General features: G+C 67.2%; 56 protein-coding genes and 1 rRNA gene (1 of these 57 cut by a window edge). 33 read left to right on the top strand and 24 right to left on the bottom strand.

What is annotated here, in order from left to right; genetic code table 11:
* A protein-coding gene (gene ppc, locus ACFWU5_RS11900) for a phosphoenolpyruvate carboxylase (protein WP_379267130.1) crosses the window boundary here: on the top strand, positions 1 to 2,201 show its 3' portion. The gene continues 571 nt to the left of window position 1, outside the view; the window shows 2,201 of its 2,772 coding nt (coding positions 572-2,772); the start codon falls outside the window, past its left edge; it ends in the stop codon at positions 2,199 to 2,201.
* On the opposite strand, the gene ACFWU5_RS11895 is transcribed toward ppc, so the two are convergent.
* Positions 2,198 to 3,139, bottom strand: coding sequence for a cupin domain-containing protein (locus tag ACFWU5_RS11895; protein ID WP_379267129.1), 942 nt, complete (start codon positions 3,137 to 3,139; stop codon positions 2,198 to 2,200). The genes ppc and ACFWU5_RS11895 overlap by 4 nt on opposite strands.
* Before the next feature lie 71 nt (positions 3,140 to 3,210).
* On the opposite strand from ACFWU5_RS11895, the gene ACFWU5_RS11890 reads away from it, so the two are divergent.
* Genes ACFWU5_RS11890 through ACFWU5_RS11880 form a run of 3 tightly spaced genes read left to right on the top strand, consistent with a single transcriptional unit; the run spans position 3,211 to position 5,737 of the window.
* Positions 3,211 to 4,068 carry an NmrA family NAD(P)-binding protein gene (locus tag ACFWU5_RS11890; RefSeq protein WP_379267128.1) on the top strand — a complete coding sequence of 286 codons (858 nt, stop codon included), beginning with the start codon at positions 3,211 to 3,213 and terminating at the stop codon, positions 4,066 to 4,068.
* A 53-nt stretch (positions 4,069 to 4,121) separates the two neighbouring features.
* The gene (locus tag ACFWU5_RS11885) at positions 4,122 to 4,379 is read left to right on the top strand and encodes a 4-hydroxyphenylacetate 3-hydroxylase C-terminal domain-containing protein (protein ID WP_379267127.1); all 258 of its coding nucleotides are present in this window, start codon (positions 4,122 to 4,124) and stop codon (positions 4,377 to 4,379) included.
* Entirely contained in the window at positions 4,376 to 5,737 is a 1,362-nt protein-coding gene (locus tag ACFWU5_RS11880; RefSeq protein ID WP_379267126.1) for an MFS transporter, read from the top strand. The genes ACFWU5_RS11885 and ACFWU5_RS11880 overlap by 4 nt, the downstream gene beginning before the upstream one ends.
* Positions 5,738 to 5,794: 57 nt before the next feature.
* On the opposite strand, the gene ACFWU5_RS11875 is transcribed toward ACFWU5_RS11880, so the two are convergent.
* From ACFWU5_RS11875 to ACFWU5_RS11860, 4 genes are all read right to left on the bottom strand, one after another.
* Positions 5,795 to 5,962, bottom strand: coding sequence for a hypothetical protein (locus ACFWU5_RS11875; protein ID WP_379267125.1), 168 nt, complete (start codon positions 5,960 to 5,962; stop codon positions 5,795 to 5,797).
* Positions 5,963 to 6,069: 107 nt separating this feature from the next.
* A complete protein-coding gene (locus tag ACFWU5_RS11870; RefSeq protein WP_379244663.1) occupies positions 6,070 to 6,477 on the bottom strand; it encodes a RidA family protein in 408 nt (135 codons plus the stop codon).
* A 6-nt stretch (positions 6,478 to 6,483) separates the two neighbouring features.
* Complete coding sequence (locus ACFWU5_RS11865) at positions 6,484 to 7,254, bottom strand: IclR family transcriptional regulator (protein WP_379267124.1); 771 nt, start codon at positions 7,252 to 7,254, stop codon at positions 6,484 to 6,486.
* Positions 7,251 to 8,243 carry a sugar kinase gene (locus tag ACFWU5_RS11860; RefSeq protein ID WP_379267123.1) on the bottom strand — a complete coding sequence of 331 codons (993 nt, stop codon included), beginning with the start codon at positions 8,241 to 8,243 and terminating at the stop codon, positions 7,251 to 7,253. The genes ACFWU5_RS11865 and ACFWU5_RS11860 overlap by 4 nt, the downstream gene beginning before the upstream one ends.
* Before the next feature lie 144 nt (positions 8,244 to 8,387).
* Between ACFWU5_RS11860 and ACFWU5_RS11855 the strand changes: the two genes are divergently transcribed.
* The 4 genes from ACFWU5_RS11855 to ACFWU5_RS11840 are packed head-to-tail and all read left to right on the top strand — an operon-like array spanning position 8,388 to position 13,417.
* A complete protein-coding gene (locus ACFWU5_RS11855; protein WP_379267122.1) occupies positions 8,388 to 9,716 on the top strand; it encodes an amino acid deaminase in 1,329 nt (442 codons plus the stop codon).
* Positions 9,717 to 9,726: 10 nt separating this feature from the next.
* Positions 9,727 to 11,343: an amidohydrolase family protein gene (locus ACFWU5_RS11850; RefSeq protein ID WP_379244671.1), complete on the top strand. Its 1,617-nt coding sequence runs from the start codon at positions 9,727 to 9,729 to the stop codon at positions 11,341 to 11,343.
* On the top strand, positions 11,340 to 11,981 hold the full coding sequence (locus ACFWU5_RS11845; protein WP_379244673.1) for a bifunctional 4-hydroxy-2-oxoglutarate aldolase/2-dehydro-3-deoxy-phosphogluconate aldolase: 642 nt from the start codon (positions 11,340 to 11,342) through the stop codon (positions 11,979 to 11,981). The genes ACFWU5_RS11850 and ACFWU5_RS11845 overlap by 4 nt, the downstream gene beginning before the upstream one ends.
* Positions 11,982 to 11,992: 11 nt before the next feature.
* Positions 11,993 to 13,417 (top strand): GntP family permease, encoded by a 1,425-nt coding sequence (locus tag ACFWU5_RS11840; protein WP_379267121.1) that lies wholly within the window; start codon positions 11,993 to 11,995, stop codon positions 13,415 to 13,417.
* 8 nt (positions 13,418 to 13,425) lie between these two features.
* On the opposite strand, the gene ACFWU5_RS11835 is transcribed toward ACFWU5_RS11840, so the two are convergent.
* The gene (locus tag ACFWU5_RS11835) at positions 13,426 to 13,551 is read right to left on the bottom strand and encodes a hypothetical protein (RefSeq protein WP_379267120.1); all 126 of its coding nucleotides are present in this window, start codon (positions 13,549 to 13,551) and stop codon (positions 13,426 to 13,428) included.
* Between the two features lie 144 nt (positions 13,552 to 13,695).
* The gene (locus tag ACFWU5_RS11830; RefSeq protein ID WP_379267119.1) at positions 13,696 to 14,244 is read right to left on the bottom strand and encodes a TetR/AcrR family transcriptional regulator; all 549 of its coding nucleotides are present in this window, start codon (positions 14,242 to 14,244) and stop codon (positions 13,696 to 13,698) included.
* A gap of 98 nt (positions 14,245 to 14,342) precedes the next feature.
* Between ACFWU5_RS11830 and ACFWU5_RS11825 the strand changes: the two genes are divergently transcribed.
* Entirely contained in the window at positions 14,343 to 15,440 is a 1,098-nt protein-coding gene (locus tag ACFWU5_RS11825) for an FAD-dependent monooxygenase (protein WP_379267118.1), read from the top strand.
* Positions 15,441 to 15,467: 27 nt separating this feature from the next.
* On the opposite strand, the gene ACFWU5_RS11820 is transcribed toward ACFWU5_RS11825, so the two are convergent.
* The gene (locus ACFWU5_RS11820; protein ID WP_379267117.1) at positions 15,468 to 16,433 is read right to left on the bottom strand and encodes a helix-turn-helix transcriptional regulator; all 966 of its coding nucleotides are present in this window, start codon (positions 16,431 to 16,433) and stop codon (positions 15,468 to 15,470) included.
* 62 nt (positions 16,434 to 16,495) lie between these two features.
* Here ACFWU5_RS11820 and ACFWU5_RS11815 point away from each other — a divergent pair, with 62 nt between their 5' ends.
* The gene (locus ACFWU5_RS11815; RefSeq protein ID WP_379267116.1) at positions 16,496 to 16,987 is read left to right on the top strand and encodes a pyridoxamine 5'-phosphate oxidase family protein; all 492 of its coding nucleotides are present in this window, start codon (positions 16,496 to 16,498) and stop codon (positions 16,985 to 16,987) included.
* Between the two features lie 107 nt (positions 16,988 to 17,094).
* Here ACFWU5_RS11815 and ACFWU5_RS11810 read toward each other — a convergent pair whose 3' ends face one another.
* A complete protein-coding gene (locus tag ACFWU5_RS11810; protein ID WP_379267115.1) occupies positions 17,095 to 17,751 on the bottom strand; it encodes a hypothetical protein in 657 nt (218 codons plus the stop codon).
* Between the two features lie 126 nt (positions 17,752 to 17,877).
* Here ACFWU5_RS11810 and ACFWU5_RS11805 point away from each other — a divergent pair, with 126 nt between their 5' ends.
* The 7 genes from ACFWU5_RS11805 to ACFWU5_RS11775 are packed head-to-tail and all read left to right on the top strand — an operon-like array spanning position 17,878 to position 24,950.
* Positions 17,878 to 19,098 (top strand): cation:proton antiporter, encoded by a 1,221-nt coding sequence (locus tag ACFWU5_RS11805; RefSeq protein ID WP_379267248.1) that lies wholly within the window; start codon positions 17,878 to 17,880, stop codon positions 19,096 to 19,098.
* A gap of 27 nt (positions 19,099 to 19,125) precedes the next feature.
* Positions 19,126 to 20,184 (top strand): N-acetyl-gamma-glutamyl-phosphate reductase, encoded by a 1,059-nt coding sequence (gene argC / locus ACFWU5_RS11800; RefSeq protein ID WP_379267114.1) that lies wholly within the window; start codon positions 19,126 to 19,128, stop codon positions 20,182 to 20,184.
* Positions 20,181 to 21,407, top strand: a complete 1,227-nt coding sequence (gene argJ / locus ACFWU5_RS11795; RefSeq protein ID WP_379267113.1) for a bifunctional glutamate N-acetyltransferase/amino-acid acetyltransferase ArgJ — start codon at positions 20,181 to 20,183, stop codon at positions 21,405 to 21,407. Before argC ends, argJ begins: the two co-directional genes overlap by 4 nt.
* Positions 21,404 to 22,288 carry an acetylglutamate kinase gene (gene argB, locus ACFWU5_RS11790; protein WP_379267111.1) on the top strand — a complete coding sequence of 295 codons (885 nt, stop codon included), beginning with the start codon at positions 21,404 to 21,406 and terminating at the stop codon, positions 22,286 to 22,288. The genes argJ and argB overlap by 4 nt, the downstream gene beginning before the upstream one ends.
* A complete protein-coding gene (locus tag ACFWU5_RS11785) occupies positions 22,281 to 23,483 on the top strand; it encodes an acetylornithine transaminase (protein ID WP_379267110.1) in 1,203 nt (400 codons plus the stop codon). The genes argB and ACFWU5_RS11785 overlap by 8 nt, the downstream gene beginning before the upstream one ends.
* On the top strand, positions 23,480 to 24,412 hold the full coding sequence (gene argF / locus ACFWU5_RS11780; RefSeq protein WP_379267109.1) for an ornithine carbamoyltransferase: 933 nt from the start codon (positions 23,480 to 23,482) through the stop codon (positions 24,410 to 24,412). The genes ACFWU5_RS11785 and argF overlap by 4 nt, the downstream gene beginning before the upstream one ends.
* Positions 24,413 to 24,446: 34 nt before the next feature.
* Positions 24,447 to 24,950 carry an arginine repressor gene (locus ACFWU5_RS11775; RefSeq protein WP_379267108.1) on the top strand — a complete coding sequence of 168 codons (504 nt, stop codon included), beginning with the start codon at positions 24,447 to 24,449 and terminating at the stop codon, positions 24,948 to 24,950.
* Here ACFWU5_RS11775 and ACFWU5_RS11770 read toward each other — a convergent pair.
* The 5 genes from ACFWU5_RS11770 to ACFWU5_RS11750 all read right to left on the bottom strand — a co-directional run bounded on the left by ACFWU5_RS11770 (position 24,907) and on the right by ACFWU5_RS11750 (position 27,113).
* Complete coding sequence (locus ACFWU5_RS11770) at positions 24,907 to 25,635, bottom strand: DUF4184 family protein (protein ID WP_379267107.1); 729 nt, start codon at positions 25,633 to 25,635, stop codon at positions 24,907 to 24,909. The genes ACFWU5_RS11775 and ACFWU5_RS11770 overlap by 44 nt on opposite strands.
* A 49-nt stretch (positions 25,636 to 25,684) precedes the next feature.
* Positions 25,685 to 26,485, bottom strand: a complete 801-nt coding sequence (locus ACFWU5_RS11765) for an aldose 1-epimerase (RefSeq protein WP_379267106.1) — start codon at positions 26,483 to 26,485, stop codon at positions 25,685 to 25,687.
* A 76-nt stretch (positions 26,486 to 26,561) separates the two neighbouring features.
* Positions 26,562 to 26,717, bottom strand: a complete 156-nt coding sequence (locus tag ACFWU5_RS11760) for a hypothetical protein (protein ID WP_379244703.1) — start codon at positions 26,715 to 26,717, stop codon at positions 26,562 to 26,564.
* Between the two features lie 81 nt (positions 26,718 to 26,798).
* Complete coding sequence (locus ACFWU5_RS11755) at positions 26,799 to 26,930, bottom strand: hypothetical protein (RefSeq protein WP_379267105.1); 132 nt, start codon at positions 26,928 to 26,930, stop codon at positions 26,799 to 26,801.
* A gap of 42 nt (positions 26,931 to 26,972) precedes the next feature.
* Positions 26,973 to 27,113 (bottom strand): hypothetical protein, encoded by a 141-nt coding sequence (locus tag ACFWU5_RS11750; protein ID WP_379244707.1) that lies wholly within the window; start codon positions 27,111 to 27,113, stop codon positions 26,973 to 26,975.
* Positions 27,114 to 27,340: 227 nt separating this feature from the next.
* Here ACFWU5_RS11750 and ACFWU5_RS11745 point away from each other — a divergent pair, with 227 nt between their 5' ends.
* Together ACFWU5_RS11745 and argH are read left to right on the top strand one after the other, a co-directional pair.
* Positions 27,341 to 28,537: an argininosuccinate synthase gene (locus ACFWU5_RS11745; protein WP_379267104.1), complete on the top strand. Its 1,197-nt coding sequence runs from the start codon at positions 27,341 to 27,343 to the stop codon at positions 28,535 to 28,537.
* Between the two features lie 175 nt (positions 28,538 to 28,712).
* On the top strand, positions 28,713 to 30,131 hold the full coding sequence (gene argH / locus ACFWU5_RS11740) for an argininosuccinate lyase (RefSeq protein WP_379267103.1): 1,419 nt from the start codon (positions 28,713 to 28,715) through the stop codon (positions 30,129 to 30,131).
* Positions 30,132 to 30,305: 174 nt separating this feature from the next.
* Here argH and ilvA read toward each other — a convergent pair whose 3' ends face one another.
* Together ilvA and ACFWU5_RS11730 are read right to left on the bottom strand one after the other, a co-directional pair.
* On the bottom strand, positions 30,306 to 31,535 hold the full coding sequence (ilvA, locus tag ACFWU5_RS11735; RefSeq protein WP_379267102.1) for a threonine ammonia-lyase: 1,230 nt from the start codon (positions 31,533 to 31,535) through the stop codon (positions 30,306 to 30,308).
* A gap of 159 nt (positions 31,536 to 31,694) precedes the next feature.
* Complete coding sequence (locus ACFWU5_RS11730) at positions 31,695 to 32,864, bottom strand: serine hydrolase domain-containing protein (protein WP_379244715.1); 1,170 nt, start codon at positions 32,862 to 32,864, stop codon at positions 31,695 to 31,697.
* A 106-nt stretch (positions 32,865 to 32,970) separates the two neighbouring features.
* Between ACFWU5_RS11730 and ACFWU5_RS11725 the strand changes: the two genes are divergently transcribed.
* The 3 genes from ACFWU5_RS11725 (at position 32,971) to ACFWU5_RS11715 (ending at position 35,753) form a co-directional block, all read left to right on the top strand.
* The gene (locus ACFWU5_RS11725) at positions 32,971 to 33,693 is read left to right on the top strand and encodes a GntR family transcriptional regulator (RefSeq protein WP_379244716.1); all 723 of its coding nucleotides are present in this window, start codon (positions 32,971 to 32,973) and stop codon (positions 33,691 to 33,693) included.
* A gap of 84 nt (positions 33,694 to 33,777) precedes the next feature.
* The gene (locus ACFWU5_RS11720) at positions 33,778 to 35,025 is read left to right on the top strand and encodes an NCS1 family nucleobase:cation symporter-1 (RefSeq protein ID WP_379267101.1); all 1,248 of its coding nucleotides are present in this window, start codon (positions 33,778 to 33,780) and stop codon (positions 35,023 to 35,025) included.
* Positions 35,025 to 35,753: an aspartate/glutamate racemase family protein gene (locus tag ACFWU5_RS11715; protein WP_379244720.1), complete on the top strand. Its 729-nt coding sequence runs from the start codon at positions 35,025 to 35,027 to the stop codon at positions 35,751 to 35,753. Before ACFWU5_RS11720 ends, ACFWU5_RS11715 begins: the two co-directional genes overlap by 1 nt.
* Positions 35,754 to 35,760: 7 nt before the next feature.
* On the opposite strand, the gene ACFWU5_RS11710 is transcribed toward ACFWU5_RS11715, so the two are convergent.
* A complete protein-coding gene (locus tag ACFWU5_RS11710; RefSeq protein WP_379244722.1) occupies positions 35,761 to 36,114 on the bottom strand; it encodes a hypothetical protein in 354 nt (117 codons plus the stop codon).
* A 178-nt stretch (positions 36,115 to 36,292) separates the two neighbouring features.
* Positions 36,293 to 36,850, bottom strand: coding sequence for an isopentenyl-diphosphate Delta-isomerase (idi, locus tag ACFWU5_RS11705; RefSeq protein ID WP_379267100.1), 558 nt, complete (start codon positions 36,848 to 36,850; stop codon positions 36,293 to 36,295).
* 178 nt (positions 36,851 to 37,028) lie between these two features.
* Here idi and ACFWU5_RS11700 point away from each other — a divergent pair, with 178 nt between their 5' ends.
* Complete coding sequence (locus ACFWU5_RS11700; RefSeq protein WP_379267099.1) at positions 37,029 to 39,986, top strand: AMP-binding protein; 2,958 nt, start codon at positions 37,029 to 37,031, stop codon at positions 39,984 to 39,986.
* A 68-nt stretch (positions 39,987 to 40,054) separates the two neighbouring features.
* On the opposite strand, the gene rffA is transcribed toward ACFWU5_RS11700, so the two are convergent.
* Together rffA and ACFWU5_RS11690 are read right to left on the bottom strand one after the other, a co-directional pair.
* Complete coding sequence (gene rffA / locus ACFWU5_RS11695) at positions 40,055 to 41,191, bottom strand: dTDP-4-amino-4,6-dideoxygalactose transaminase (protein ID WP_379267098.1); 1,137 nt, start codon at positions 41,189 to 41,191, stop codon at positions 40,055 to 40,057.
* Complete coding sequence (locus ACFWU5_RS11690) at positions 41,188 to 42,228, bottom strand: glycosyltransferase (protein WP_379244776.1); 1,041 nt, start codon at positions 42,226 to 42,228, stop codon at positions 41,188 to 41,190. Before ACFWU5_RS11690 ends, rffA begins: the two co-directional genes overlap by 4 nt.
* A gap of 216 nt (positions 42,229 to 42,444) precedes the next feature.
* Here ACFWU5_RS11690 and ACFWU5_RS11685 point away from each other — a divergent pair, with 216 nt between their 5' ends.
* The 3 genes from ACFWU5_RS11685 to ACFWU5_RS11675 are packed head-to-tail and all read left to right on the top strand — an operon-like array spanning position 42,445 to position 45,371.
* Complete coding sequence (locus ACFWU5_RS11685; RefSeq protein WP_379267247.1) at positions 42,445 to 44,709, top strand: hypothetical protein; 2,265 nt, start codon at positions 42,445 to 42,447, stop codon at positions 44,707 to 44,709.
* Complete coding sequence (locus tag ACFWU5_RS11680; RefSeq protein ID WP_379267097.1) at positions 44,706 to 45,137, top strand: GtrA family protein; 432 nt, start codon at positions 44,706 to 44,708, stop codon at positions 45,135 to 45,137. The genes ACFWU5_RS11685 and ACFWU5_RS11680 overlap by 4 nt, the downstream gene beginning before the upstream one ends.
* A 9-nt stretch (positions 45,138 to 45,146) precedes the next feature.
* Positions 45,147 to 45,371, top strand: a complete 225-nt coding sequence (locus ACFWU5_RS11675) for a Trm112 family protein (protein WP_378609692.1) — start codon at positions 45,147 to 45,149, stop codon at positions 45,369 to 45,371.
* Positions 45,372 to 45,447: 76 nt separating this feature from the next.
* Here the strand turns inward: ACFWU5_RS11675 and ACFWU5_RS11670 are convergent, their stop codons facing one another.
* The 4 genes from ACFWU5_RS11670 to ACFWU5_RS11655 all read right to left on the bottom strand — a co-directional run bounded on the left by ACFWU5_RS11670 (position 45,448) and on the right by ACFWU5_RS11655 (position 49,167).
* The gene (locus tag ACFWU5_RS11670) at positions 45,448 to 46,083 is read right to left on the bottom strand and encodes a TetR family transcriptional regulator (protein WP_379267096.1); all 636 of its coding nucleotides are present in this window, start codon (positions 46,081 to 46,083) and stop codon (positions 45,448 to 45,450) included.
* Between the two features lie 22 nt (positions 46,084 to 46,105).
* Positions 46,106 to 46,861, bottom strand: a complete 756-nt coding sequence (locus ACFWU5_RS11665) for an ABC transporter permease (RefSeq protein WP_379267094.1) — start codon at positions 46,859 to 46,861, stop codon at positions 46,106 to 46,108.
* Positions 46,858 to 47,586, bottom strand: coding sequence for an ABC transporter ATP-binding protein (locus tag ACFWU5_RS11660; RefSeq protein WP_379267093.1), 729 nt, complete (start codon positions 47,584 to 47,586; stop codon positions 46,858 to 46,860). Before ACFWU5_RS11660 ends, ACFWU5_RS11665 begins: the two co-directional genes overlap by 4 nt.
* A 72-nt stretch (positions 47,587 to 47,658) precedes the next feature.
* Complete coding sequence (locus ACFWU5_RS11655) at positions 47,659 to 49,167, bottom strand: multicopper oxidase family protein (protein WP_379267092.1); 1,509 nt, start codon at positions 49,165 to 49,167, stop codon at positions 47,659 to 47,661.
* A gap of 186 nt (positions 49,168 to 49,353) precedes the next feature.
* Between ACFWU5_RS11655 and ACFWU5_RS11650 the strand changes: the two genes are divergently transcribed.
* The 7 genes from ACFWU5_RS11650 to ACFWU5_RS11620 form a co-directional block, all read left to right on the top strand.
* Positions 49,354 to 50,529: an NAD(P)/FAD-dependent oxidoreductase gene (locus ACFWU5_RS11650; RefSeq protein WP_379267091.1), complete on the top strand. Its 1,176-nt coding sequence runs from the start codon at positions 49,354 to 49,356 to the stop codon at positions 50,527 to 50,529.
* Between the two features lie 46 nt (positions 50,530 to 50,575).
* Positions 50,576 to 51,454, top strand: coding sequence for an RNA polymerase sigma-70 factor (locus tag ACFWU5_RS11645; RefSeq protein ID WP_379267090.1), 879 nt, complete (start codon positions 50,576 to 50,578; stop codon positions 51,452 to 51,454).
* Between the two features lie 70 nt (positions 51,455 to 51,524).
* Positions 51,525 to 52,139 (top strand): DNA-3-methyladenine glycosylase, encoded by a 615-nt coding sequence (locus tag ACFWU5_RS11640; protein WP_379267089.1) that lies wholly within the window; start codon positions 51,525 to 51,527, stop codon positions 52,137 to 52,139.
* A 110-nt stretch (positions 52,140 to 52,249) separates the two neighbouring features.
* Positions 52,250 to 52,675: a DoxX family protein gene (locus ACFWU5_RS11635; RefSeq protein ID WP_379267088.1), complete on the top strand. Its 426-nt coding sequence runs from the start codon at positions 52,250 to 52,252 to the stop codon at positions 52,673 to 52,675.
* Positions 52,676 to 52,888: 213 nt separating this feature from the next.
* Positions 52,889 to 53,737 carry an alpha/beta hydrolase gene (locus ACFWU5_RS11630; protein ID WP_379267087.1) on the top strand — a complete coding sequence of 283 codons (849 nt, stop codon included), beginning with the start codon at positions 52,889 to 52,891 and terminating at the stop codon, positions 53,735 to 53,737.
* A 28-nt stretch (positions 53,738 to 53,765) separates the two neighbouring features.
* On the top strand, positions 53,766 to 55,052 hold the full coding sequence (gene tyrS / locus ACFWU5_RS11625) for a tyrosine--tRNA ligase (RefSeq protein WP_379267086.1): 1,287 nt from the start codon (positions 53,766 to 53,768) through the stop codon (positions 55,050 to 55,052).
* Positions 55,053 to 55,540: 488 nt separating this feature from the next.
* Positions 55,541 to 55,627, top strand: a 16S ribosomal RNA gene (locus tag ACFWU5_RS11620); the annotation flags it as partial.

Raw genomic sequence — 55,627 nt, 5'->3', positions numbered from 1 at the left:
GCGAAGTGCTCACCCTGTGGCGTACGGCGCTGATCCGGTTGGCGCGCTTGCGAATTCAGGACGAGATCTCCGTGGGGCTGCGGTACTACGACCTGACGCTCTACGACGTGATTCCTGAGATCAACGCCCAGGTTCGCGCCGCGCTGCGTGAACGGTGGCCCGCCGAGGATCTGTTGCCACGTCCGATTCTTCGGCCCGGTTCGTGGATCGGTGGCGATCGTGACGGAAATCCTTTCGTCACAGCGGAAGTCGTGCACACCGCCGCCGAGCAGGCCGCCGCCTACGCCTTCGGCCGGTACCTGGACGAGCTGGTCGAACTCGAGAAGACGCTGTCGCAGTCGGCGCGGCTGGTGCAGGTGACACCGGCGGTCGCCGTGCTGGCCGCCGCGGGTTATCCCGACCAGGGGCTGTTCGCCGATGAGCCGTATCGCCGTGCGCTGCACGCGATTCGGGCCCGTCTCAGCGCCACGGCCGAACTGGCACTGGGCGAACTGCCCGAGCACGGTTTCGCCTCCGACGCCGCCCCGTATCCGACACCGCAGGCCGTGCTGGACGACCTCGACGCGATCGACGAATCCATGCGACTCAGCGGCGACGGCCTGCTCGCCGACGACCGTCTGGCCGCGCTGCGCCACGCCATCGAAACCTTCGGCTTCCACCTGCAGGGTCTGGACATGCGCCAGAACTCGGAGGTGCACGAACAGGTCGTCACCGAACTGCTGGCCTGGGCGGGCGTGCACCCGGACTATCCGAGTTTGTCCGAAGCCGAGCGTGTCGAGCTGCTGGCCACTGAATTGCGCACGCGCCGACCACTTCTGGGCCCCACTGCCCAGTTGAGCGAGCTCGCCACCAAGGAACTGGGCGTGCTGTTCGCCGCCAAGGACGTCATCGACACCTTCGGCGCCGCCGCGATCCCGAACTACATCATCAGCATGTGCACCTCGGTCAGCGACATGCTCGAAGCGGCCCTGCTGTTGAAGGAAGCCGGCATCCTCGACCCCGGCACCACCGACACCGCACCGCACTGCCCCGTCGGCATCGTCCCGCTGTTCGAAACCATCGAGGACCTCAGCGCCGGTGCCGCGACTTTGGCTGCGGTACTGGATGTTCCGGTGTACCGAGAGCTGGTCGTCGCGGCCGATATGCGCCAGGAGGTGATGCTCGGCTACTCCGATTCCAACAAGGACGGCGGGTATCTCGCCGCGAACTGGGCGCTGTACCGCGCCGAACTGGACCTGGTGGAGGTGGCCCGGAAATCGGGAATTCGGTTGCGGCTGTTCCACGGTCGCGGCGGCACCGTCGGTCGCGGCGGTGGTCGTAGCTACGACGCCATCCTGGCCCAGCCCGCGGGCGCGGTCCAGGGTTCGCTGCGCCTGACCGAACAGGGTGAGGTGATCGCCGCCAAGTACTCCGAATCCGGTGCGGCACACCGCAACCTGGAATCGCTGATCGCCGGCACGCTCGAATCGACACTGCTGGACGTCGAGGGCCTGGGCGACGACGCCGAACCGGCGTACGAGATCCTCGACGACCTCGCCGCCCGCGCCCGCGCCGCCTACGCGAACCTGGTCCACGACACCCCGGGCTTCGTCGAATACTTCCGCGAATCCACCCCGGTCGCCGAAGTCGGCGACCTCAATATCGGCAGCCGCCCCGCCTCTCGCAAGCCCACCAACTCGGTGTCGGACCTGCGCGCCATCCCCTGGGTGATGGCGTGGAGCCAAGCCAGGGTCATGCTGCCCGGCTGGTACGGCACCGGCACCGCGCTCGAAGACTGGGTCGGCGACGACCCGGCCCGCCTCGCGCGCCTGACCGACCTCTATCAGCGTTGGCCGTTCTTCAACACGGTGCTGTCGAACCTGGCGCAGGTCATGGCCAAAAGCGACCTCGACATCGCCGCCAGCTACGCCGACCTGGTCACCGACAAGACCCTGCGCGACACCATCTTCACCATGATCACCGACGAACACGCGCGCACCGTCCGCATGTACCTCGCGGTCACCGGCCACACCGAACTGCTCAGCGACAACCCGTCACTGGCCGAATCGATCCACAACCGCTTCCCCTACCTGGAACCCCTGAACCAACTCCAGGTCGACCTGCTGGCCCGACTGCGCGGCGGCGACGATTCCGAACTGGTGAAGCGGGGCATCCTGCTCACCATGAACGGCCTCGCCACCGCCCTGCGTAACTCGGGCTAACGGTCGGCCCGCGCCGCTCGCCGTCGCGCACGGAATTCGCCCGGCGTCACACGACATTCACGAACGAAAGCCTGATGCAGACCGACAGTGCTGGTGTAGCCGACCGCCGTCGAGATCTGCTCTAATGGCAGCGCAGTGTCCGCTAGTAGGCGTTTGGTTTCCAGCAACCTGCGGGCCCGTAGGTACGCGGCGGGCCGAGCGCCCACCGTGGCGGTGAACTCCCGAGTGAACGTCGACTCCGACATCTCGGTCAGTCCAGCGAGTGTCGGAACTGTCCATGACTGCCCGAAGCGAGTATTGATGGCCACCAAGGCCGGTGCGAGCCTGGGATTGCGGATCGCCCGCCCCAACACCGTGTCGGTCGTCGCCAGCGCGAGTCGCAGGCCGAGTACATAGGCCAGTTCGAAGGCGCGCAGTTGCACGGTCTCGGCCCCGGCTCCTGGCCGATCGGATTCGTCGAGTATTCCGGCGAGGAGATGCTGTAGCATCTGCTGTCCCGCCAGCTGACGTGCCCGCACAATCAGTACATCCGGCAGCAGCTGGTACAGCAATTGCGCTGCGCTGGGGTCGTAATCCAGTCCCGCGCACAGCATTCGACCGACGGGGTCCGCCGCCACGTTCCCCAGAGAGAGCACAGCGGACGCGCCGGGTAACCGTTCGGGCAGCAGGTCGCTGATGTAGGGCGCGGTGTCGCACTGTTCGCCGGAGACGATGTGGGCGGCACCGCGGGGGAACATCGCCAAGTCACCGGATGCGAGGGTGTGACTGAGCCCGTCCTGGCAGGTGACGACTGCGCTACCGGTGAACATGTAGTGCATCAGCGCGCGTGGTTCCGGTCGACCTCGAACAGCCCAGCCGGGGTGTAGACGCCAGTCTGAATAGTAGGCACCGTGTAGCCGCAAAGGTGCGAGCACCGACCCCAGTACATCGTCGTCCATGACATAAAATCATAGTATTTTGGCGGGATTCTTTGTTGTCCAGGTGCCGGTTCCCGGGCAGGCTGACGGTCGTGACTTCCACTGAACTCGATGTCGCGGTGCTCACCGCCCGCGGAGCCCAGAGCACGGCGATCGCCAACGCTCTCACTGCCGCCGGAGCCTGCGTGCGTGCGCTCAACCGCGCCACCGCTGCCCTCGACGACCCGTCTGCCCTCGCCGCCGCTCTCGAAGATGCCGACGTCGTCGTCTACACCGCCCCGTTGGATTACACCTCAGCGGTCGCCGAGTTCGCTGTGAACGTCGCCGCGGCTGCCGCGGCTGCCGGGGTCACCCGCGTCGTGTACAACACCAACACTCGCATCCCAGACACACCGACCAGTGCGATCGGGTTCGAGTCGCGCCGTGACACGTGGCAGATCCTCACTGCCGGTCCGATTCCGGTCACTGCAGTCGAACCTGCCATCTACCTGGAGAACCTGCTTGCGCCCGGCGTTCTGAGTTCGGCGACCGCCGACGGTGGACTTGTGCTGCGCTATCCGCTGCCCGGGCAGGTCCCGGTGTCGTGGATCTCGCTAGCCGACCTCGGCCGAGCCGTTGCCGCGGCCTGCGTTCATGGTTCGCCGGGGGAGATCATCCACCCTGGACCGCCCGCGATGACGGGCCCACAGCTCGCCGCCGCCATTGCCACCGCACTCGGGGTGCCGGTGGGCTTCACCGCTCTAGATCCTGCTGTCTTCGAACAAGGTCTTGGCTACGCGATCGGCGCGGGACCGGCCGCCGGGGTGGCGTCGATCTACCACTGGCTAACCGAGAATCCCGATAGCCCGGTTATGTCACCGGAACCCGGCAGGTGCCCCGGATGGTTGCCTGCTTCTACGCCGGTCGCCGAATGGGCCGCTGAATGCCTGACCGTGTCTGCCCGCGGTTAGCTCACCAAGCAAGACCACCGCACCTTCGCTCCACCGGGGGAATGTTAGAAATCATGACAGCTTCACTGACATCGGCCGCCACAGATCCGCACTATCTCTGCTCCACCGTCCAGGACGCTGACCCGCTCGACGCGGACCACGTCTGGGATGTCACCGGCACCGAGTTCGCCGCCCGCCATGCCCACTACGAGCAGTTCTACCAAGGGGCACCGCACGTCTATCTCAACCAGCTCGCGGGGACTCCCGTCGCGACGGCGATGAGCGAGTACGCGGGGACCGCCCTCACGACGCCGCTGACCGTCACCCGATGACCGCTGTCACCGGTACTCGCACGTTCGCCGCCGGGCCCATCCGGTGGACGCTCGCGCTCACTCAGTTTCTGCTCATCCTCGACACCGCGGTCCTCAATGTCGCCGCACCGCACATCGCCGCCGACGTCGGTCTCGGTTCCGCCGCGCAGAGTTGGGTCATCAACGCGTTCGTGATCCCGTTCGCTGGGCTGCTTCTCGCCGCCGGTTACCTGGCCGATCGTTACGGACCTCGACGCACAATGACGTGTGGACTGGTCGTGCTGGCCGCTGGTGGCGTCCTCGGTGTCGTCGCTGTCGACACCGTTACCGTGCTCGCGTCCCGGGTCGTGCAGGGCGTCGGCGGCGCACTCGCGGGTGCCGCGGCGATGTCGCTGCTGTTGCACCTTTTCGCCGGTGCCGACCGGGCGCGCGCACTTGCCTTGTACGCCACCATGGCTGGGGCCGGCGGTGTCGCGGGCACCATCCTCAGCGGAACCTTCACCGATTGGTTCGGTTGGCGATCCCTGTTCGCGCTCAACGTTATCGGTGCCCTGGTGATCGCCGTGGCGGTCCGCCGTGTCGTACCCGCTGACCTGGTCCGCGCCGACCGCTTCGGTAGCCGGTCTGTACTGGGGGCGACCGTGTTGACCGTCGCTCTCGCCGCCACCGCCTACGCCATCACGAACCTGGCCATCTATTCGTTGCGGTCTCCGCATATTTGGGGCGCTGGCGTTCTCGCCGTGGCGGCCACCACGGTGTTCGTGCGCGTCGAGACTCGAGCTGCTCGGCCGATCATTCCCCGACGGGTCTGGGGTAACCGTCGGCTGCTGACCGCGCTCGTGCTCGCGGCCGCCGCCCAGCTCACCCTGACGCCGCTGTTTCTGCTGGTCAGCGTCTATCCCCAGCAATATATGGGCTACAGCGCAACCTCGGCCGGCCTCGTGCTGCTGCCGATGTCGGTGCTCATAGTTGTCTTCGCGCCGAACCTTCCGGCATTGGTCGGCCGGTTCGGATCCCGCAACGTCATGATCGCGGCCTTCGGGGTGGTCGCGGTCGGTGCGGGGGCGCTGGCGATTCTTCTCGATCCCAGCCGGGGCTATCTCGTCGCGATACTTGGCCCCACGCTGCTGATCGGCTGTGGTGTGCCCGCGGTCGCGATGACCACGAACATTGCGACTGCCGCCGCGGCCGGTGATACTCCGGCCGGTGCCATCGCTGGATTGCTCACCACGGCACAGCAATTCGGCGCGGCGATCGGTCTCGCCGCCATCCCCGCGATCGCCGCGGCCCGCAGCGGTGGCTACCTGCTTGCCTTGGCCACGATTGCTGCCTTCGCGGGGATTGCCGCGCTCATCGCAGGGATTCGAGCCAGACCATAATGCGGCGGTGACCATGAACGGCTTCGGTCACCGCCGCGCATAACTTCGGCTAACCGACTACAGGCAGACGGTGATGGTGATCGGGCCGAGCGGGATGCCGGTGCAGATCGAGACCGAGCCGACGACCGGCTGCGCGGTGGCGGCCGTGGCGGGTCCCGCGGCGATCGCGGTGACCGACAGGGCAAGGGCGGCGACGGCGAGCGGGCGGGCGAACGTGGCGAACATAGGCACAATCCTCGGGTAGAGCGGGGTGGACACCCCCGTGTGGGGGCGGCCCCATCTCAACACGCCGGTGCGCGCGGTGTCCGCGACATGGTGGGAATTGTGGTGGCTCAGTCGGAGACGACGGCGATCGCGTCGATCTCCACCAGCATGTCGGCGCGGGGCAGCACGGTCATCACGGTGGTGCGCGAGGGCAGCACGCCGTTGGTGGTGTGCTTGGTGACGAACTCGCCGTAGGCGTCGTTCATGATCGCGAAATCCTCACGCTTGGTGAGGTAGACGCGCAACATCATCACATCGTCGAAGGTGGCGCCCGAGGCGTCGATGATCGCCTTGACGTTCATCAGCGTGCGGGTGGTCTGCGCGGCGACATCGCCGGGGTGCAGGTACTCGTTGGTCTCGGGGTCGACCGGGCCCTGCCCCGAGACCTGGACGAACGGGCCCTTGCGCACACCCTGGGAGAAGGTGTGGGCGGGGGCGGGGGCGTCGGAGGTGCGTACGGCGGTCTTGTCGGACATGAGGTTTCAGCCTTTCCTCGCGGTGACGGCTCGGCGGGGGTCCCAGCCGAGCTCGGTGGAGATCGCCTCGGCGGTCGCGGTGACCTGCGGCAACAACGCCAGCACCTGATCATGGTCGAGCAGCACGTCGGGAACCGAGACCGACACGGCCGCGACCACGGATCCGATGCCGTCGCGCACCCCGACACCGATGCAGTTCACGAAGCTCTCGTGCTCTTCATGGTCTTCGGCGAACCCCTGCGCGGCGACCAGCGACAATTGGGCCAGGTACTGCTCGGGGGTGCGCAGGGTGCGGGCGGTGAACGGGTGGTAGTCCAGTCGTGCCGCCACCGCGGGCCATTCGGTGCGGGGCAGCGCCGCGACCAGCACCTTGCCCACCGCGGTGCAGTGCAGCGGTGCGGGCCTGCCGATACGCGAATACATGCGCACCGCCTGTTCGGCGTCGACCTTGTCGATGTAGACCGCGTCGCCGGATTCGTAGGCGGCCAGGTGCACGGTCTGGCCGGTGGCCGCGCCCAGCGCGCGCAGATGCGGGCGGGCGACGGTGCGCACGTCACGGTTTTCCAGTGCGCGACTTGCCAATTCGAACATGCGGGTGCCCAGCGAGTAGCGGTGGGCGTTGTCGCGCACGACGAACCGGTCGGCCTGCATGGTCTGCAGTAGTCGCAACACCGTGGACTTGTGCACGCCGAGTCGTACCGCCAGATCATCCAGCGACTGCGAATTCTCGCCCAGGGCAACGAGAATGGACAAGGCCCGCGACACACTTTGACTCATGTGCTGATCGTTTCATCCAGGGCCGCGGGGTAGCGCAGCCCGGCCCACGTCTGGTCCGGAAGCACGGCCAGGCGTTGAATATCTTGTGAGGGTGGCAGTTTCGCCGAATCGCCGGTGGCGGTCAGGGCGGACGCGGCGCACAGGTGGCCGTAGCGCAGGCGGGTGCGCAGGTCGGCGCCGTGCAACAGCGCGGCGAGGTAGCCGCCGGCGAAAGCGTCACCGGCACCGATGCGTTCGGTGATATTCAGGGTCAGCGCGGGCACTTCGATCGCGGTCTTGCCGTCGAAACCGGTGACGGTGTGCTTGTCGTTCTTGACGATCAGCTGGGTCGGCTCGGGAAACAGTGCGCGCAAAGCTGCCGGGTCGCCGGTGCCGAAGATCTCCTCGGCCTCGTCGGCACCCAGGAACACCACGTCGGCGCCGCGAATGTGCGCGGCGAGTTCGTCGGCGGCTTCGTCGATGCGCGAACCCCACACTGCCGGACGGTAATTCAAGTCGAAACTGATCAATGTGCCGCTGCGGGGCCGCGCGAGTAGTGCACGCGTGAGTTCGGTGGCCGACTCCGACAGAGCCGGGGTGATGCCGGTGAAGTGCACGAGATCGGCACCGTCGAACAGGCTCGGTGTCAGATCGGCGGGGGACAGGGCGCTCGCGGCCGACCCGGTGCGGTAGTAGTGCATGCGACTGGCGTGCGCGGGCAGATCGTTCGTCTCGCCCGAACCCGCGCCGCGCTCCTTGACGTAGAGACCCGTGGGCCGCGTCGGATCGATGGCGACCGCGTCGACATCCACCCCCTTGGCCGCTAGATCCGCGATCAGATAGCGGCCGAAACCGTCCTCGCCGACCCGCGACAACCACGCCGCCGACACGCCCAACTGGGCCAGCACCACGGCCACATTCGCCTCCGCGCCACCGGCCCCGCGCTCGAACTGCGCGGACTGCTCGAGCGGCCCCGCGCCCGCGATCAACACCGCCAATCCCTCGCCCACAGTGACCGCCCTGGGCCGGTCGACTGTTGCCTGAATCACCTTATTTGCCCTTTCGTGCTTGCGGTCACTGCCTTCTAGATGCACAATAACGAGCAGAAACATTCAGCGCAACCACCGTTGCACACACTGCAATGTTTGCTTGATATGACTGATCGGGCCGTTACCCAGGGGTTCGGTCGACGAGGAAGGGATGCTGTGATCATCGACAACGACGTCGTCGACGCGCTGGCGCACGAGTTGCTCGGACCCCACGACAAGAGCGTGCCGCCCGCCGCCTGGGGTCACACCGTGCGCGAATATCTGTCCGGCGCACCCGAACTCACGCACTGGCAGACACCGCTGCTCACCCTGGACCGCGCCCGCCTCGACGCGAACCGCGACCTGATGGCGCAGTGGACTGCCACCGCAGGTGTCGCGCTTGCCCCGCACGGCAAGACGACGATGGCGCCGCAGCTGTGGCGCGAACAGTTGATCGCGGGTTCGTGGGGGATCACCCTGGCCACCGCGTGGCAGGCGCAACTGGCACGGTCGTTCGGTGTCGGTCGGATCATGCTCGCGAACGCCCTGGTCGATCCGGTCGGATTGGTCTGGGCGGCAGCGGAATCCGCGCGCGACGCCGACTTCGAGTTCTACTGCTGGGCCGACGGCGTGGCCACGGTCGAACTGATGGACAAGATCCTGCGGGAGACCGCCGCGAGCCCGCGCGTGCGGGTACTGGTCGAACTGGGTGGACCGCACGGTCGGACCGGCGCGCGCACCCGAGCCGAGGCGCTGGCGGTTGCCGCCGCCGTTGCAGCCAGCGAGCGACTGACCCTGGCCGGTGTCGCGGGCTACGAGGGCGCGCTGGCACACGATCGCACCCCCGCGGGCATCGCGGCGGTGCGCGGTTACCTGCGCGAACTCGCCACCCTGCACACCGAACTCGCTGCGACAGGTGCCTATTCGGGTCCGTCGCTGATCACCGCCGGCGGCAGCGCGTATCCCGAACTGGTGGTCGACGAGCTTGCGGGCCTGGCCGACGCATCGACCACGGTGGTCCTGCGCAGCGGCGCGTACCTGGTCCACGACGACGGTTTCTACGCCGGGATCTCCCCGCTCGCCGCGCCCGCTGTGGACCCCGGCTTGCGTGCGGCGATGCACGGGTGGGCGCGCGTGGTGTCACGACCGGAACCCGAACTGGCCCTGCTCGACGGCGGCAAACGCGATTTCCCCTTCGACGAAGGTCTGCCGGTGCCGCAGCAGGTCATCGGCGGCACGCTGCCCCCCGGTGCGGTGGTGACCGCCCTGAATGATCAGCACACCTTCCTGCGCCTGCCCGGAGCTGCATCCACTGATCTGCCGGTGGGTTCGGTAGTGCGGCTGGGCCTTTCGCACCCGTGCACCGCCTTCGACAAGTGGCGCCTCATCCCCGTCATCGACAGCGCCGACGCGGTGAATCCGCGCGTGGTCGACCTGATCCGCACCTACTTCTAATCGGATGACCATGACCCCCTTGCTCTTTCGTGACATCGACATCGTCGACGGCACCGGCGCCCCGCGCACGCGTAGCGATGTCCTGGTCCGTGACGGCCGCATCGCCGAGATCGCCCTGCCAGGCACCATCGACTCCGCCGATGCGAGAGTCGTTGCGGCGGAACCGGGTTCGGTGCTCGCGCCCGGATTCATCGACATGCACGCGCATTCCGACCTGTACCTGCTCACCCACCCCGACCACCTCCCGAAGATCACCCAGGGCGTCACCACCGAGGTGATCGGCCAGGACGGGCTGTCCTACGCACCCATCGACGACGCCGCACTCGCGGTGCTGCGCAGGCAGATCGCGGGCTGGAACGGCAATCCCGCCGACTTCGATTTCAGCTGGCGCACGATCGCGCAGTACCTGGACCGCCTGGACGAGGGCATCACACCCAACGCGGCCTACCTCGTTCCGCAGGGCACGCTGCGGATGCTCGTGGTCGGCAATGACCAGCGCGCGGCCACCGCCGGGGAGATCGACCGGATGTGCGCGCTGCTGGCCGAAGGTTTCGAACAGGGCGCGGTCGGCATGTCCAGCGGACTGACCTACACGCCCGGAATGTACGCCGACACAGGCGAACTCGCCGCACTGTGCCAGGTGGTCGCCTCCTATGGCGGCTTCTACGCACCGCACACCCGCTCGTACGGTGCGGGCGCGCTCGAGGCCTACGCGGAGATGATCGGCCTGGCGAAAGCCACCGGCTGCGCGCTGCACCTGACCCACGCCACCATGAACTTCGGCGTCAACCGTGGGCGCGCACCGGAATTCCTGGCCATGCTCGCGATGGCGCGCGCCGACGGTTGCGACATCACCCTCGACACCTACCCGTACCTGCCGGGTTCGACCACGTTGTCGGCGCTGCTGCCCAGTTGGGCGATGTCGGGCGGGCCCGACGCGGCACTGGCCCGCCTGGACGATCCGGGGCAGCGGGCCAGGATCATCGCCGATGTCGACGTCAACGGGTCCGACGGCTGCCACGGCGTCACCGTCGAATGGGAGACCATCCAGATCAGCGGGGTCGGCGACGACGCGCTATCGGACGTCGTGGGCCGTACGGTCGCCGAGATCGCGGCCGATCGCGGCATCGCACCTGTGCAGGTGTTCTTCGACCTGCTGCGCCGCGATCAGCTCGCCACCACGATCCTGCAGCACGTGGGCCACGAGGAGAACGTGCGCGCGATCATGGTCGACCCAGGCCACATGGGCGGCAGCGACGGCCTGCTCGTGGGCGCCCGCCCGCACCCGCGCGCCTGGGGCACCTTCCCGCGCTACCTGTCGCGTTACGTGCGTGAACTGGGCGTTCTCGGGTTGGAGGAGTGCGTGCACCACCTCACGGGCAGGCCCGCGCAACGCCTGCGCCTGGACCGACGCGGCCTGGTGCGGCCCGGTTTCGCCGCGGACCTGGTCGTGTTCGATCCGGCAACGATCCACGACACGGCCACCTTCGAAGATCCCAAGCAGCCCGCGCGTGGTATCCAGCATGTGCTGGTCAACGGCGAATTCGCGCTCGAGAACGGCACCGCGACCGGTGTGCGCGCCGGTCGCGCCCTGCGCCTGGACACCACGCGAAAGGAAACCCGATGAACCCGCTGTTGAGCTCGTCATCGCCGGCCATGGAGGTGATCCGCGCCGACCGGGCTCTCACCGTGGTCCGCGCCCCTTCCATACCCGATCCGGCCGCGCTGGCTGCCGCGCTGGCCGGTGCCGGTTTGCGTGCGGTCGAACTGACCTTCACCACCCTCGGTGTGCTCGACGCGATCAGCAAGGCCGGTACGGTCACCGATGCGGTGATCGGGGTCGGCACCGTCACCACCCGCGCTCAGGCCGAGGCTGCCATCGAGGTCGGCGCGCAGTTCCTGGTGACACCCGCACTGCGCCCCGAGGTCGCGGAAGTGGCTGTGGCGCACACGATCCCGGTCATCATGGGTGCCTTCACGCCATCGGAAGTGCTGGCCGCAGCCGAAATGGGTGCCGCGGCCGTCAAGATCTTCCCGGCCCGCGCGCTGGGCCCGCAGTACCTCAAAGACCTACTCGGGCCGTTCCCGAACATGTTCCTGATCCCCTCGGGCGGCGTGAATTCCCACAACGCCCGCGATTTCCTCCGGGCGGGCGCGATCGCTGTCACCGCGGGCACCGAAGTGGTGGCCCCGCTCGACGTCGAAACCGCCCGCTGGTCCCACATCGGCTCCAAGGCCGCACATTTCGTCCATTCGCTTGATTGAGAGGTTGTTCCATGGGCGCCACCGTCGACTGGTTGCGCACCACCACCCCCGGGTTGCTGGTGCTGTGCGGTCTCGCGATCGCAGTACTGCTCATCGCCATTATCAAAGTCAAACTGGAGCCGTTCGTCGCGCTGCTGTTGACCGGCCTGCTGCTGGCTCTGGCGGCCGGACTCCCGATCTCCCAGATCGTGGGCACACCGCTCAAAGCCGGTGAGTCACTGCTGGAAACAGGCTTCGGCGGCATTCTCGGACACATCGCGGTCATCATCGGATTGGGCACCGTACTCGGTGCGATTCTCGAAAGATCCGGTGGCGCCGACGTTCTCACCGACAAACTCCTGAAAGTGTTCGGCGAGAAGGGCGCTCCCATCGCGATGGGCCTGCTGGGCCTGATCTTCGGCATCCCGGTGTTCTTCGACATCGGCATCTTCGTGCTCGCGCCCCTGATCTACGTCGCCGCCAAACGCGGCGGTCGTTCGCTGGTGCTGTACGCCATGCCGATGCTGGCCGGCCTGTCCATGACGCACGCCTTCCTGCCCCCGCACCCCGGCCCCGTCGCCCTGGGTGGTCTGCTCGGCGTGAGCCTGGGCTGGCTGATCATCATGGGATTCGTCTGCGGCATACCGGGTTTCATCGCCGCGGGCATCGTGTGGGGCAGCTACATCGGTAAGCGCGTGATGGTGTCGGTGCCCGAGGAATTCGTTCCGCTCGAGCCCGAATCCACCGACGAGGGCTCCGGCGGCACCGCGGTGGTGACCAAATCGCCGCCCTCGGTCGGATTGATCGGCGGCATCATCGCGATCCCGCTGGTGCTGATCCTGGGCGCTACCTTCGGTTATCAACTGCTGGACAAAGATTCGGCGCTGCTGCAGGTGCTCACGTTCTTCGGCACCCCCGCGGTCGCGTTGTTGATCACCGTGCTCGTGGCGTTCTATCTGCTCGGGATCCGCCGCGGTTCCACGGTGCAGGAACTGAGCACCATCACCGCCGAATCGCTCAAACCGGTCGGCATGGTCCTGCTGGTGGTCGGCGCGGGTGCCTTCTTCGGCAAGGTCATCTCCGCCACCGGCATCGGCACCGCACTGGCCGAAACGATGTCCGCGGCGGGCCTGCCGATCATCGTGCTGGCCTACCTGATCAGCTGCGGTCTGCGCATCGCGCAGGGTTCGGCCACGGTCGCCATCGTCACCACCGGCGGCATCGTCGCGCCGCTGGTCGCGCAGCAGCACTACTCGCAGATGTCCATCGCGCTGATCGCCATGGCGATCGCGGCGGGCTCGATCATTCTCAGCCACGTCAACGACGGCGGTTTCTGGATCATCGCGAAGTACTTCAACATGACGGTGAAACAGACCCTGCAAACCTGGACGGTGCTCGAAACCATCCTGTCCGTAGTGAGTTTCGCGGTCGCTGCCCTGCTGTTCTCGATCGTCTGACAACTGTTCTACCGAGCCGGGCTGTCCCCACGGGTCAGCCCGGCTTCGTATGCGCAGATCGCGGCCTGCACCCGGTTGTCCAGGCCGAGACGGCGCAGAATCGCGTGCACAACGGTGTCCCCCTGGGGCGACAACTAGCGAACCCCCCGGCAGCCCGGTAGATTCCATCGCCTCGTCCAAATAGACCTCGATAGCGGCAGCAGTCGTAGCTGGCCTGGGCTCGGCACGGAACGGCCACAACCGACCTGAGCGAAAGTCGAGAATCAACCGATCGTCGTTCAGTCGAGCAGCGCGCGCGTCAGCCGAGCGAGCGCTTCGCGCGGATCCTTCCCCGCGTCGGCACCGGTGAGCCGGTGCACGACGGCACCGTCGAGATAGTCGACCAGGATGCCGGTATCGGTGGCCGTCAAACCCACCGACGCGGCCATCTCGATCGCCCAGGCGCGCAGCCGCTGGTGTCCGCGCTGGACCGATTCGTGCAGCGCCGGCATCGTCTGCGACTCGCCGAACAGGGCCAGGCGGGCCTGGGTGCGGACGCGGTCGGTGGTGGTTGCGTGCGTGACGAACAGGGCGAGACCGTCGATGAGGTGCTCGACCGTGGCTGGGCCGAGTGCGCGGTTCATCGCCTCCCAGTCGGCGTGATCGCGCTGCTCGAGGCGTTCTGCGACGCCACACAGCAGTGCTTCGCGGGTGCGGAAATAGTTGGATGTCGAACCCGGGGGCAGGTCAGCGGCTTGGTCGACCGCGCGGTGGGTCAGCGCGCGCGACCCGCCGGTGCCCAGTACCTCGATCGCGGCATCGAGGACCTGCTCGCGTTTGGTAGTCACCCACTGATACTACGCCCGTAGTGAGCTGCACTACATTCGTAGTCTTCATCACTACAGCCGTAGTACGGTCGCAGTTACTCGAGACGAAGGAGTGTGCGATGTCTACAGCGATGGTGGTCGGCGGCGGAATCGGGGGAATGGCCGCGGCGCTCGCGCTTGTCGGGCGGGGTTGGGATGTCCAGGTGTTGGAACGGGCGCCGGAGGTTGCCGAAGTAGGGTCTGGAATATCGCTGTGGTCCAACGCTTTACGCGCACTGGACGCTCTCGGCGTCGGCGACACCGTTCGCGCGCAGGGCATGTCGGAGGTGTCGGCGGGAATTCGCGACGATCGTGGGCGATGGCTTTCGCGCACCGACGTGGCGACACTGCGCGATCGGTTCGGCGCTCCGGTGGCGATCCACCGCGCCCGGCTGTTGGATATCCTGCGCACGGCGCTACCCGAAGGCATTGTGCGCACGGGGATCTCGGTGCACGAGGCGACCGTGGAGGGAACGGTGGTGCACTCCGCGGGCACGTCCTCCGCCGATCTGATCGTCGGAGCTGACGGGATTCGCAGCGTTGTCCGGCGTGCGGTCTGCGGCGAAGTCGCACCGCGCTACGCCGGCTACACCGCCTGGCGCGCGGTGGTCGATATCGACGAACAGCTCACCGAGTTCGGCGAAACATGGGGTCGCGGCGCACGTTTCGGCATGGCCCCTCTCGCCGACGGCCGCGTCTACTGCTTCGCCGTCTACAACGCCCCCGAGCACACGACCGGCAGCCTCGCCGAAGTCCGCGACCGCTTCGCGAATTGGCACCACCCGATCCCGGCCCTGCTCACCGCCGCCGACCCGAACGCGGTGCTACACAACGACATCTACGACCTACCCGCCCTCCCTGCCTTCACCGCAGGCCGCATCGCCCTGGTCGGCGACGCCGCCCACGCGATGACACCCAACCTCGGCCAGGGTGGCTGCCAAGCACTCGAAGACGCCGTAGTCCTGGGCAAGCTGGCAGGCGAACCCGACGGCCTCGCTCGCTACGACCGAGAACGCCGCCCCCGCACCCAGATGATCACCCACCGCTCCGCCCGAATCGGCACCGTCGCCCAACTGTCCGCCCGCCCCCTGGTCACCCTCCGCAACACCGCACTACGCCTGACCCCCACCTCGACCCAGCTCAACTCCATGGCGGAGATCCTCGACTGGACCAGTTGATATCAGCTCGGCGACCCGTGTGTGTCCTCATCGGTAGCGCGTGCACATCGCCGCCGCAGTGGCGATCATTTGGGCGCGCAGTTCCGGCGGGTCGAGTACCTCGATGTGTTCTCCGAGGGGGAGCAGGGCGTGGGCGAGGACTTCGTAGGACTCGCTGGGGATCGTGATGTCGGCCCAACCGTCGGCATCCGGGGCCCCGACGCAGGTCAGGGCTTCGCGCACCGCAGCGGGATCGTTCATCAGGCGGAGTAAGGGGAGGTGGGTGGTGGCGATTCGGCAGTGTGCGGTGACTCGCAACATTGATCGCGCGAACTGTTCGGCGGTGGCGTTCCAGTGCGTGGTGAGGTCGAAAGAGGCAGGGCGGGTGAAGGATTCGCCGGTGGGAGTCGCAGCGGTGATCCGGGCGGCCCGGTAGGAGCGGATAGCGGTTCCTTCGCGGGCGATCAGGTACCAGGTGCCTGCTTTCATGACCAGGCCGAGCGGGTCCAGGGTTCGTTCGACGGTTCGGTCGCGGCGCTGGTAGGTGATCGCGAGACGGTGGTCGTGCCACAGGGCTTCGGCAACCGTTGCGAGGGTGGGGGTTTCGTCGGGGTGTTGGAACCAGCCGGGCATGTCGATGTGGACGCGTTCGGCGATTCGGGTTGCGCGGCCGCGTAATTCGGGTGGGAGGGCGGCGAGCATTTTCAGTTGGGCGGTGGCCAGGACGGTGCCGAGGCCTAGGTCGGCTGCCGCGCCGGGCAGGCCCGCGAGCAGGACGGCGTCGGCTTCGTCGGAGGTGAGGCCGGTGAGGCGGGTTCGGTAACCGTCGATCAACCGGACTCCGCCGCCGCGGCCCGGTTCGCAGTACACCGGAACGCCCGCCTCCGACAGCGCTTCCACGTCCCGGTACACCGTGCGCACCGACACCTCCAGCTCCCGTGCCAGCGCGCCCGCCGTCGCACCGCCACCTGCTTGCAACAGCAGCAGCAACTGCACCAACCTGCTCGCCCGCATATCCCGAGGCTAGCCGCAAACCCTGACACAAGATGTCAAGTTTGCGCCGTACCGTACGAGATATGACCACGTGGAGCCAGTTCACCGAAGAAGCCCCGAGCATCGCCGCGGTGTTCCGACGCCGCCACCAGGCCACCGGCAACCTGTGCCTGTTGGGCACCCTGCGCGCCGACGGGTCACCGCGCATCAGCCCGATCGAACCGATCATCTTCGAAGACATGCTCGTGCTGGCCGGGATGCCGAACACCCGAAAATTCGACGACCTCGCCCGCGACCCACGCTTCTGTCTGCACACCGCCACCGTCGACACCAAGGTCTCCGACGGCGACGCGAAACTCTTCGGCACCGTCACCGACCTGCACGACGAAGCCGTCCACGCCCGCTTCGCCCAAAAACTGTTCGACGACAGCGGTTTCGACATCCGCGGCGAGAAGTTCGACCACTTCTACGTCGCCGACCTCACCGGCGCCTCCACGGTCGAAGTGGACGACGACCACCTCGACATCACCGTCTGGAAGCCCGGTTCGGGCGAAACCATCGTCCGCAAAGACTGACTCACCGACCTGGACAATTGATCACCAGGCAACCACGCAAACGTCGCGCGAGAAGGAAAATCCACCATTGCCTGGTGATCAACTGTCCAGTGGGTCAACGGGGCTGGTTAGCGTGCGGAAGGCTCGGGATCGGCCGCCAGGACGCCCGTCGCTAGGGCCAGCGCATGGTCGATACCGGGGCATTCGTGCGATCCCGCGCCGAAACCGAGCCCCGGATGGCGCAGATCGAGCTCGGTGACCGCACCGTCGACCACACGACGGGTCGACCGCAGGGGCGGTGTCGTTGCCATGATCGCTTCGGGTGGTTCGCCGCAGGCGCGGGCCGCCGCGATCAGTTCGCCGGTCGCCGCGCAGGCCTGTACGAGAACGCAGATCCGCGCCGCGGTCGCCTCGTCCGCGACGCCACCGCACGCCGCGACGAGTTCGCGCACCGCTGCGTCGGCGGGTGGTGTGACAGGGACGTGCGGTTGATAAGCCGCGGCGACTTCGGCTACCGCGTCCGCGAGGTCCGAGGGAAGTCGCATGGCGCGCAGCAAGATTCGGACATGGGCAAGCGGTCCGTCGTCACTCCCGGCCAGCTCATCGATGTCGATCCGATCCAGCTCCGCGCACACGGCGGCCCGCCTGCGTGCATGGTCGGCACCATCGCAGAACCGCGGTACATGAGCGCGAAGCCAGGCGACGCCGGGCTCGGACGCCGCGGGCACGGTGGGCATCGGCGCGGTAGTTAGCAATTCGCGGACGAGAACAGGATCGCTGATCACCCCATGACCGTAAGCCCACGAAGTCGACGGGGCGCATTATCGGCTTTATGCACCCGCACCGTCTCGGCTGTCGGACGCGCGCGAGGTGCGCTGGATCAGCACGGATGGTGTGCCACGATGGCGTACATGGAGCTGCTCGCTTCCGCTGCCGAGGGTCCCTCGCCGATCGTGTCGCTGTTCTGGATCGCGCTCATCGCAGTGGTCGCGCCGCTGGTGTCGCGGCTGGTCAAGGGGTATCTGCCGGATGTGGTGATCCTGCTCGTGGCGGGGGCGGTGCTCGGGCCGCATGTGTTGGGGTGGGCGGATAGCACCGGTGGGGTGGACCTGGTCAGCGAGTTGGGGCTGGGGATGCTGTTTTTGCTGGCCGGGTACGAGTTGGATCCGCAACTGTTGCGTGGTCGGTCGGGGCGCACGGCCTGGATTGTGTGGTTGGTGTGTCTGCTGTTCGCGTTCGCGATTGTCGTCGTCGCCACGGACAAGTCCAATGGCACGCGGATCGCGGTCGCCATCGCGTTGACCTCTACCGCGTTGGGCACGCTGCTGCCCATTCTGAAGCAGTCCGGGATCGTTGATACGCCGTTGGGGCGCGCGGTGATGACGCACGGCGCGGTGGGGGAGTTGGGGCCGATCGTGGCGATGTCGGTGCTGCTGACCAGCAGGAATATCGGCAGCGCCGTGGTGATCGTGCTGATGTTCGTGGTGGCCGCGGCGGTGGTCGGGTTCGTGCCGGTGCGGTTGTTCGACCGGATGCCCGATCTGGGTACCGCGCTGGCCAAGCTGGGCGGAGGTACCTCGCAGCTGCCGGTGCGCGGGGTGGTGTTGCTGCTGATGGTGTTGATGGTGGTCGCGGAGGTGTTCGATCTGGATGTGGTGCTCGGGGCGTTCGCGGCGGGCATGATTCTGCGACGGCTGATCGCGGCGGGGCACCCGGATGTGGATTCGTCGCTGGAGGCGATCGGGTACGGGTTGCTGATCCCGGTGTTCTTCGTGGTGTCGGGGATGGGCATCGACGTGGCGGCGGTGGGGCGCAATCCGGCGCTGTGGTTGTGGTTCGTGGTCACCATCGCGATCGCGCGCGGAGTGCCTGTGTGGCTCAGTGAACGTTTCGTGCCGCGCGGGGACAATCTGCCGACCGGACGCGAACGCGTCGAACTGGCGCTGTACGCGGCCACGGGCCTGCCGATCATCGTCGCGGTGACGCAGGTCGCCACCCACACGGGGCTGTTGACCGCCGAGGTAGCCTCGATCCTGGTGGCCGCGGGCGCGACGACCGTGCTGGTGTTTCCGCTGGTGGCGCGCCTGATCGGAGCCCGGGCGGCAAAACCGGTCACACCCGCGCATGAATGAGCTTGCATAATCGTGCATAATCATCACATGGTTGATTCGTCGGGAGGACCCGTGCTTCGGGTGGCGGTTGCCGGTGCGAGTGGGTACGCCGGTGGCGAAGTGTTGCGTCTGCTGTTGGGGCATCCCGAATACCGAGCGGGGCGCCTCGAGATCGGGGCGCTGACCGCCGGTTCCAACGCCGGTACCGCGCTGGGCGCGCTGCAGCCGCATCTGCTGCCGCTGGCCGACCGGATCCTGGACGAGACCACCCCCGAAATCCTGGCCGGGCACGACATCGTGTTCCTCGGCCTGCCGCACGGCCAGTCCGGCGCGATCGCCGCCGCTCTGCCCGACGATACGGTCATCATCGACTGCGGCGCCGACTACCGGCTCACCGATCCCGCCGCCTGGGAGAAGTACTACGGCAGCGCGCACGCGGGTAGTTGGCCCTACGGCCTGCCCGAACTGCCCGGCGGGCGCGAACAGCTCACCGGTGCTCGGCGGATCGCCGTGCCCGGCTGCTATCCGACCGTGGCCAGTGTCGCGCTGGCGCCGGCCATCGCCGCCGGGATCATCGAACCCAGCGTGAATGTCGTTGCGGTGAGCGGCACTTCGGGCGCGGGCCGCAAACTCGACGTGGGCCTGCTCGGTTCCGAGGTGATGGGCAGCGTGCGTGCGTACAGCATCGCGGGCGCGCACCGGCACACCCCCGAGATCGCCCAGAACCTGAAAGCCGCAGGCGGCGTTGACGTCTCGGTGTCGTTCACGCCGGTGCTGGCGCCGATGCCGCGTGGCATCCTCGCCACCTGCACCGCCCCGGCGAAAGTCGACGCCGCGCAGGCGCGTGCGGTGTATGAAAAGGCCTATGCCGACGAACCTTTCGTGCACCTGCTGCCCGAAGGGATGCTGCCGCAGACCGGTTCGGTACTCGGCTCCAACGCCATCACCCTGCAGGTCACCGTCGATGAAGACGCGGGCCTGCTAGTGGTGATCGGCGCGATCGACAACTTGACCAAGGGCACCGCGGGCGCCGCGGTGCAATCGATGAATCTGGCCGTCGGATTCGACGAGACCGCAGGACTTTCCACCGTAGGAGTGGCACCGTGACGACCCCTGATCCGCAGACCCCGGACCACGGCAAACTGATCCACACCCAGGGCGTCACCGCGCCGTTGGGTTTCCGCGCGGCGGGCATCGCGGCCGGTATCAAGGCCAGCGGCAAGCCGGACCTGGCGTTGGTGCTCAACGAGGGCCCCGAGTACTCGGCGGCCGGTGTGTTCACCAGCAACCAGGTCAAGGCCGCGCCGGTGCTGTGGTCGCAGCAAGTTCTGAAGACCGGTCATCTGCGCGCGGTGATCCTCAACTCCGGCGGCGCGAATGCCTGCACCGGCCACGGCGGCTTCCAGGACACCCACAAGACCGCCGAGGAACTCGCTGCGGCACTGAGCAATTGGGGCACCGAGACCGGCGCGGGCGAGATCGCGGTCTGCTCCACCGGTCTCATCGGTGACCGCCTGCCGATGGACAAGCTCATCCCCGCGATCACCGAGATCGTGCACGAGATGGGCGGCGGCATCTCCGGCGGCACCGAGGCCGCCCACGCCATCATGACCACCGACACCGTGCCCAAGGAGTCGGCGTTCCACAGCGAGGACAAGTGGAATGTCGGCGGCATGGCCAAGGGTGCGGGCATGCTCGCGCCGTCGCTGGCCACGATGCTCGTGGTGCTCACCACCGACGCCGTCGCCACGCCCGAGCAGCTCGATTCCGCCCTGCGTAAGGCCACGAAGTACACCTTCGACCGGCTCGATGTGGACGGTTCCTGCTCCACCAACGACACCGTGCTGCTCCTGGCCAACGGTGCCAGTGGCGTCGCGCCCTCGCAGGAGGATCTCGACGCCGCGGTGTTCACCGTGTGTGACGATCTGGCCGCGCAGTTGATGGCCGATGCCGAGGGTGTCACCAAGCGGGTGCAGGTCACGGTCGCCGGTGCGGCCTCCGAGGACGAGGCGCTCACTGTTGCCCGCGCGGTCGCCCGCGACAGTCTGGTCAAGACCGCGCTGTTCGGTTCCGATCCGAACTGGGGTCGTGTGCTCGCCGCCGTCGGCATCGCGCCGGTGACCCTGGACCCGAACCGAATTGCCGTGTCGTTCAACGGCAATCCCGTGTGCGTCGACAGTGTCGGTGCGCCCGGCGCCCGCGACGTGGACCTCTCCGGCGAAGACATCGACGTGCTGATCGAGCTCAATGTCGGCGAGGGCACCGCGATGGTGCGCACCACCGACCTCTCCCACGCTTACGTCGAAGAGAACTCGGCATACAGCTCATGAGTGTCGTGCACAGTCTTTCGGCCTTGGACAAAGCGCACGTGCTCGCCGACGCGCTGCCGTGGCTGCAGAAGTTCCGCGACAAGATCGTGGTCGTGAAATACGGCGGCAACGCCATGATCGACGACGAACTCAAGTCGGCCTTCGCCGCCGACATGGCGTTCCTGCGCACCGTCGGCGTGCATCCCGTGGTCGTGCACGGTGGTGGCCCGCAGATCAACGCCATGCTGAAAAGACTTGGTATGGAAGGCGAATTCCGCGGCGGCTTCCGCGTCACCACGCCCGAGGTGATGGATGTGGTGCGGATGGTGCTGTTCGGGCAGGTCGGGCGTGAGCTGGTCGGGCTGATCAACGCGCACGGTCCGTACGCGGTCGGCATCTCCGGCGAGGACGCGCACCTGTTCACCGCCACCCGGCGCACCGTCGCGGTCGAGGGCATCGCCACCGACATCGGCCTGGTCGGCGACGTCACCGAGGTCAACCCCGGCGCGGTACTCGACCTCATCGACGCGGGCCGCATCCCGGTGGTCTCCACCATCGCCCCCGACGCCGACGGCATCGTGCACAACATCAACGCCGACACCGCCGCCGCCGCACTGGCCGAAGGCATCGGCGCGGAGAAACTGGTCGTGCTCACCGACGTCGAAGGCCTCTACACCGACTGGCCGGACCGCTCCTCGCTGACCAGCCGGATCGACGCCGACGCGTTGGCGAAGTTGCTGCCGCGCCTGGATGCGGGCATGGTGCCGAAGATGGAAGCGTGTCTGCGCGCCGTGCTCGGCGGGGTCCCCAGCGCCCACGTGATCGACGGGCGCGTCCCGCATTCGGTCCTGCTGGAACTGTTCACCGGAGAAGGAATCGGAACCATGGTGACCCATGAGTGAGACAGACAAGCTGCAGCAGCGGTGGACGGCCGCGATGATGGACAACTACGGCACCCCGAAGGTCGCGCTCGTGCGCGGCGCGGGCGCGGTGCTCTACGACGCCGACGGCAAGCGCTACCTCGACTTCCTCGGCGGCATCGCCGTCAACAGCCTCGGGCACGCGCATCCGGCCATCCTCGAAGCGGTCACCCAGCAGCTGGGAACCCTTGGCCACGTGTCGAACCTGTACGCCAGCGAACCGGTCATCGAACTGGCCGAGAAGCTGCTTGCTCACTTCGGCGACGGTGAGGGCAAGGCGTTCTTCTGCAACTCCGGCACCGAGGCCAACGAGGCCGCGTTCAAGATCGCGCGACTGACCGGACGGTCGAAAATCGTTGCGGCGGAAGAGGCTTTCCACGGCCGCACCATGGGCGCGCTGGCGCTGACCGGTCAACCGGCCAAGCGGGCACCGTTCGAACCGATGCCGGCCGGCGTCGTGCACGTGCCCTATGGTGACGCCGACGCGCTGGAAGCCGTCGTCGATTCCGACACTGCCGCAGTGTTTCTCGAACCGATGATGGGGGAGAGCGGCGTTGTCGTGCCGCCGCCGGACTACCTCGCGCGTGCTCGCGAAATCACCTCGCGGGCAGGGGCATTGCTGATCCTGGACGAGGTGCAGACCGGAATCGGGCGCACCGGAACGTTTTTCGCGCACCAGGCGGCAGGCATCGTGCCCGACGCGATCACCCTGGCCAAGGGTCTGGGTGGTGGCCTGCCGATCGGTGCCGTACTTGCACAGGGCCGAGCCGCCGAACTGCTCACGCCGGGCCTGCACGGCACCACCTTCGGTGGCAATCCCGTCTGTGCCGCAGCGGCTTTGGCGGTGCTGCGCACGATCGACTCCGACAACCTGCTCACCCACGTGGAGTGGGTCGGCAAGCGGCTGCGTGATGGCATCGCCCTGCTCGAACATCCCGAAATCGACCACGTGCGCGGCGCGGGCCTGCTCATCGGCATCGTGCTGCGCGACGACATCTCCGCGTATGTGGACGTGCGCGCGCGCGAAGCCGGCTACCTGCTGAACCCCGCCAAGCCCAACGTGATCCGGTTGGCGCCACCGCTGGTGCTCACCGAAACTCAGGCCGACAATTTCGTCGCCGACCTGCCCGAGATCCTCGACAAGGCCGCCGCCGATGCTAAGGGAGCGACCGAATGACCCTGCGTCATTTCTTGCGTGACGACGATGTGAGCCAGGCCGAACAGGCCGAAATCCTCGCCATCGCCGCCGAATTGAAGAAAAACCCCTTCGCGCACCGGCCGTTGGACGGCCCGCGCGGAGTCGGGGTGATCTTCGAGAAGAACTCCACCCGCACGCGATTCTCCTTCGAACTGGGCATCGCCCAGCTCGGCGGCCATGCGGTGGTCGTGGACGGGCGCGACACCCAGTTGGGTCGGGAGGAAACCCTCGGCGACACCGGCAGCGTGCTGTCGCGCTACGTGGATGCCATCGTGTGGCGCACCTTCGAACAGTCGCGCCTGGACGAAATGTCGGTCACCGCAACGGTTCCCGTGGTCAACGCGCTGTCCAATGAGTTCCACCCCTGCCAGGTCCTGGCCGACCTGCAGACCATCAGCGAGCGCAAAGGCTCCCTGGTCGGCCTGAATCTGACCTACTTCGGCGACGGCGCCAACAACATGGCGCACTCGCTGCTGCTGGGCGGTGTCACCGCGGGCATGAACGTGACTGTGGCCGCGCCCCCCGGCTTCGAGCCGCTGCCGTGGATCCTCGACGCCGCCGCCAAGCGCGCCGCGGAAACCGGTGCGACCGTCTCGGTGACCAACGATCCGGTGGTCGGCGCGACCGGCGCCGACGTGCTGGTCACCGACACCTGGACGTCCATGGGGCAGGAAAACGACGGCCTCGACCGCGTCGGCCCGTTCCGGCCCTTCCAGCTCAACACCGCACTGCTGTCGCACGCGCACCCGGAAGCGATTGTGCTGCACTGCCTTCCGGCCCACCGTGGTGAAGAGATCACCGACGAGGTCATCGACGGTGGACACAGTGTGGTCTGGGACGAGGCCGAGAACCGCCTGCACGCCCAGAAGGCGCTGCTGGTGTGGTTGCTCGCGAAAGCCGCCGCGTGACACCGCGAACCGGGGCCGGCTCGGAGTCCGGGCGATGAGTGTTCCCGAGAAGGGTTCGCCCGCGATCGCCCGCACCCGCGCCGGCCGCCAGTCCCGCATCATCGAACTGCTGACCGCGCATTCGGTCCGCAGTCAGACCGAACTGGCCGCGCTGCTGTCGGCCGAGGGCATCGAAACCACCCAGGCCACCCTGTCGCGTGACCTCGACGAACTCGGCGCGGTGAAACTACGCGCGGCCGACGGCGGCGCAGGCGTCTACATCGTCCCCGAGGACGGCAGCCCCGTGCGCGGCGTCACCGGCGGCACCGGCCGCCTGTCCAAACTCCTGGGCGACCTGCTCGTCTCCACCGACGCCAGCGGCAACCTCGCGGTCCTACGCACCCCACCCGGCGCCGCCCACTTCCTGGCCAGCGCCCTGGACCGCGCCGCCCTGCCCTACATCATCGGCACCATCGCAGGCGACGACACCATCGCCGTCATCGCCCGCGAACCCCTCACCGGCGCCGAACTGGCCGCGAAAATAGAAAGCCTGGCCTGATCGCGCGAATGTGCCACAGCACCGCGTAGATCGCCCAGGCCGACGCTGCCGCCTGCACCGCGCCCACGATCGCGTGCCGGACCAGGTCGTAGGTGCTGATCTGGGCAATCGGGTCGTCGATGGCGAGTACCGCACCGAGAACGGGCGCGGCGAGTAGGACGGCGACGACCGCCCGGTTCGGCCGGACACGTTCGGTGCGTCGGGCACGATGGACTATCAGGTAGGCCAGTAGCGCCGTTCCGGCGACCGACGAGATGTAGCCGACCACGTTATAGGTCTTGTGCGGCTCGACCACCGATGTCCGCAACAGTGACCAGTTCTCGACCGCGAAACCGTTTGTCTGCGTGAAGGAATCCCACACCACATGCGTAGCCGCGCCTAGCGCAACCGCGGCGACCGTCAGCACCGCCGTGCGTACGGTCATGGAATCCGGTTGTCGGCCCAGCGAGAACGGCACCAGTGCCCGCAGGGGTTCCTCGGACACACGAAAATCCAGCAGCAGTGCGAGACCGATCAGCAGGTCCCAGCACGCGACACCGATCAGCGAATGAGTTGTGGTGCCGGACAGGGAAATCGGTAGGTAGTAGACCGCGTCGGGGGCAACCGAACCCGCGACCAGGGCGGCAAGGGGGAGATGTCGCGCGAAGGGCAGCACTGCTGCCGGGTGGGCGAACGTGATCGGCACTCGCTCCACCGTAATGGGTTGCGCTACCCGAAGACTCGGGTGTGCGGGTTCAGTCTCGGGTGAGGCGCTGCCAGGTCCAATCCACGCGGACGTCCAGGGGGGAATCGGGGGTGACCAGGCGTGGGTCGGTGTTCAGGCCGTTGGGTGGGCCTGACTGGGCCTCCACCGAGAGGGATTCCTTCGGCAGCGTCCAGACGACGACGTCGTGCACCGGGCTGGTGATGGTGAATTCCAGGAAACCGGGCCAGGTCAGGCGGGCCAGGACGCCGTTGGGCATGCCGAAGCAGTCGTCCCATGGTGCGGGGGTGGGGGCGATCTTGCGGCCGGTGGGTAGGTAGTCGTCGCCGCGTTCGCACTGCCAGGCCGGGTCGAAGTCCAGTTCCAAGGGGCCGGTGGCGGGTGGCACCGAGCGCAGGAACCACGGATGCCAGCCGCCCTGGGCGGGGAAGGGGTCGTGGTCGGTGGCGATGCGCATTTGCAGCGTGAGGCCGGTGTCGGCGAGGGTGAAGGTCTGGGTGACCGTGCCCGCGAACGGCCACGGATCATCGAGGCGGTGGCGCAGGGTGGCCTCGGTCGGTGACGACGCGACGACCTCCCACGCTCCGTCGCGCGCGGTGCCGTGAATGCTGTGCGGGCCGTTGTTGATCGGCAGCTGATAGGTGCGATCGCCGACCGTGAGCTCGCCCAGACCCAGACGTCCCGCCCACGGCGCCATGACGAAACAGCCGGTGCCCGGGTCCTGGCGTAGCAGTTCGGTGCCGTCGACGGTGAGACTGTGGATCGCGCCGCCGTCGTCCGGAGCGATCGTGAGCGTCGCGTCGCCTGCGGTGAGCCGCACATCGTCGGTCATGGTTCGCACAGTAGTGGCGGTGATGCGCCGTGCGCGGCAACTCGCGCCGAAAACCGCAGGGCGACGCGGCCCGGGATCAGTTGAACGGGTACTGACCGCCGCCCGCGCCGCCGCCGTGATTGTTCGGCGTGGCGACATCGATGATGTCCTGCACCAGCGCGACCACGGCGCGGCCGACATCGAGAACACCGTTGCCCAGTGTCGAGAATTCTTGTGCGATGTAGTGGAGCATCTTGTTCGTCCTCACGTGTGGCGAGCCGAATAGTGCTGTCTCAGCGTCATAGTGCTGTCTCAGCGTGCCACACGGCAGGGCTCAGGAGGCGAGGAAGTTCAGGATCAGCGTCGTCAGCGGGAGGGTGAGCTCGATGGTGGTGTGTACGACATAGAGCCCGAGGTTGGCCACCGCGTTGTAGTTGTCGGACAGGTACTGCAGGGCGTCATCCATGGTGTGCTCCTTGCGTCGAAGTGGTCAGGCGCGTCGAAATGGTCAGGCGAAAAATCCCTGGAGCAGGGGAGTGCCGAGCTCGATCACGGCCTTGGCCACGTTCAGACTCATGTTTCCCAAGCCGATGACGACCGTCCCGATCAGGTCGTAGTTGGCCTCGGCGAAATCACGTAACGACTGCATGATGGCTCCTTTGGTCCCGACCGGCGAGTATCAGCTGTGACCAGCGTCTCATAGCCGAGCGTACCCGCCAAGGCGCGCGGCGGTATCGTCGCAGGTGATCGTCTATTTCAGTCAGATCCGCCGCGGGCTCGCACCCCGGTTATGAATGAGATTGCATCATCGTGCATAATCATTTGTAGCAACGGCGACAGCCGAAGGAAGAACCCACGTCGAGGAGCACAACAAACATGTCCGATCGCGTCGTACTCGCCTACTCCGGTGGGCTTGACACCTCCGTCGCCATCAGCTGGATCGCGAAGGAGACCGGTTCCGAGGTGGTGGCCGTGGCCATCGACCTCGGCCAGGGCGGCGAGGACATGGAAGCCATCCGACAGCGCGCGCTGAACTGCGGCGCCGTGGAGGCCATCGTGGTCGACGCGCGCGACGAGTTCGCCGAGCAGTACTGCCTGCCCACCATCCAGGCCAACGCCATGTACCAGGGCCAGTACCCGCTCGTGTCGGCCATCAGCCGCCCGCTGATCGTCAAGCACCTCGTCGAGGCCGCCAAGTTCCACAACGCCACCACCGTCTCGCACGGCTGCACCGGCAAGGGCAACGACCAGGTCCGCTTCGAGGTCGGCATCGGTGCCCTCGCGCCCGACCTCGAGGTCATCGCCCCGGTCCGCGACTACGCCTGGACCCGTGAGAAGGCCATCGCGTTCGCCGAGGAGAACAAGCTCCCGATCAACGTCACCAAGAAGTCCCCGTTCTCCATCGACCAGAACGTGTGGGGCCGCGCGGTGGAGACCGGGTTCCTCGAGGACCTGTGGAACGCGCCCACCAAGGACGTCTACGACTACACCGCCGACGCCACGGTGAACTTCGAAGCGCCCGACGAGGTCATCATCAGCTTCGAGAAGGGTGTGCCGGTCGCCATCGACGGCAAGCCCGTGTCGGTGCTGCAGGCCATCGAGGAGATGAACACCCGCGCCGGTCGCCAGGGTGTCGGCCGTCTCGACATGGTTGAGGACCGTCTCGTGGGCATCAAGAGCCGTGAGATCTACGAGGCACCCGGTGCCATCGCGCTGATCACCGCGCACCAGGCACTGGAAGCCGTCACCATCGAGCGTGAACTGGCCCGCTACAAGCGGCAGGTCGAGCAGCGCTGGGGCGAGCTGGCCTACGACGGCCTGTGGTACTCCCCGCTCAAGCGCGCCCTGGACGCCTTCATCACCGACACCCAGCAGACCGTCACCGGCGACATCCGCATGGTGCTGCACGGCGGGTCCGCGGTGGTCAACGGGCGTCGCTCGGACCAGTCGCTGTACGACTTCAACCTGGCCACCTACGACGAGGGCGACACCTTCGACCAGTCGCTGGCCAAGGGATTCGTCCAGATCCACGGCCTGTCCTCGAAGGTCGCCGCCCGCCGCGACCTCGCCTAGGCTCCCCCGCCTCTCCGCGTCTTTTGCCGGTCGCGGGGTGGTGGTTGCGTGACTCGCCGGGCTCACCTCTGGGACGTGTGAACGTTCTGGGCGTGCCCGGTGAGTTACCCATGTACTTGCGAGATCAGTCAGCACCAAACATACGCTCGACAAGCCAACCCGAGAGAGGGCACTGATGACCCACGTCGGAACCAACGAAGGTGCGCTCTGGGGTGGGCGATTCGCGTCCGGGCCCGCCGAGGCGATGGCGGCGTTGAGCAAGTCGACGCATTTCGACTGGGTGCTTGCTCCCTATGACATTCGCGCCTCGAAGGCGCACGCCCGGGTGCTGCACAAGGCGGGGCTGCTCGCCGACGATGATCTGCCCGCCATGCTGGCCGGTCTGGACGCGCTCGCCGCCGATGTCGCCTCCGGTGCCTACGGACCCGCCGATTCCGACGAGGACGTGCACGGTGCGCTCGAGCGGGGGCTGATCGAGCGGGTCGGCACCGAGCTCGGTGGTCGGTTGCGGGCCGGACGCTCGCGCAATGACCAGGTCGCGACCCTGTTTCGGATGTGGCTGCGCGACGGTGTGCGTCGCGTCGCCGCCGGTGTGCTCGATGTGGTCGACGCGCTCGTCGCGCAGGCGGCCGCACACCCGGACGCGGTGATGCCGGGCAAGACTCATCTGCAGGCCGCCCAGCCGGTGCTGCTGTCGCATCACCTTCTCGCCCACGCACATCCGCTGCTGCGCGATCTGGAACGCCTGCGCGACTTCGACAAGCGGGCCGCCATCTCCCCGTACGGTTCGGGTGCGCTGGCCGGTTCCTCGCTGGGCCTCGACCCCGAGCAGATCGCCGCGGAGCTGGATTTCACTGCGTCGGCAGCGAATTCGATCGACGCGACCTCCTCGCGTGACTTCGCCGCCGAGGCCGCGTTCGTGCTGGCCATGATCGGTGTCGACCTGAGCCGGATGGCCGAAGAGGTGATCATCTGGAGCACACCGGAATTCGGCTACGTCACCCTCGCCGATGCCTGGTCCACCGGGTCGTCGATCATGCCGCAGAAGAAGAATCCCGATGTCTCCGAGCTGACTCGCGGCAAGGCCGGTCGACTGATCGGCAACCTCACCGGACTGCTCGCCACGCTGAAAGCCCAACCGCTGGCGTACAACCGGGATCTGCAGGAAGACAAGGAGCCGGTCTTCGACTCCGTCGCCCAGCTCGAACTGTTGTTGCCGGCCATCGCGGGGTTGGTCGGCACCCTCACCTTCCACACCGACCGGATGGCCGAATTGGCCCCTGCCGGTTTCACTCTCGCAACCGACATCGCGGAATGGATGGTCCGCCAAGGTGTTCCGTTCCGCGTCGCGCACGAAGCGGCCGGTGCGTGCGTGCGCGTCGCCGAAGCGCGCGGGGTAGGCCTGGCCGACCTCACCGACGAAGAGTTCGCCGCCGTCGACCCCGCCCTGACCGCGGGCGTGCGCGACGTGCTCACAGTCCAGGGCTCGATCGCCTCCCGCAACGCCCGCGGCGGCACCGCGGGAGTGCGCGTGGCCGAGCAACTCGACGAGGTCCGCAAAACCGCCGACGACGCCCGCGCCTGGCTGAGCTGAAGGTCGAGGTCGCGCCCGGTCGATACGTAGACCGGGCTAGCGCCACCGGGCGGGCATCGAGAGACGAGTCCGGTCGACGCGCGAACGGGCTCGAGCTCAGGCGGCGCCGGATACGAGTCCAAGTCGATGCGTGAACCGAGCTCGGGTACGAGTTCGGTCGATGCCTGGATAGGGCTAGAGGTCGGGTTCGGTCCTGACTCGGAATCCGGTATCCCGCAGGGCGTACAGCACCTCGTCGCGGTGGGTGGCGCCCCGCGTTTCCACGGTGAGCGACACCTCCACTTCGTCGACATCCAGCCACGGACCCGTTCGTGAATGCACCACGTCGACAACGCTCGCGCCGGCCCGGCCGATCACGGCCAACAGCGCGGACAGCGCTCCGGGTCGGTCGTCGATGGTGACGCGCAAGGCCATGTAGCGGCCCGCGGCGGCGAGACCGTGGCCGATGACGCGGGTCAGCAGCAGCGGGTCGATATTGCCGCCGGACAGCACGACCACCACCGGACCGGGCAGGTCGTGCAGCGCCGACGTCAGCAGCGCCGCGACACCGGCCGCACCGGCGGGTTCGACGATCAGCTTGGCTCGTTCCAGGCACAGCAGCAGCGCCTTGGACAGCGCGTCCTCGTCGACGGTGACGATCTCCGACACCAACTTCGCGACATGCCCGAACGGCACCGCGCCGGGCAGGCCGACCGCGATGCCGTCGGCCATCGTCGACATCTTCGGCACCCGAACAGGTTTGCCCGCCACCAGCGACTCCGGCCACGCCGCCGCCTCGGCCGCCTGCACCCCGATCACCCGCACGTTCGGCGCCAGCGCGTGCAGGGCCACCGCGATGCCCGCGAGCAACCCGCCGCCACCGGTCGGCACGATCACCGTGCCCACATCGGGAACCTGCTCGAGTATTTCCAGCGCGACCGTGGCCTGACCGGCGACGACATCGGCGTGGTCGAACGGGTGGATCAGTGTCGCCCCGGTGCGCTGCGCGAAGTCCTGTGCGGCGACCAGGGATTCGTCGATGGTGTCGCCCACCAGATGCACCTCGGCACCATAGGCACGCGTGGCGACCAGCTTCGGCAGCGACGCCCCGACGGGCATGAACACCGTCGAGGCGATCCCCAGCTCACTGGCTGCCCACGCCACCCCTTGCGCGTGATTGCCTGCGCTGGCCGCCACCACGCCCCGAACCCGGTCCGCCACCGGCAGATTCGCGATCCGGTTATAAGCCCCACGCGGTTTGAACGATCCGGTGCGTTGCAAATTCTCACACTTGAGCAGCACCTGCGTGCCCGCACGCTCCGACAACACCCGCGACCCCACGGTCGGCGTCCGCCGAATCACCGGCGCCAACAGTGCGGCGGCGGCCTCGATCTGCTCCAGTCCCACGGTCTCCATCCGCCACATAGTGCCAGGCTCGGCCGCGGTGCCGGGTGGATCCACATGTTGGGGGCGTAAATGCGCTGTTCGGCGCAGATCACCCTTCTGGACGGGTGATCACCAGGCTTCTGTGCAGAATCGTTCTCGGGCGATGTTTGCGTGAGAGCCTGGTGATCGACTGTCCAGTCAGCGTTCCTTGGCGATGTTGTGGGCGATGGTGCTCAGGCGGGTCAGACGGGCGTCGCCCAGGGGCGTGAGTTTGCCGCCGAGGCGGTTGGTGACGAATGCCAGGGACAGGCCGGTCTCGGGATCGGCGAAGGCGCCGGAGCCGCCGAGGCCGAAGTGGCCGAAGGCGGAGATCGGGTCGGACTTGGACGGCTTCATCGGCACGCCGTGGAAACCCATCGCCCAGGGGATGCGGAAGGCCAGCACGTAATCGGGGGTGAAGACCTGACGGGCGGCGAAGCGGGGGATCGCGTCGGGGGACAGGATGCGGGTGCCGTCGAGTTCGCCGCCGTTGGCCAGGGCGGCGTACACGCGGGCCAGGGCGCGGGCGGAGAACACGCCGTTCACGCCGGGCATCACCGAATCATGCACGCGGGCATCGACGATCAGATCCGCGAAGCCGCGCGGGGTGGTTTCCGCGGCGGCGGCGAAGCGGGTGCGGGTGAGCAGGTCGGAGCCGGTGTCCCAGTCCATGCCCGCCGCGCGCAGGCGGGGGAAGGTGGTGGCGATGCGATGTCGTTGGTCGTGGGGGACACGGAACCAGAGTTCTTCGGCGCCAAGGGGTTCGGCGAGTTCGGTGCGCACGACGTCGACGAACTCGCGGCCGGTCACCCGCTGCACGATCTCAGCGGCCAAGTGGCCGTAGCTGATTCCGTGATAGCCGCTGGTGACCTTGTGGCGGGGGTCCGGAGTGGCCGCGGCCAATGCCTCGGTGACAGCCTTGTCGTCGAGGAAACTCTCGACCGGACCGGGCAGTAGTCCACGTAAACGGTGCAGGCCGGCGCGGTGGGTGAGCACGTCGCGCACGGTGATGTCGGCCTTGCCCGCCGCCGCGAACTCCGGCCAGTATTCCGCCACAGGGCTGTCGTAATCGAGCTGCCCACGATCGGCCAACTGGTGAATCACCGTGGACGCCACGCCTTTTCCGGTGGAGAAACCCAACGCCACCGAGTCCGCGTTCCACGGCACGCCGGGGCTGGCCTGGCCCGCCCACACGTCGACCACCGGCTCGCCGTGCAGGTACACGCACAGCGCGCCGCCCCCGTGCGAGGGCTTGCGGAACAGGCTGTCGAACACCGTCACCAAACGCACGAAGCGGCGATCCACCGACTGCGTTGTCGAAACTCCCATCCCCCGAGCATGCCATCGCACACAAGCGACCGGTCGGTACGGTGATCGTTTCCCAACCGTCACATCGAACAGTCCGCGCGCAATACGCCGTCCATAGCCTGTGTGCATGCCCCCGAGACGACGATCGGCGCTGCTGGCAAGGCTGGTGGTCGACGAGCCAGGCCGACCGCAAGTGATTCTCGGTGAACTGCGCCGGGTGATCCTGGACGGCGCCGTCCCGCCGTGCACGGTGATTCCGCTGCGCGAAGTAGCCGAACTGTTCGGGGTGAGCCACATCCCGGTCCGCGAGGCGCTCAAGACCCTGATCGGGGAGGGGCTGGTCACCCACCGCCCGCAGCGCGGCTACGAGGTAGCCCAGCTCACCGCCCGCGAACTGCGCGAAATGTACATCGTGCGAGACACTTTGGAGACAGCGTCACTGGCCGCGGCCGCCCTGCACGCGAACGACGACGAGCGCGCGCACCTGCTCGCGGTCAACGACCTACTCGAACGCGCCATCCTCGACGACGACCCAGCGACCTACCAGCGCCAGTCCCGCAGCTTCCACGTCGCACTGACCAGACCATCGCGCATGTTCCGGCTGCTGTACATGCTCGAGGCGGCTTGGAATGTCACCGAGCCGGTGCAGTCGATGGTGCACATCGACCGACTCGACCGCGAACGCCTGCACAGCGACCACATCGCCATGCTCGACGCCTTCCTCGCCCGCGACGTGGACCGCCTCCTCGCCGCCGCCGAGGAACACCACCGCAGACTGGAATCAGTGATCGCGACCCTGCCGACCGACACGGGATTGCTCGCGCCCGAAGATATATCTTCGGTGCAATAGGACCGAAATTCCCGAGAAACTGCGGCGCAACTGCTGAAACTTACCGTCAGCTCAGCAGATACACCCTTTCGGACGGGAACGATCATGACCGACCTCATCAAGTCCGCGGTGGTTCCCGACGGTGAACCGTCCACCTACGATCCGCGACTGACGAATTCCGATCTCGCGCCGCTGCGCAAGCAGACCTGGGGCACCTACAACATCTTCGCGTTCTGGATGTCGGACGTGCACAGCGTCGGCGGATATGTCACGGCGGGAAGCCTTTTCGCGCTCGGCCTGGCCAGCTGGCAGGTACTGGCCGCGCTGCTCATCGGCATCACCATCGTGTACTTCTTCTGCAATCTGGTGGCCAAACCGAGTCAGCTGACCGGCGTGCCGTATCCGGTGATCTGCCGCAGCGCGTTCGGTGTGCTCGGCGCGAATATTCCCGCGATCATCCGTGGGCTGATCGCGGTGGCCTGGTACGGAATTCAGACGTTTCTCGCGTCGGCGGCACTGGATGTCGTTCTGGTGAAACTGTTTCCGGGATTGGCGCCCTATGCCGTCACCGCCGACTACGGATTCGCCGGGTTGTCGGCGCTGGGGTGGGGCAGTTTCCTGCTGCTGTGGGTGGTGCAGGCGTGCGTGTTCTGGCGCGGCATGGAATCCATTCGCAAATTCATCGACTTCTGCGGTCCCGCTGTGTATGTCGTGATGTTCGTGCTGTGTGGGTATCTGATCGCCGAGGGCGGGTGGAGTGCGATCGACCTGAACCTGGGCGAGGTGACCTACACCGGGTGGGCGTCGGTGCCGGTCATGCTCGGTGCGATCGCGTTGGTGGTGTCGTACTTCTCCGGGCCGATGCTCAATTTCGGCGACTTCTCGCGCTACGGAAAGAGTTTCGCGGCGGTCAAGCGCGGCAATCTGCTCGGTCTGCCGGTGAACTTTCTGATGTTCTCACTGCTGGTGGTGATCACCGCGTCCCTGACGGTGCCCGTGTACGGCGAGCTCATCACCGACCCGGTCGCCACCGTCGCCAAGATCGATTCGACGTTCGCGATCGTGCTCGGTGCTCTCACCTTCACTATCGCCACCATCGGCATCAATATCGTCGCCAACTTCATCGCCCCGGCCTTCGACTTCTCGAACGTGAGTCCGCAGCGGATCAGCTGGCGAGCGGGCGGCATGATCGCCGCGGCGATCGCGGTGTTCCCGGTGCTGGCCAACAGCCTGCCGGGCATGCACACCGCCGCCCAGTACAGCTGGTTCATCGGCTGCGGGATCGGGTTCGCGGTCTACTACGCGCTGACCGGTGCCAAGCGCGCGGCTGCTGTCGGGGAGGGCGGTGCCTGATGCGGATCAGGGTCATCAATCCGAATACCACGCGGGCGATGACCGACACGATCGAGCGGTGTGCCCGGGCTGTCGTCGGCCCGGGCACACTGCTGGACGCGGTGACGTCGGAGTTCGGGCCGACGTCGATCGAGAGCCACTACGACGAGGCGATGAGCGTGCCGGGGGTGCTCGCCGCGATCCGGCAGGGGGAGGCCGAGGGTGTGGACGGGTATGTCATCGCCTGCTTCGGCGATCCCGGGTTGGACGCGGCGCGAGAACTGGCAACCGGGCCGGTGATCGGGATCGCGGAAGCGGCCATGCACGCGGCCAGTCATCTGGGGCGCGGGTTCAGTGTGGTCACCACGCTGGGGCGCACGATCGGCCGGGCACAGGATCTGGCGGAACGCTATGGGATGCAACGGTTCTGCCGTGGGCTGCACGCGTGCGAACTGCCGGTGCTCGCGCTGGACAGCGATCCGCACGCGCGCGAGATCGTGACGCGGGCGTGCCGGGAGGCGGTCGCGCAGGACGGATCTGACGCCGTGGTGCTGGGTTGTGCGGGAATGGCCGAGCTGTGCGCGCACATTCGCGACGAGATCGGGGTGCCGGTGATCGACGGTGTCGCGGCGGCCACCCTCACCGTGCAGTCCCTGGTCACACTGGGGCTGCGGAAGTCGGGTAGGGGAGAGTTCGCGACACCGCCGGCGAAGTCCTATACGGGTCTGCTGGAGACGTTCGGTTCGTGAATGATGTTCAGGCGGCGACGGTTTCGGTGTTCAGGGCGTGCAGGACCGCGTCGAGATCGTCGACGTCGACGACCAGGCGGGTGAAATCGGGTCCCTCGAGGTCGATTCGGACGGCGCTGCCACCGAAGGTGGTGTCCCAGAACTCTTTGCGGCCCTTGCCGCGGTAGACGCCGGCGGCGATCACACCGGGGATGAAGGTGCCGGGCGCGCGGACCCACGGCGGGCGCAGGTCCACTTCGGCGGTGGTGATCTCGGTGATGGCGGCGCGGTCGATCACGACCTGTTGGCGCAGGGCGAGCAGGCGATGCCCTCCGAGCACATTGACCGTCACCGTGTCGTCGTTTATCTCGACCTCGACCATCGCTACCTCCACTACCTGCTCGTGCGAACCGTTCGAAGACCAGCCTGGTCGGGCGGCCTGTTCGGGGACTGTGGTGCACCTGTGAGTTCGCCAAGGAACTGAGATACATAGACAGATATAGATATGCGCATCAGAGCGGTGGTGCGCCTGGGCAAGGAGACGGAAAGGAGCGGGGAGGTCAGGGGCGGTGGGCTTCGGCGATGTCGAGGACCTGCGGCAGCCAGGGGGTGTACTTACCGGGGTTGGCTGTCATGTCGACCCGCACCGCCTGCGGGGGAATCCACGCCCAGCAGGCGATCTCCGTCGGATCGGGCCGCGGGGGCAGGCTGCCGACCGAACCGATCAGCACGTGGTCGTATTCGTACTCCACGCGCCCGGTGGACTCGTCGCCGGCGCGGTAGGTGAACACCCCCACCTCCGACAGTTCGGCCGTCATTCCGAACTCCTCACGCAACCGAATCGCGGCGGCCTCGGCCACGGCTTGCCCGGGAGTGGGATGCCCGCAGCAGGTGTTGGCCCACTGCAGCGGGAACCTGGTTTTCACCGCGGCGCGCTGTTGCAACAGGACGTTGCCGCGACGGTCGAACAGCAGCACGGAGAAGGCGCGGTGCAGGATGCCGGGGGGTCGATGGGCTTCGTCCACCGAGCACGCCCCGGTCGCGACGCCGGTGTCGTCGACCAACTCCACGAGCATGGTTTCGCGGTCGGTCGAGGTGTCGGCGGGCGTTGGGGTCACCCGGTCCACTTTATCGGCGCGCGGAATCGGTGCGCCGACAGGCGGTGTGACGTACGTCGGGCGAGCATGCGGCCTGTCACAGCCGACACATAATGGAGGTCCGGTGTGGCAAGCTCAGATGAGCACATCGGGGTGTGTGAGGTGTGTCACTGAGAATAGGTAGGGCCAGGTGGGAACGGTGGATATCAGTCCAAAAGGTGTGGTCGGTTCGGTGCAGCGGTTGCTGGCTACCGCGCAGAACGGGCTGGAGGTGATCCGCTTCGGCGGGTTGTCACACGATGTGGAGTCGTCGCCTTTCGAGGTCGTCGAGCGTCGACGCATGTATCGGCTGCGCCACTACTTCCCCGATGACACGACGCCCGGCCGTCCGGTGGCACTGCTGGTGCCGCCGTTGATGGTGAACGCCGACATCTGGGATGTCAATGCCGCGGGCGGCGCGGTCGGCATCCTGCACGCCAGCGGAATCGACTGCTGGGTCATCGATTTCGGCTCACCCGCCACCGAGGAGGGCGGCTGGGAACGCGACCTGGCCGACCATGTGCTCGCGGTGAACTCCGCCATCGACACCGTCTGCGAAGCCACCGGCGCGCAGCTGCACCTGATGGGGTACTCGCAGGGCGGCATGTTCGCCTACCAGACCACCGCCTACCGGTACGGCAAGGGCGTGGCCTCGATCGTCACGTTCGGCAGCCCGGTCGATATCGTCGCGGGGATGCCGTTCGGGCTGCCCTACGGTGTGGTCTCCGAGGTCGCGGACTTCCTGGCCGACCATGTGATGCACCGGCTGCCGATCACCGAATCCATGGTGCGCATCGGCTTCCAGATGTTGGACCCGGTGAAGACCGCCAAGTCACGCATCGACTTCCTGCTGCAGTTGCACGACCGGGAAGCGTTGCTGCCCAAGGAACGTCAGCGTCGGTTCCTCAACAGCGATGGCTGGGTGGGCTATTCGGGTCCCGCGGTGGCGGATCTACTCAAGCAGTTCGTCGCGCACAATCGAATGATGCTGGGCGGGTTCGTGATTCGCGATCACCCGGTGTCGCTGGCCGAACTGAAGTGCCCGATTCTGGCGTTCGTCGGCGAGGTCGACGACATCGGTCAGCCTGCCGCGGTGCGGGGGATCGTGCGGGCCGCGCCCAATGCCGAAGTGTACGAAGCCAGTTTGGTCGCAGGGCATTTCGGGTTGGTCGCCGGTTCCACGGCCACCAACCACACGTGGCCGATGGTGCGCGACTGGATCGCCTGGATGGACGGCAACGGCATGTTGCCCGAGCAGATCGTGCCCATGCGCGAACACGTCGCCAGCAACGCGCCGCGCACCGCCGCCACCCGGATGATGCACACCGCCGCCGGTCTGGCCGAAGCGGGCGCGGGCGTGGGCAAGGTGTTGGAAGGTATCGCGGGCAACACTATTCGCGGTTCGATCGAAATGGCCGGCGAGGCCGCACGCGCGCTGCCCCGGCTCACGCGACTGGGCATGATCCAGCCGCACACGCGGATTTCGCTGGGCAAACTGCTCACCGAACACGCCCGTCGCGCACCGCAGAAGGACCTGGTGCTGTTCGACGACCGTGTGCATACCAATGCCGCCGTCGAGGAACGTGTCGACAATGTGGTGCGTGGCCTGATCTCCGTCGGCATCCGGCCCGCGATGCGCGTGGGCGTGATGATGGAAACGCGGCCCAGCGCACTGGCTTCGGTGGCGGCGCTGTCGCGCATCGGTGCCGTCGCGGTGCTGCTGGCGCCGGGCGCGGAACTTGACCGGGCCATCGAGCTGACCGGCGTGCAGACGCTGATCACCGACCCCGAGAACCTGCGGACCGCCGCCGCGACCGCTGCCAGGGTGCTCGTGCTCGGTGGCGGCAAGGGTCGACAGCTGGCGGTGCCGACCAGTGATCGGGTGATCGACCTCGAACAGATCGACCCGGCGCAGGTGCGAGTGCCTGCCTGGTTCCGGCCGAATCCGGGTCTGGCGCGCGAACTGGCGTTCGTGCTCGTGCTCGGCTCCGGTGATCGTCTCGAGGCGAAGTACATCACCAACCACCGCTGGGCGCTGTCGGCGTTCGGTACCGCCAGCGCCGCGGACCTTGATCGTCGCGACACCGTGTATTGCCTTGCGCCGCTGCATCATTCGTCGGGACTGCTGGTGAGTCTGGGTGGGGCGATCGCCGGTGGCAGCCGCATCGCGCTGGCCCGCCCGGTGGACATGGAGCCGGGTCGATTCGCCGAAGAGGTGCACCGCTACGGCGTCACCGTGGTCACCTACACGTGGACCATGTTGCGCGACCTGCTCGACGCCCAGGTCTTCCCGGTCGGCCACACCCATCCGATCCGGTTGTTCATCGGTTCCGGTATGCCCGCGGGTCTGTGGCGGCGCACCGTGGAACAGTTCGCCCCGGCCAGCGTGCTCGAGTTCTACGCCTCGATCGACGGCGACGTGGTGTTGGCCAATGTGACCGGCGCCAAGATCGGTTCCAAGGGCAGGCCCGTGCCCGGCACCGCGCGCGTGGAACTGGTCGCCTACGACCCGGTCAGCGAGCAGATCCTGGTCGGCGAGGACGGGTTCGCCCGCCGCTGCGCCGACAACGAACCCGGCCTGCTGCTGGGCAAGGCCGTCGACGGTGGCGACATCTCCGACGGCGGGCTGCGCGGCGTGTTCCAGGCCGGCGACGCCTGGTGGCCCACGGAGAACCTGTTCCGCCGCGACAGCGACGGCGACTACTGGCTGGTCGACCGCCGTGACACGGTGATCCGCACCGCGCGCGGACCGGTGTTCACCCAGCCGATCGTGGACGTGCTCAACGACATCACCCCGGTCGACCTCGAGGTGGCGTTCGGGCTGAAGACGCCCGCGGGCACGATCGCCGCGGCCGCGCTGAGCGTGCGCGCGGGGTTCCGGATCGAACCGGGTGATGTCACCGAGGCGATGCGCGGACTGGACCGCGGTCAGCGTCCCGACCTGGTCTACGTCGTGGACGAGATTCCGCGCAGCTCGAGTTTCCGTCCGTCTGCCTCGGCGGTGCAAGCGGCAGGTCTGCCCAAGGCCGGGCCGGGCACCTGGATCTACAACCGGGAAACCGAGACCTACGAGGTGCTCACCGACGCGGCAGCGGCCGTGTTGTTCGGCGGGAACTGACCCACTCGGGGGTAGTTCTCGCACGAAAAAGGCCGCCCGGCGAAACCGGGCGGCCTTTTTTCGAACGATTACACCTGGTAGGCGGTGACCGCGTCGATCACACGACCCAGCTGATCCTCACGCAGCAACGGCCACAGCGGCAGTCGCACGATCGTGGCCGAGAAGTTCGCCGACCGCGTGCACGGAACCGGGGTGCGGCCGTACTTGAGACCGGCCGGGCTGGAATCCAGCGGAATGTAGTGGAACGGCGCGACGATGCCCTGACCCGCGAGGTGGGCGATGATCCCGTCGCGGCTCTCCTCGGTCGGCATCCGCAGGTAGAACAGGTGCGCGGTGTGGCCGGCGTCGGCGGGCACCGTCATCGGACGCACATCGTTGCGAGCCGCCCAGTCGGGCAGCGCGGCCGCGTAGGTGTCCCAGACGCGGTGCCGGTTGGCCTGGATGGTGTCGAACTCGGCCAGTTGCGCGTCGAGCACAGCGGCGTTGAGTTCGCTGGGCAGGTAGCTGGAACCGATGTCCTGCCAGGAGTACTTGTCGACCTGGCCGCGCAGGAACCGCGCGCGGTCGGTGCCCTTCTCCCGCATGATCTCGGCGCGACCCATCAGGATCTCGTCCGACAGCAGCAGCGCGCCACCCTCACCGCAGTGCACGTTCTTGGTGTCGTGGAAACTCTGCGTGCCCAGCGTGCCGATCGTGCCGAGCTGACGGCCACGCCAGGTGCCGCCGAGCCCGTGCGCGTTGTCCTCGATGATCGCCACACCGTGCTGGGCGGCGAGTTCGAGCAGTGGCTGCATGTCCGCGGCCACACCGCCGTAGTGCATCACCACGATCGCCTTGGTGCGGTCGGTGATCGCGGCGGCCGCGGCGGCGGGATCGATATTGCCCGTGGACTCGTCGATGTCGACGAACACGCACGTCGACCCGCGCAACGCCATCGAGGTGGCCGCGGAGGTGAACGCGAAACTGGGGACGATCACCTCGTCGTCGGGGCCCAATTCCAGCAGCAGGGCGCCCAATTCCAGCGCGTGCGTGCACGAGGTGGTCAGCAGCGCGTGGTCGGCGCCGGTGATGGCCTTGATCTTCGCGGTCGCCGATTTGGTGAACTGGCCGTCGCCGTGGCTGTGGTCGGAATCGAGCACGGCCATCAGGTTGGGGCGTTCGGCGGCAGCGCGGAACGGCCTGCTGAAGATGATGCGGTCGCTCACTCGCGGTGGCCCTTCTCCGTCGCGGCTGCCGGCACCGCGGCGTCGACTCGATGGTTCACGGCCGGCGCGTGCATCGTATCCGGGCGCGGTGTCGGGGTCTGCACGGTGAGGTACAGCGGCTTGCCGACCAGGATGTGCAGGGCGACACCGAGATACTCCGCGATCAGACCCAACGAGAACAGGGTCGCACCCGAACACAGCAGCATCACCACGATGATCGACGCCCAACCCTCGGGGTCGTGATTGTCCTGGGTCAGCGTTTGCACGATCACGACCGCGGCCATGACCACCCCGGCCAGGGCGAGCGTGATCCCGAGCATGCTCACCAGGCGCAGACCGCGAGTGCCGCTGCACAGCACCATCTTCCAGAACAGCGAGAACAGTCGGCGATAGTTGTAGCCGGACTCCTCGCGGCCCTCCGCGCGCAACACCACCGGCACCGACACCGCGTTGCCGACCACCCAGGTCAGCGCCACGTCCAGGTACACGCCGTTGGCGGCGACCTCGGCCAGCTGACGTCCGATATCACCGCGGATCAGCCGGAAGCTTTCGAAGCGCGTCGAATCGGGGAACGCGAACACCGTGGCCAGCACCACTTTGGCGCCACGCGAGGTGAGATTGCGCAGGAAACCGTGCGGGCGGGTGTTGGAGGGCTTGGAGTAGACCAGGTCCGCGCGCGAGGCCAAAGCCGCGTCGAGGAAGTCGGCGATGAACGCCGGGTCGTGCTGACCGTCTTCGTCCATGGTGACGATCCAGTCGGCGCGCGCCGCCGCCATCCCGGCGATCGTGGCCGCGTCCTGGCCGAAATTGCGGCTCAACCACACCGCACGCACCTGCGGGTAGGAGCCTTCCAATTCCCGCAGCACGACATCGGAGCGATCGGGACCGTTGTCGTGCACGAGGATGATCTCCGCGATGGCGAAGCGCGCGCCCGCGGCGGTGGTGATCGGGCCCGTCAACCGGTCCAGCTCGGTGACCAGCGCGGCGATCGTTTCCTCACCCCGATATACCGGCACGACCACCGACACCGAATGCACCGGGCTCGACCCGTTCTGGTCGGGCGCGCCCGCACGCACATCAGTGCCGGGCAGAGAAGGTGCGGAAGGAAGCGGCATCGGACACTTTCGGTTTTCGGAGCGGGTGACCCAACAGTGTGCGCACTTTAACACCGGCGGGTGACAGCTCGACCGTGCCGGATCCCGCTGTGCGCCGGTGCCGATCACCGCACGCGCGTGTAGGGTCTGTTCCTCGTGGTGGAAAGTAGAACCCCGTCCCGTCGTTCCGTCTATATCTGGGGCTTGCTCACCAGCCTCGGCGTGATCGCGGGATATGGCGCGGTTCTGTTGGCCAACGTTCGGCACTTCTATACCGACGACACCGAATCCCAGTACGTCCCGCTGTGGGTGATGCTGGGCAACCGTCTGCGCAACGGCGAACTGCCGGTGATGGTGCCCGAGCACTGGATGGCCGGAAACTACGCGATCGAGGAAGCCGGGCTGCTGAATCCGCCGCAGCTGCTGATCGATCTGATCGCGCCCTCGGTGGACAACCTGGTGTTGTACGCGACCGTGGTGAAGCTGATCTTCGCGATCATTCTGGGCCTTGGCGTCTACCGGATCTGTCTCGCCTATGGCTCGCGGGTGCAGTGGGCGGCGCTGGCGGGTGTGTCGATTCCGTTCACCGGGTGGCTGCTGTTCTTCGACGAGGCCAGCTGGATGACGGCGTTCACCGGCACCGCGTGGATGGTGCACGCGTGGGCTTCCGGGGTGCGGTACTCGCGTGGTCGGGGCGGGCCTATTCCGGTTTTCGTGTACCTCTACCTGGCGATTTCGGTGCAGTACGTGTTCCCGGCGGTCGAGGCGGGGCTGATGATCGCCGCGGTCGCGGTCGGTGAGCTGATCTACCAGCGCACCTGGCGACCGTCGCTGAAACTGCTGATGGTGGCGGGCCTTGCGGCGCTCGCGGGCGCGGCCACCTACCTGCCCAGCATGCTGTCGGCGAAGGTGACCTGGCGTGGCACCGCGCAGATCAACAACGACCAATTCCTGACCGTGCCCTGGTCGGAATCGCTGAACGCCAGCCTGCCCTCGACGCTGCCCGCCTTCACCTCGTGGTGGGGATATGTGCAGCCGATGCCGGTGGTCTACATCGCCTGGTTCCTGATTCCGGCGCTGGCGTTCATCGACTGGAACAAGGCACGCGGAGCCTGGCGGGAACTGTCGGGTGTCGGGCTGTTCGCGATCGCGATGCTGATGTGGACCGCGGGTCCGGGCACCATCGGCCCGCTGCGCTGGCCCGCCCGCGTGCTGCCGATGGTGGCGCTGGGTCTGCTCGTGCTGGTCTGCGTGCTGCTCGGACGCTTCGCGACCTTCAAGGACTGGCGGGCTCGCTCGATCGCGGCGGCGGTGTTGATCGGGCTGCTGTGGGTGCGCACGTTCTCGGCCGACCCGCACAACTGGATCGCGCACGTGGTCGCGGCGTTGGCGATCGCCGCGCTGGGTGCCGCACTGGTGTGGCTGGCGGTGAACAAGGGGATTTCGGCGGCGGTCGCGTTGGCGATCATCGCGGTCTCGCCGATCGCCTACGTCCAGGTGCAGCGTGCGCAACCGACGCCGATGAGTTGGAACCTGCCCAGCGACCGGGCCGCGGCGCGTGCGGCGTTCCCCGAATTCGCGGGCACCACGCTGCAGCTGGGTGACCGCGGGCTGATCCAGCCGGGGGAGCGCACCCTCGACGGCGCCTACGGGTCGCTGGTGTTCGGCAACTACGCCAAGGACATCGAGCGCACCTACGTCAGCGGCTACACCCCCAACGGCCACTACTGGTTCGGCGACATGCTCTGCATGCGCTGGGACACCAGCGTGTGCCCCGACGCCTACCGCCGCGCGTTCGCGACCGAACCGTCGACCGGCAAGCCCGTCGTGGATCTGATGAACATCGACCGGGTCGTGCTGCAGCGTGCGCTGTACCCGACCGCGCGCATCGAGCCCGCCCCCGCGGGCTGGCAGTGGGTCGACTACCCCGGCCACGAGAACTACATCTCGGTGCTGGAACGTCAGGACGGGCTGATCTCCACCCGCAACGGCCGCATCTCCGCGGTCGAGAAAGCCACCGCGGTCTCGGCGGGCGAAACCGACACCACCAGCCGCGTCACCGTGAGCTCGGAGAACGGCGGGCGCGTGGTGTTCGCGCGACTGGGCTGGCCCGGTTACCGGGTGACCCTGGACGGCAAGGACATCTCGTTCAAGGTGGTCGCGAAGAGCTTCGTCGCGGTCGACATCCCGGCGGGCACCCGCGACGGTGACCTCGTGCTGACCTGGCGTCCGCCGGGCTGGAAGATCGGCGGCGCGGCGATCGGGCTCGGGCTGCTCGGGCTGGCGGTGTTCCAGTGGCTGTATGTGCGTGGACGCAAGTCCGATGGCGACGAACACGACGCACCGGCCGCGGAGTCGCTGGACGAGAACGACATGCTCGCGAAACCCGGCCAGGATGACGCGCTCGCGGACGCGGTGCGATGACGGCCGAGGGGGGAGTGTTGGAAACCCCGGGCCCGCTGCTGCGGATCGTGAAACGGCAGGAGTTGGCGTTCGCGATCGTCGGCGGGTTCAACACCCTGCTCGGCATGGCGCTGGTCGTGTTCTGGCTGCACGTGCTCGGCGACGGCAGGCCCGGTCTGGCTGTGGTCGCCGCCTACGCGGTCAGCACGTTGGTGGCGTTCGTGCTGCACCGGACACTGGTTTTCCGGGTGCACGGCCACCTGCTGCGCGACTTCCTGGCCTTCTGCGGCGTGAACGCCGGCGGCCTCGTGCTCAACGTGATCCTGGTGGAACTCGCGGTCACCGTGCGGGGATTCCCGGCCGCGCCCGCCTCGGTGATCGTGATGGGTGTGGTCGCGGTGCTCAGCTTCTTCGGACACCGCTACATCTCGTTCCGCCGGGCGCGGTAGGTTAGGCACATGGCGCACGAATCCACCATCGACGCAACCCTGCTCGGCCTGCTGGCCTGCCCCCAGGACAAAGGCCCGCTGCAGCTGGTGCGCACCGAAGCCGATGCCAGCGTGCTGTACAACCCACGCCTGCGCCGCGCCTACCCGATCGACAACGGCATCCCGGTGCTGCTGATCGACGAGGCCCGCGACGTCACCGACGCCGAACACGAATTCTTCCTCGCCGAATCCTGATCGGGCCGAGTACGCGCACACCGTCGCGACTACGCCGAGTGCGGCTCCGCCATCGGGTGGGTGCGGTCGCACTGAATCACCAACTCGCCGTGTCGATTTCACCGGTGAGGTAACGCTGGACCACCGGCCCGACGGCGGCGACGACCGCGTCGATCGGCATGGATGCCAGTGGTTCGATGGCGATGATCTTGCGCGCGGTCAGCACTCCCACCATCTGGGCCGCGGCCAGCGAGACCCTGGCCCGCCCGTCGTCCTCGGGGGTGGCGATGCGCACGCGCACCCGTTCCAACACCACCTGGAGCAGGAACGAGCGCGCGAGATTCTGGTCGCCACCGGCGAAAATGCTGCGCACCATCGCGACGATGCCGGGGCCTGCGGGGGAGTCCCACACCGTGACGACCGCGCGCACGATGGTCGAGCCGAGTGCGTCCAGTGGCGCGGCATCGACCTTCTTCAGGGTCGTGTCCGGATCTACCGGAAACTCCACCGCCGCGGCGAACAGTTGCTGTTTGTTGCCGAAATAGTGGTGCACCAGCGCCGGGTCGACATCGGCGTCGGCCGCGATCGCGCGAATCGACGTCTTGTCGAACCCGGCACCGGCGAACCGCACCCGTGCCGCCTCGAGGATCGCCAGCTTGGTGTCGGCATTGCCCGGTCTGCGTCCGGTGCGCCCGGATTTCGCTGTGCCGGAACCGGATTCGCCGTCACTCATGGGTGATCCTCTCGTGGTGGGGTTACGGGGTGCGTCGACGCAGAGTAGCCGCGGCCAAGCCCAGCGCCACCACCGCGAACCCCGCGACCACGGCGATATCGCGCCACATCGCCCCGGTGGGCTGTGAATGCACCGACACCTGCTGCAGCGCGTCCACGGCATAACTCAACGGCAGCACATTGCTGATCGCCTCGAGCCAGCCGGGCAGCCGATCACGCGGAACCAATAGCCCGCACAGGAAGATCTGCGGTGCGACGATCACCGGCATGAACTGCACGGCCTGAAACTCGGTGCGCGCGAACGCACTTGCCAGCAGACCCAACGCCACGCCACACACGGCGTCGACCATCGCGATCAGCATCACCCACGCGGGATTGCCCGCCGCCTCGAGCCCGAGCAACCAGAACGCGACCACGCACGCGACCGCGGCCTGCGCACCGGCGGCCAGGGAGAACGCGCTGCCGTACCCGGCGAGTAGATCGAGTTTGCTCAACGGGGTGGTGAGCAGCCGTTCGAGCGTGCCCGAGGTGCGTTCGCGCTGCATGGCGATCGCGGTGATCAGGAACATCACGATGAACGGCAGGATCCCGAGCATGGTGATACCGACGCGGTCGAACATGGTGAGCGGGGCGTGCGGCGGGCGCGGTGCGTCCTGGTAGATGAAGTACAGCAAGGTCATCAGCAGGGCGGGAACCACCAAAATCATTGCCACAGTGCGGTGATCGTTGCGCAGTTGGCGCAGAATCCGGCTCGTGGTGGCGGTATAGGGGGTGGTCATGCGCGCTCTCCCCTCGTGATCAAGGTCAGGAAAGCGGCCTCGAGGTTGTGTTCATCGGTGCGCTCGCGCAGTTCGTCGGGGCTGAGCTGGGCCAGCAGTTCGCCCTCGCGCATCAGCAGCAGCTTGTCGCAGTGCTCGGCCTCGTCCATGACGTGGCTGGACACCAGCAAAGTCGTTCCCGCCGTGGCCAATTCGCGGAACTGCTTCCACAGCTCCACCCGCAGGACCGGATCGAGGCCGACGGTCGGTTCGTCGAGCACCAGCAGTTCGGGCTTGCCGACCAGCGCGCACGCCAGCGACACCCTGGTCTTCTGCCCGCCGGACAGCTGATCGCCGAGATTGTCGGCGTGGTCGGCCAAACCGACTGCGGCCAGGGCTGTTTCGACGTCGGCACGCCCGTACAGCGCCGCGTAGTAGGCGACATTGTCACGCACGCTGATATCGGAGTAGATGCTCGGCGCCTGCGTGACGTAACCGACGCGACGGCGCAACCCGGAGCTGCCGGCCGGTTCCCCGAGCACGGTGACGGTGCCCGACTCCACCAGCTGGGTGCCCACGATGGTGCGCAACAAGGTCGTCTTCCCGCAGCCCGACGGGCCGAGCAGTCCGGTGATGGAGCCGCGCGGAATATCGAGGGTCAGGCCGTGCAGAACGGGGCGTTTTCCGCGCTGGACGACCAGGTCCTGGACCTGGACGGCGATCGGCGGCGGGGCGGTGTGCGACATGGTCGCCTCAATTCATCGAGTGTTGAATTCACTACGTGATGAATTTAGCGCGAGGGCATCGATGTGGCAAGGTCAGTGGCCGTGTCGCGGGGGTGTCGCGGCCTGCTGACCTGGTTCGACGACGGTGAATTGGCCCATCATTCCGGCGTCCTCGTGCCACAGCAGGTGGCAGTGATACATGTACGGAGTGTTCGGATCGGCAGGTCCGTCGAAACGCAGCGCCAGGGTCGCCGCCGTATTCGGTGGCAGGAAAATGGTGTCCTTGGCGCCGGTCAGCTCAGGTGGGGGCGGGGCGCCGTCGTAGGCGAGCACCCGGAACTGGACATCGTGGATGTGAAAGTTGTGCGGCATCCCGTCGATGTTGTGCACTTCCCAGGTCTCGGTCGTGCCGCGGGTGACGGTCGTGTCGATGCGGCTCATATCCATGCGTACGCCGTTGATCCCGGCCAGAGTCAGTTCGAAACGGCGCTGCACCACCGACTCGGAACCCTCGGGGATCGAGAGCGGGACCAGGGTTTCCGGCAGCGCGGGCGACGGTCTCAGAACCGCGGCCGCGCGAAGTTCGAGCACATCGAACGTGTCGTCGCCACCGGCGAACCGGTTCCCCCAGAAGTTCAGTCCCGCCTCGAGCTTCTCGCTACGCAACACGGTGCGTTCGCCGGGCCGCACCCGCACCACGACCTCGGCCCGCTCGCCGGGCGACAGCTGGATACGATCCACGGTCGCGGGGCGTTCGAGCAGCCCGCCGTCGGATCCGATCATCGCGAACGGGCGGGCATCGTCGAACGCGAAGGTGTAGATCCGTGCGGTCGACCCATTGAGCAGCCGAAGCCGTACCAGTTCGTCTCCGACCTGGTGGTACGGGGTAAGCGTGCCATTGACCATCGTGCGGTCCCCGAGAAAACCGATATCGCGGAAGATCGCGTGCGAACCGTCGAATCGATTGCCGCGCAGTCGCATGTCCTGCACGATCACCGGGATGTCGTCGACGCCGTAGGTGTTCGGGAGCGGTAGTTCGGTACTGGCCGCGTCGTCGATCAGGAACATCCCCGCCAGGCCGCGCCGCACGTGGTCCTCGGTCGCACCGTGGGGGTGTGGGTGATACCACAGTGTCGAAGCAGGCTGGGCCACAGTCCATTCCGGCGTCCACGTCGCACCGGGATCGACCATCTGGTGCGGCCCGCCGTCCATGGCCGCAGGCAGATGCATACCGTGCCAATGCACCGTCGACGGCTCGGGCAACTGGTTGCGCACCTGCACTCTCACTCGTTCACCGCGGGCAGCGCGCAGTGTCGGGCCGAGGTAGCTTCCGTTGAATCCCCAGGTTTCCGTCGCCCGACCGGGCTCGAATTCGGTTGTCCCGGCGCGCATATCGAGTGAGAACGTCCTGGTCCCCTCGGCATCGACGGTCGAGTCGGCCAGCGGTGGGATCTTCAGCGGCTGGTCGAATGTCGTTGTGCCGACGGTGGATACGTCGGCACTGACCCACGTCCAGGCGACGCTGATCGCGGTGATCAGGGTGACAACCAGAGCGCACGCGCCGAGCAGGATTCGACGCAGTCGATGCGGGGGAGAAGCCATGCGTCGACGGTATGGGCGACGGCCTCGCGCCACATCGGGGAGCATCCCTGGGTTCGACCCTGATTCCGCGCCCCGGCACTCAGGGTCTCCGCAGGGATTGGCAGGTGACATGGATCACAATCATGAACTGTCACGTTTCGGCGAGCTGCTTTGTCCCATGAACAACCCACCGACAAGGAGCACCGCATGACCACCACCCCGCACCGCATCGTCGTTCTCGGCGCCGGCTACACCGGCATGTTGGCCGCGATCCGGCTGGCTACGCGCACCAGGAAGCTGGATGTGCGGATCACCCTGGTCAACCCGTCGGCCCGGTTCACCGAGCGGCTGCGGATGCATCAGATCGCCGCAGGTCAGGAACTCGCCCATCACGACATCCCGGAGATCCTCGAGGGAACCGACATCGAATTCGTGCAGGGGTGGGTCACCGCGATCGACCCGACCTCGCGGCAGGTGCACGTCGACGGTGTCGGTGCGCTCGCCTACGACGAACTGATCTACGCCCTCGGCAGCACCGCCGACACAACTGTCGTCCCCGGTGTCGCCGAGCACGCTCATACGCTCGACGACCCGCGCCTGGCTGGCGAATTCGCAAGCAGGCTGGACACTCTCGCGACCGAAGGTGGCTGCGTTGCCGTGTGCGGTGGCGGTCTCACCGGCGTCGAAGCGGCGACCGAGATCGCGGAAAGCCACCCAGATGTGCGGGTGACGTTGATCAGCTCGGGGGAGCCCGGGGCGATGATGGGGGACAAGGCTCGCGCGCATCTGAACAAGGTCCTGGACCGGCTCGGCACCGTCCGCGAAATCGGAGTTCGGGTGGCCAAGGTGCTGCCCGACGCGGTCGAGCTCGCCGACGGCACGGTGATCGCGTCGGATCTCACCCTGTGGACGACCGGCGTGCGCGTCTCGCCACTGGCCACCGAAGCGGGAATCGAGACCGATACGCGTGGTCTCATCATCGTCGACCAGACGCTGAAGTCCGTGTCGCACCCCATGATTCACGCAATCGGTGACGCGGCCGGTGTGCGTCAGACGTGGGGTCAGGTGCACGGCACCTGCCAGAGCGGCCTACCCACCGCCGCCTACACCGCGGACCTGATCGCCGCCGAACTGCGCGGCAAGACGGTGAAGCCGTTCCGCTTCGGCTACTTCCACCAGCCGGTCAGCCTCGGCCGACGCGCCGCGATCATCCAGTTCACCCACGCCGACGACAGCCCCCGCCGCCTCTACCTGACCGGCTGGGCCGCGCGCACGTACAAGGAACTGGTCAGCGGCAGCCCCGTTCCGACCTTCAAGGCCAGCAAGAAGATGACCATGAGCGTGCAATTGTCCAAGGGCGGCAAGGCAACTCGCGCTGCCTGACCGCCCACACTGGCCGAGAAGGGGATCGTGCGCCATGGTTGATCACATGTCCGACCAGGATCCGTTCCTCGAACACCGCCGCCTGCTGTTCGCTACGGCTTACCGCATGCTCGGCACCGTCACCGACGTCGAGGACATCCTGCAAGACGCCTGGCTGAAGTGGAACGACACCGATCAGGCCGCGGTCATCCACCCCAAGGCCTACCTGGTTCGCACGGTCACCAATCTCTCGCTCAACCGCCTCACCTCCGCCCGTGCGACCCGCGAAAGTTATGTGGGCCCTTGGCTTCCCGAGCCGGTGCTGACCTCGCCCGACATCGCCGAGGACACCGAATTGGCCGACACCGTCTCCACCGCCATGCTCGTCGTCCTGGAAACGCTCACCCCCGTCGAACGCGCGGTGTTCCTGCTGCGCGAAGTGTTCGGTTACACCCACGCCGAGATCGCCGAAGCGCTCGACCGGCCCGAGTCGAGCGTGCGTCAGATCGCGCATCGGGCCAAGAGCCACGTCCAGGCGCGCCGCCCCCGCTTCGACACCGACAAAGCCGCTCGCGCGCAGGTCACCGCGCGATTCATGGCCGCCTGCGCGGGCGGGGACCTCAACGCGCTGATGGACCTGCTCGCCCCCGATGTCACGTGCTGGTCCGACGGCGGCGGCGTGGTCACCGCCGCGCGCCGCCCCCTGCACGGCCCCGACCATGTCGCCCGCTGGATCCTCGGCGTCCTCGCGAAACCATCGTCGGCCGGGTTCGAACTGTCCGCCGCCGACATCAACGGCGAACTCGGCGCACTGGCCAGTTTCGCCGGAAACCCCGGCGCCGCTTTCACTTTCGACCTCGTCGACGGCCACATCCAGAACCTGCGCTTCCAGGTCAATCCGGGCAAGTTGGCAGGGCTGTACCAGGGCACCGACCTGCTCGGCTGAGCCCTGTCCTCGAACGCGCGGGTGAGTCCGGTCCCGTAATCACCTTCCCGAATAGGCGACAATGGTGAACGTGTCCGCCCAGGAACTGGCCGTCGATCCACCCACCGCCGCGCGTCGACTGCTCGGCGCGACCCTGTGGTCGGGCCCGGTGGCACTGCGCATCGTGGAAGTCGAGGCCTACGGCAGCAACCCCGACGGTCCATGGCCCGACCCGGCCGCACACTCCTGGCCGGGGCCGACCGCGCGCAATGCGGTGATGTTCGGCCCCGCCGGGCGACTCTATGTTTACCGCTCCTACGGAATTCACCTGTGCGTCAACGTCACTGGCGGCTACGACGGTGAGGCAGGCGCCGTGCTCATCCGGGCCGCCGAGGTCGTGGAGGGCGTCGACATCGCCCGCGAACGTAGACCGGCCGCCCGTAAAGACACCGACCTCGCCCGCGGCCCCGGCAATGTCGGCAGCGCACTGGGCATCAGCATGTCCGACTACGGAACCGAGCTGTTCGACCCCTTCTCCGCACTGCGTCTGGAACTGAAAACGCCTGTGCCCGAGGCGGATATAGCGTCCGGTCCACGCGTAGGTGTGCGTCTCGCAGCCGAGGTCCCCTGGCGATTCTGGCTACCGGCCTCGGCCGCCGTCTCGGTCTATCGGCGCAGTCCACGCGCGCCTGAACCGACGTCCTGACAGCGGCTTCGAAATTTGTTTTCGCCGAAGCGATGAGTTCTCGGGGAACGGTCCGTCTTAACCGTTGAACGCGCTACCCCGCCCAGCGCGACCGACCCTAAGGACTGGACATGACCGCCTCCGCACCCTCCGCGAACTTCTCCACCGCCGCCGCCCACACCCCCGGCAAGATCCGCAACCGCGTCCTGTGGACCCTGCAGATCGTGCTCGGCCTGTTCTTCATCATCGCCTCGGGCGGACCGAAGCTCGTCATCCCGAACACCCTGATGGAGAACGCCCCCGAGAACCTGACCATCCCGATCGGCCTGCTCATCTTCATCGGCGTCGCCGAGGTCGCAGGCGGTATCGGTCTGATGGTGCGTCGCGTCAGTGGCCTCGCCGCCGCCGGGCTGTCCGTGCTGACCGTGCTCGCCGCCGCCACGCAGGCCTTCATCGCCGACAAGCCCGCGATGGCGATCTTCCCGCTGGTACTGGCCGCGATCTTCGCCTGGATCGCCTACGAACGCCGCGACACCATCACCGCGCTGGTGCGATGAGCCACGCCTCGACACACTGACGATCGCCGGAGCCCGAGGGGTTCCGGCGATCATCGGCGTGCCGAGACGTTCGGCCGCGGGCCGGTTCGTTCGCGGAGCCAAGATCACGGTCGCGATCTCGTCGGCGAATCCAAGGCGAATTCGATCGGACATGCGCCGTACAGATGCGACGATCGAGGTCCACGTCACCAGACCGTATGACCAGGAGCGCCCGTGTTCACTTTCCCCAGCAGCGACGGCACCTCGATCCACGTGCGGAGCTGGCTCCCCACCGAGGTCGAGCCGCGCGGCGTCGTGCAGATCGCGCACGGCATGGGCGAACATTCCAACCGGTACAGCCACCTCGCCGAGCGCCTCGCCGACCTCGGTTTCGCCGTCTACGCCGACGATCACCGCGGCCATGGCCTGAGCATGGGTGCCGTGCCAGGAGATCTCGGACCCGACGGCTGGAACCTGCTCGTCGCCGACGAAGTCGCGCTCACCGAGATCCTGCGCGAACGTCACCCCGGCCTGCCCGTCACCCTGATCGGCCACAGCCTGGGCTCCTTCGCCGTGCAGCAGTACCTGCTCGACCACTCCGACCTCGTCGACGAGGTCGTCCTGAGCGGCTCGACCGCGGTCGACGGTCTGTTCGGCGAGATCGCGGCCGCAGGCGGCGACCTGACCGGCTTCTTCAACGCCGAATTCCAGCCCACTCGCACCGACGCCGACTGGATCAGCCGCGACGAAGCCCAGGTCGACGCCTACAACACCGATCCCTGGTGCGGTTTCGCCATCGACGACACCAACATGGGCCAACTCGCGGTCAACTCCCAGACGCTGCTCGCGAACCCGAGCACCGTGCGCACCGACCTGCCGATCTACGTGATGGTCGGCGACAAAGACCCGCTCAACGACAAACTGCGCCTGTCGGACCTGCTCGTGCAGCGCTACCGCGATGCGGGCCTGACCGACATCACCTACCAGGTCTACGCCGACGCCCGCCACGAAGTCCTCAACGAAACCAACCGCGACGAGGTCGAAGCCGATCTGCTCGCCTGGATCACCCGCGCACGCGACTGACTTTCCGCATGCGGAAAGATGGGGCAGCGTGACCGGCGACATCTTCGACGAACTGACCTGGCGCGGCTTGATCGCGCAGTCCACCGACCTCGACGAGCTGCGCGCTGCCGCGGCCGCCGAGCCCCTGACGCTGTATGCCGGCTTCGACCCCACCGCCGCCAGCCTGCACGCCGGCCACCTCGTCCCGCTGCTGGCGCTCAAGCGCTTCCAGCTGGCCGGGCATCGGCCGATCGTGCTGGCAGGCGGCGCGACCGGCATGATCGGCGACCCGCGTGACGTGGGCGAACGCACCATGAACTCCACCGACACCGTCGCGGAATGGGCGCAGCGCATCCGCGGCCAGCTCGAACGATTCGTGTCCCTCGACGATTCGCCGACCGGCGCGCTGATCGTGAACAACATGGACTGGACCGGCCCGCTGTCGACCGTGGACTTCCTGCGCGACATCGGCAAGCACTTCTCGGTGAACGTCATGCTCGCCCGCGACACCGTCAAACGGCGGCTGGAAGGCGACGGCATCTCCTACACCGAGTTCAGCTACATGCTGTTGCAGGCCAACGACTACCTGCAGCTGCGCCGCGAACACGGCTGCACGCTGCAGGTCGGCGGCTCGGACCAGTGGGGCAACATCATCGCCGGCGTCGAACTGAACCGGCGCGTGGACGGCGCGCACGTGCACGCGCTCACCGTCCCGCTGGTGACCGCCGCGGACGGCAAGAAGTTCGGCAAGTCCACCGGCGGCGGCAGCCTGTGGCTGGATCCCGAGCTGACCAGCCCCTACGCCTGGTACCAGTACTTCGTGAACACCGCCGACGCCGATGTCGTGCGGTACCTGCGCTGGTTCACCTTCCTGAGCCGCGAAGAACTCGACGAACTCGAGCAGGCCACCGCGGAACGCCCGTTCGCCCGCGAGGCACAGAAGCGTCTCGCCGCGGAAATGACCACGCTGGTGCACGGCGAGGCCGAGACCCGCGCGGTCGAACTGGCCAGCCAGGCCCTGTTCGGTCGCGGTGAGCTGGGCGAACTGCCCTTGTCCACGCTGAGCGCGGCACTGCGCGAAACCGCGATCGACGGCAAGGTCGCCGAGGTCGTGCCGGGTGAACCGAACACGATCGTGGACCTGCTGGTCGCGTCGGGCCTGTGTGACAGCAAGGGCGCGGCCCGTCGCGTGGTCAACGAAGGCGGGGCGTCGGTGAACAACCAGCGCGTGAGCGATCTGGACTGGACCCCGGCCGACACCGACTACCTGCACGGACAGTGGCTGGTGCTGCGTCGCGGAAAGAAGAACATGGCGGGCGTGCATCGGATAGCCTGACCTCGTTGCGGAGGCCTGAGTCACATCCGTGTGATTCAGGCCCGCGCAGCGGCTGAACGCACCGCGCTGACCTGCGCAGATACGGTGTTGTCCAGGCGATTTGACGCGGCGTTATCCGGCGCGTAACTTATTGGAAGTCAGAGCGACACGGACACAAACCGGAGAGCGCCTGACAGGCCGAGACCGAGTGACCAGGCTTACGATTGACATCGTCTGGGCGTGAGGTTAGGCTGGAACAGTTGCCCAGCGGAAGATCCGGAGCGATTCGGTGATCTAGTGGTGCGTGTGTTCTTTGAGAACTCAATAGTGTGTCGATGAATGTCAGTGCCAATAATTATTTATTGGTTCCAATCTTTCATGTACCCCCCGGTCATGGGAGGTTGGACATTGAACAACAGCGAACTTTTTTGCTGGCTGTTCGAATTTGCTAGGTTTTCGGACTCTAGTTAGATAATTTTGATTGCACCTTCGGGTGTTTTCGAGAGTCTTCAACGGAGAGTTTGATTCTGGCTCAGGACGAACGCTAGCGGCGTGCTTAACACATGCAAGTCGAGCGGTAAGGCCCTTCGGGGTAC

Source organism: Nocardia sp. NPDC058640, assembly GCF_042716995.1.
GTDB lineage: Bacteria > Actinomycetota > Actinomycetes > Mycobacteriales > Mycobacteriaceae > Nocardia.
The sequence above is the reverse complement of the archived record's forward strand: the minus strand, read 5'-3'. Positions and strand labels throughout refer to the sequence as shown.

Excerpts from the sequence above, each read along its gene's own strand:
- ACFWU5_RS11785 (WP_379267110.1), top strand. The coding sequence starts at position 22,281 with ATGAGTGAGACAGACAAGCTGCAGCAGCGGTGGACGGCCGCGATGATG.
- ACFWU5_RS11885 (WP_379267127.1), top strand. The coding sequence starts at position 4,122 with ATGACAGCTTCACTGACATCGGCCGCCACAGATCCGCACTATCTCTGC.
- ACFWU5_RS11755 (WP_379267105.1), bottom strand. The coding sequence starts at position 26,930 with ATGGATGACGCCCTGCAGTACCTGTCCGACAACTACAACGCGGTGGCC.
- ACFWU5_RS11650 (WP_379267091.1), top strand. The coding sequence starts at position 49,354 with ATGACCACCACCCCGCACCGCATCGTCGTTCTCGGCGCCGGCTACACC.
- ACFWU5_RS11895 (WP_379267129.1), bottom strand. The coding sequence starts at position 3,139 with ATGGACGACGATGTACTGGGGTCGGTGCTCGCACCTTTGCGGCTACAC.
- ACFWU5_RS11765 (WP_379267106.1), bottom strand. The coding sequence starts at position 26,485 with ATGACCGACGATGTGCGGCTCACCGCAGGCGACGCGACGCTCACGATC.
- ACFWU5_RS11865 (WP_379267124.1), bottom strand. The coding sequence starts at position 7,254 with ATGAGTCAAAGTGTGTCGCGGGCCTTGTCCATTCTCGTTGCCCTGGGC.
- ACFWU5_RS11825 (WP_379267118.1), top strand. The coding sequence starts at position 14,343 with ATGTCTACAGCGATGGTGGTCGGCGGCGGAATCGGGGGAATGGCCGCG.
- ACFWU5_RS11675 (WP_378609692.1), top strand. The coding sequence starts at position 45,147 with ATGGCGCACGAATCCACCATCGACGCAACCCTGCTCGGCCTGCTGGCC.
- ACFWU5_RS11660 (WP_379267093.1), bottom strand. The coding sequence starts at position 47,586 with ATGTCGCACACCGCCCCGCCGCCGATCGCCGTCCAGGTCCAGGACCTG.
- ACFWU5_RS11680 (WP_379267097.1), top strand. The coding sequence starts at position 44,706 with ATGACGGCCGAGGGGGGAGTGTTGGAAACCCCGGGCCCGCTGCTGCGG.
- ACFWU5_RS11820 (WP_379267117.1), bottom strand. The coding sequence starts at position 16,433 with ATGCGGGCGAGCAGGTTGGTGCAGTTGCTGCTGCTGTTGCAAGCAGGT.
- ACFWU5_RS11880 (WP_379267126.1), top strand. The coding sequence starts at position 4,376 with ATGACCGCTGTCACCGGTACTCGCACGTTCGCCGCCGGGCCCATCCGG.
- ACFWU5_RS11665 (WP_379267094.1), bottom strand. The coding sequence starts at position 46,861 with ATGACCACCCCCTATACCGCCACCACGAGCCGGATTCTGCGCCAACTG.
- ACFWU5_RS11645 (WP_379267090.1), top strand. The coding sequence starts at position 50,576 with ATGTCCGACCAGGATCCGTTCCTCGAACACCGCCGCCTGCTGTTCGCT.
- argH (WP_379267103.1), top strand. The coding sequence starts at position 28,713 with ATGACCCACGTCGGAACCAACGAAGGTGCGCTCTGGGGTGGGCGATTC.
- ACFWU5_RS11670 (WP_379267096.1), bottom strand. The coding sequence starts at position 46,083 with ATGAGTGACGGCGAATCCGGTTCCGGCACAGCGAAATCCGGGCGCACC.
- ACFWU5_RS11750 (WP_379244707.1), bottom strand. The coding sequence starts at position 27,113 with ATGCAGTCGTTACGTGATTTCGCCGAGGCCAACTACGACCTGATCGGG.
- ACFWU5_RS11855 (WP_379267122.1), top strand. The coding sequence starts at position 8,388 with ATGACTGATCGGGCCGTTACCCAGGGGTTCGGTCGACGAGGAAGGGAT.
- ACFWU5_RS11845 (WP_379244673.1), top strand. The coding sequence starts at position 11,340 with ATGAACCCGCTGTTGAGCTCGTCATCGCCGGCCATGGAGGTGATCCGC.
- ACFWU5_RS11745 (WP_379267104.1), top strand. The coding sequence starts at position 27,341 with ATGTCCGATCGCGTCGTACTCGCCTACTCCGGTGGGCTTGACACCTCC.
- ACFWU5_RS11655 (WP_379267092.1), bottom strand. The coding sequence starts at position 49,167 with ATGGCTTCTCCCCCGCATCGACTGCGTCGAATCCTGCTCGGCGCGTGC.
- argF (WP_379267109.1), top strand. The coding sequence starts at position 23,480 with ATGACCCTGCGTCATTTCTTGCGTGACGACGATGTGAGCCAGGCCGAA.
- ACFWU5_RS11730 (WP_379244715.1), bottom strand. The coding sequence starts at position 32,864 with ATGGGAGTTTCGACAACGCAGTCGGTGGATCGCCGCTTCGTGCGTTTG.
- ACFWU5_RS11720 (WP_379267101.1), top strand. The coding sequence starts at position 33,778 with ATGACCGACCTCATCAAGTCCGCGGTGGTTCCCGACGGTGAACCGTCC.
- ACFWU5_RS11875 (WP_379267125.1), bottom strand. The coding sequence starts at position 5,962 with ATGTTCGCCACGTTCGCCCGCCCGCTCGCCGTCGCCGCCCTTGCCCTG.
- ACFWU5_RS11715 (WP_379244720.1), top strand. The coding sequence starts at position 35,025 with ATGCGGATCAGGGTCATCAATCCGAATACCACGCGGGCGATGACCGAC.
- ACFWU5_RS11775 (WP_379267108.1), top strand. The coding sequence starts at position 24,447 with ATGAGTGTTCCCGAGAAGGGTTCGCCCGCGATCGCCCGCACCCGCGCC.
- ACFWU5_RS11725 (WP_379244716.1), top strand. The coding sequence starts at position 32,971 with ATGCCCCCGAGACGACGATCGGCGCTGCTGGCAAGGCTGGTGGTCGAC.
- ACFWU5_RS11850 (WP_379244671.1), top strand. The coding sequence starts at position 9,727 with ATGACCCCCTTGCTCTTTCGTGACATCGACATCGTCGACGGCACCGGC.
- argC (WP_379267114.1), top strand. The coding sequence starts at position 19,126 with ATGGTTGATTCGTCGGGAGGACCCGTGCTTCGGGTGGCGGTTGCCGGT.
- ACFWU5_RS11635 (WP_379267088.1), top strand. The coding sequence starts at position 52,250 with ATGACCGCCTCCGCACCCTCCGCGAACTTCTCCACCGCCGCCGCCCAC.
- ACFWU5_RS11710 (WP_379244722.1), bottom strand. The coding sequence starts at position 36,114 with ATGGTCGAGGTCGAGATAAACGACGACACGGTGACGGTCAATGTGCTC.
- ACFWU5_RS11870 (WP_379244663.1), bottom strand. The coding sequence starts at position 6,477 with ATGTCCGACAAGACCGCCGTACGCACCTCCGACGCCCCCGCCCCCGCC.
- ACFWU5_RS11840 (WP_379267121.1), top strand. The coding sequence starts at position 11,993 with ATGGGCGCCACCGTCGACTGGTTGCGCACCACCACCCCCGGGTTGCTG.
- ACFWU5_RS11760 (WP_379244703.1), bottom strand. The coding sequence starts at position 26,717 with ATGCTCCACTACATCGCACAAGAATTCTCGACACTGGGCAACGGTGTT.
- argB (WP_379267111.1), top strand. The coding sequence starts at position 21,404 with ATGAGTGTCGTGCACAGTCTTTCGGCCTTGGACAAAGCGCACGTGCTC.
- ilvA (WP_379267102.1), bottom strand. The coding sequence starts at position 31,535 with ATGTGGCGGATGGAGACCGTGGGACTGGAGCAGATCGAGGCCGCCGCC.
- ACFWU5_RS11805 (WP_379267248.1), top strand. The coding sequence starts at position 17,878 with ATGGAGCTGCTCGCTTCCGCTGCCGAGGGTCCCTCGCCGATCGTGTCG.
- ACFWU5_RS11815 (WP_379267116.1), top strand. The coding sequence starts at position 16,496 with ATGACCACGTGGAGCCAGTTCACCGAAGAAGCCCCGAGCATCGCCGCG.